The organism is Paenibacillus humicola (assembly GCF_028826105.1).
In the GTDB taxonomy this organism is placed as follows: domain Bacteria; phylum Bacillota; class Bacilli; order Paenibacillales; family Paenibacillaceae; genus Paenibacillus_Z; species Paenibacillus_Z humicola.
Genome location: NZ_JAQGPL010000001.1, coordinates 4515381 through 4573051, shown reverse-complemented (window position 1 = coordinate 4573051; position 57671 = coordinate 4515381). Strand labels below are relative to the sequence as shown.

Here is a 57671-nt window from a genome sequence, read left to right as displayed (position 1 = left end):
CATTTCTTGCGGTATTGATGGGGCGAAAGGCCAAATTTCTTCTTAAAAATCTTGCAGAAATATGAACAGTTTTCAAGTCCAATCGTTTCGCCGATCTGAGCGACCGTCTGATTGGTCGTGGTTAAGAGTTTAACCGATTCCTACAAACGCCGCTCATTCAAATAATCTGATAAGGTCATTCCGACCCATTCCTTAAACCGATGCGAGATGTGGTAGGGGGAGAGATGTAATTCGATTGCCATTTTATTTAAACTCAGCGGTTCAGTGTATCGAGCTTCCAGCCATGCGAGAATGCGTTCGACTTGACTGGGCGTACGGATGGCACTTATTTCGACCTGACGTTGATAGCGTTCCCACACCGACTTAAGTTGATAAAAAAAAGCGACGAGAAACAACGAAAACTCTTCTACATTCGTCTGTTTCCGATTTTCCCAGATTTGGAACACGGAATGGAATTGATCCGCTTCATCAAGGTTATATAGGCACGGAGACTGGAGCTTGCTGGTCAGAAGTCCCTTATAGAATGCAAACAAACTTGGCCATTTCTTGAAGTAAGCATCAAACCGCAACGGCTCAAATTGAATGATTGAGCGGACGAAAGGGGTCTCTACCGTCATCTCCAATTGAATATGATGCAATTGATAAGGTTGAAATACGCAAAGCATGCCTGGAGTCACTTCGTAGCTTTTTTGATCGACGATGAATCTGCCTTTTCCTTCATGGATGACCATGATTTCCAATCCTTGATGCGCATGGAATGTTCCTTTGTACAAGTCTGTCCCGGTGCTTTTGCGTCGATATGCATAATGAAGAAAAAATTCGTGGTAGGGGAATTTAATTATGAAATTAGAAGACACCGGATTCACACCCTTCTATAACAAAGTTTACAGCAAGTAAACAATAGCGACAAGGAAACGGCCCACAATGATTCCAAAGAGTGAGATACAGTGCTTGACGAAATAACCCAAGGTTAAAAACGGAAAAAAATCTGCTAATCCTGTATTGTTGTAAGTCCTACCAAACAAAGGAATAGACAAATGCAGACTCAGTATATCAATGAAATGCTCAACTTGCCAGAGCTAAAGAATCACCAAATTCTGTCCATCGATGTCGTATCCGGCATTATGATCGGTGCAGTTAAAGGCTGATATAGATGGCGTGGAATGAATTGCCCCATTTCTTTCACACATTTATATAAATAAAAATTTTCTAAAGGAGAGGTCTACATGAAGGTGAAGGGATCAAAATTTATCTTTGTTTCTCTAGTAACGCTTATAATTGTGTCGACATTGGCCGCCTGCTCGTCAAGCGGCAAGAACACGTCGAGCGACACACAAACGTCAAGCAACACGCAGAGCACGGGAAGCGACAGCACGCCAAAAGAACATCGAACGTTGACTGTCGAAGTTTTTGACAGAGGCAAACCCGGACAGCCGGATTTGAACAATAACTACTGGACAAGGTATATCAACGATAATTTCGGCAAGCAGTATAATGCCACCGTAAAGTTCGTTACCGTCCCCAGATCCCAGGAAGTAGAGAAGCTGAACGTATTGATGGCAGCCGGCCAGGCACCTGACATAGTATTCACGTACGACTCAGCAACCGTTTATAATTATGTAAATCAGGGCGGGTTGACGGATCTTGGTTCCGTTCTCGAACAACATGGGTCTGCTCTCACTGACTATCTTGGGGACGATATATTAAAGTACGGTCAATTTAATGGCAAACAGTATACAATACCGGGAAAAAGGACGTTTCTCGCAGGTTTTAATACCTTTATACGGAAAGACTGGCTCGATAAACTGGGGCTCCCTGTCCCCACGACAGCGGAACAGTTTTATGACACCATGGTGGCATTTAAGGAGAAGAATCCTGGAAAGGTATCCGGAGTTATTCCTTATGGATATAGCTTGAGTTCATCTAATCCTGGGGTGGGCGATATTATGGAAGCCTTTAAACCATCGAACCTTACAGAAAAACAGTTTGCCACACTTCAAACACAGCTACCGTGGAATTTGCCAGGATATGATAAAGCCGTCCAATTTATGAACAAGATGTTTAACGAGGGGTTGATAAGCCCAAACTTCGCGACTGACAAGGATGGCAAACTGTTGGACGCCGATATTTCAAACGGGAAAGTCGGAGCGTTTTACACGAACTGGGATGGTCCGTACAGAACCGCTCCCGGCACCTACGCCAACCTCAAAAAAAACGTCCCGGGCGCAGAGCTTATTCCGATCGATCCGTGGCAGAATGATGCGGGCAAACATCCTAAGCAAGGGTACAGCCCGAATGGTATGTTTATCTTCGTGCCCAAATTCAGCAAGAACGCTGACCTCGCAATTCAGTACCTTAACTGGATGGTCGACCCTAAAAATACCCTCTTCCTCCAGAATGGTAAGGAAGGCGAGGACTACAACATGGTGAATGGCGTTCCGGTCCAGACGGGAACGACGACATCAGGCGATAAGATGATGACGGTGGCAAACAACCTCGACTACGATATCCTCTCGAATGGTATCGAGCTTGGGGATCCGAAGAAGAATGCGGCAGCCGTTTCTTCCGGATATCCGGGTTTTGAGAAAGAGGTGGAGAACGCGTTAAAGGTATCGATGACAGACTATTATGCACCTTACTACTTCTCAATGCCGAATGAAGCTGATTCGAAATACCGCTCACAGCTCACGAATCTGTCGGCCCAATTGCTTGCCAAACTGATTATTGCTAAGCCGGCCGAATTCGACAGTCTGTACAAATCCTCGGTTCAACAGGTCATGGATCAGGGAGGCAAGCCCGTACTTGACGAATACATCAAGAATTACGACGCGCAGAATGGTCAATAATTCGTTGGTTCACTGAAAGAGATTAAGGTACTCAGCCGATACAACTCCCAAGGGCCGGTTAAGGCAATTGGGAGTTGGTGTTCTTGCAACTGCGGTCGGTCCCTTCGCTGGCAGCCAATTACGCACGTTTGAGAAGCTCGATGGCAAGGCAGTTGGTATATCCGGTCGGGAGATCCTGCGGCAGCTGGACTGTGAGCACTCCGAACGATTGTTGGAACGGAAGCTCCCTGCCTCCCAGCAATCGAATCGAAGCCACCGCGTCCGCTTCCGTCAGGCTCTTAATGACCGCTACTCGGCTTTGTGGAGCTTTCATCATAAAGGCATAAAGCGTTTTTCCTTTGGCCGTGAAACGGAAATCTGAGCTGTTCCACTCTGTTTGCTCTTCCCTGAATCCTTCGATGAGGACTCGGCTGTCGCCCTCGCCGTACTCCCGCCACGGACGAGTGCCGTGTACCCCTTCACTGCAGATCTTGAACCATGAAGCCAGCTCTTGCAAGATAAAGACGGTCTCCTCGTCGATGGTGCCGTCAGGTCGTTGCAGCACGTTCAGCAGCATCGTACCGTTCTTCGAGATGATGTCGATGAGCATCTCGATAATATGGCCTGGCTTCTTGAACGGTTGCTTCGCATCGTAGAACCAGTTGCCGATGCAGGTGTCGGTCTGCCAAGGTTCCGGATTGATGCCAGGAAGTTGGCTCTTCTCAATGTCGAGCACGCCGATGCGGTAGATGTCGGGGCGTCTGTCCTTCTGATTATAGACGGCGCGGTTCTCTCCGTATTTCGCGAGGGATGTATTGTAGAGATGGGCTACCGCCTCGAGACCGGTTGCGAACGACTCGTCCCCAGGCCTACTAACGTCATGTTCGCCAAAAGGTAACGGTCCGTCAGAATACAACAGATCCGGTTGGTACAGGTCGATGACTTCCCTCATGACGGCTAGCCAATATTCCCGGAACTTCCGATTGCGAGTATACCAAGGTTGAATGCTCGCTTTCCGGTCTTTCGTGACATGCTCGAAATTGTCAAAGTAAAAATCGCGGTATTCCGGTTCGTTGCCGTCATAAGGGACGCCGGCAAACGGACCGTATCCGTCGCTCCACTTATTGACCTTCCACCAGGAGAAGCTGGCGCCCATATGCTCGGTCAGTCCAAATGGCAGTCCATGTTTGTCGGCCGCCGCTTTCCAAAGACCGCAGATATCCTTCATAGGTCCTATCTTAGTGGAGTTGAACCGATTCAGACGGGAAGGGAAGTTGAAGAAATGGTCGTGATGCATCGCCTGTCCAACGAAATATTTGGCGCCTGCCTTCACGTACAACTCTATCAGCGCATCCGGTTCGAATTTCTCAGCCTTCCACAGCTTGACAATATCCTTGTAGCCAAACTTCGACGGATGTCCGTAATGTCGCAGATGGTAGAGATACTGCGGGGTGCCTTGTATATACATATTCCGGGCATACCAATCCCCGTACATCGGAACACTCTGCGGGCCCCAATGGCTCCAAATGCCGAACTTCGCGTCCCGGAACCAATTCGGACACTGGTATTCGTACAGCGATTCAAAGCTGGAACTGAATTTTTCCATACAGACTCCTCCTCGTATCTGGTACTCGTTGGATGGTATGCGTTTTCATACATTTTACTTCTAATGGGGGATCATGATGATGAATATTATTAACATACTTTTGAACAAAACTGACTTTTGGTCCGGATTGAAGGTCGATTCTTCAGATCGAGGCACCAGGACCTGCGGAACTGACTTTAATTCGGATATGTTTCTTCTGAAACAGGGACGGCGTGATGCAGCATCCCTCTTGCTTGCAATAATATGGATAATCGTTGGCTATGGAAGAGGGTTTGAGCGACCAAACGCGTATAAATCAAAAAGCAAACGGGTGTAAATATGCTGATATTAGCAGAAAGAAGTCTGGATTTTTTGCGGTCACTTTTAACTCTGATGAAGCCTGCATGGAAGTGTTCGTCATAAGAACCGCCTTTTATACTCCGTCGGTGTCTCTGCCGCCGTTTTGACGATTTCTTCGGCGGAAAGTAAATCCTCCAGAACCTGCTTCGCGCCGCGCTGATGCAAGCAGCTAATGAATAATGCGCTTCGGATGCTGCTCGGGAAGGCGATCGTGGCGCATAACGGGTCTTCCACGCTGCTAGCAACCTTGAACCGGCAGGAACGGGAGCGGCGGAGCGTTCTTCATCTGGTGACTATATACCCGATCGACGAAGTCAGGAAATCGATGTCATCGAGGATGTCATCCCGCTGTACGATGTCGGCGTATCGGTCGAGGTTTCGGGGAGGATAACAAAAGTCGTTTGCGTTCCGAACGTGACAGAACTGAGTTTACGCTGATTGACGGGCGCGTGGAGTTCGTCGTTCCGTTCATTAATGGTCATCAAATGATTTCGATCGAATAGCCATTTGCAGATTCTTTGGTACAAGAGATGCCGCTTCCCGTTGAAGAGCGGCATTTGTGCTTCGGATGGGCCGCCTCTTGGCAGGACCCGGCTTACATCTTATAGAAATGCCGCATGTACAGGGACGGGGATTCGCCGAGAACGTTTTTGAAGACGCGGCTGAAATAATAGGGATTCCGATAGCCTAACCCGTAACTGATTTCAGACACGTTCAAGGTCCCGTTTCGCATCATTTCAATCGCCTTCCCCATGCGAAGACGCGTATGTGCTTCAACGATCGTCTGGCCGGTTTGTTTTTTGAACGCGGCGGAAAGATAACTGTAATTTAACTTCATATGCTCTGCAAGTTTGACGGAATCGAAATCCTCTTCGGTATGAAGCATGAGGTAGGAGATGACACGCCCGGCTATTGTATCGGTTTTACTGTACTGTCCGCCCTGATCTTTTTGGTTCATAGCCTTCTGAAGCTCCAGAAACAGCTCGCAAACCCGAAGGCTTACGTGCGTCATGATATGCTCACCGGGCGAACGGCAATCGGCTGCAAGCGTTTTTAATCGGGCTTCCAGGCCGGTGTGAAAGGGGGAACTCCCATGCTTCGGCATCGGAATGAGGTATTGATAGTGATCCGGCTGCAAATAGTCCAGCTTAAGCAGAGGCGCATGTTCGCGATAGTGCAGCCGTTCACCGATCGGCAAATTGAAATGAATCCAGTACCATTCCGTACCCGGCTCCGTAACTGGCTCCCCCCAATGATGCAGTCCGCTTTTCAGAAATAAATGTTCGTTCCCGCTCACCCAATATGTGATTCCGTCTTCAATTACCTGCATGCGACCACGAACCACGAACAGAAAGACGTGATACTCGACAACACGGTCGGGATGCGTATACAAGGCATCGACTCGATGCCAACCGATTTCGCGTACGAGAGGGAACCGGTCCGCGCTCAACATAACTTCGCCATTCACAATCGATGCCTCCCTTCGTACCCAAAAAAAGTATATGCATTCTATGATTTCGTGCATTTTCTAATGCTCCTTATCAGTTTACGATAAGTTTGTCGAACAAAAAAGGGAGGCATTATTTATGGCTCACAACACATTATCCGAATTTCCCGCGGGCTGTGTGCAGTTGGCGCAAGGGGCACTGCATGGACGATATCAATTGAACAAGAACTATATCATGAGTTTGACGAATCAAAACCTGCTCCGAAATTTCTATCTGGAAGCAGGATTATGGAGTTACAGCGGCAGCGGCGGGACGACCGCCGCGACGTCCGCCGTCACCGATGGTCCCGAGGATTGGCACTGGGGATGGGAGTCACCGACCTGTGAGTTGCGGGGGCATATGATGGGGCACTGGCTATCGGCGGCTGCCCGGATATATGCGCATACGGCGGACCCCCTCGTTAAGGCGAAGGCCGATACGATCGTGTCCGAGCTTGCCCGCTGCCAGGAAGCAGCCGGGAACGGCTGGCTGGCCGCTTTTCCCGAAACGTTCATGCACCGCCTGGCGAAAGGGAACAATGTCTGGGCGCCGCACTATACAATTCATAAGCTGCTGATGGGACTTCTTGATATGTTTACTTTTACCGGCAACGGACAGTCCCTAAGCATCCTTAAAGGAATGGCGGATTGGTTTTATCGATGGAGCGAACCCTTTACGCGAAGTCAAATGGACGATATTCTCGACGTGGAAACGGGCGGCATGCTGGAGAGCTGGGCCGATCTTTACGCGATTACAAACGAAATGAAACACCGGGAACTCATGCTCCGGTACGACCGGAGACGGTTCTTCGACGCACTGCTTGAAGGCAATGATGTGCTGACGAACAAACATGCCAATACGCAGGCCGCCGAAATATTGGGTGCGGCCAAGGTTTACGAGATAACCGGAGAGCTTCGTTATCGGCAGGTTGTAGAAGCATTTTGGAAATTTGCGGTAGAGGAGCGCGGGTATCTGGCTACGGGTGCCGCCGACGATGCGGAGCTTTGGATACCTGCGGGAAATATGAGCCGTATGGGAGTCGGACAGGAGCATTGCGTGAACTACAACATGATGCGGCTGGCGCATGCGCTGCTTCGTTGGACGGGAGATCCCGCCTACGCCGACTACTGGGAACGAAGATTCGTTAATGGCGTCCTGGCTCATCAGCACAGCGAAACAGGGATGATCGCCTATTTTCTCGGCATTGGTCCGGGCAGCAAGAAGCAATGGGGATCGCCTACGCAGCATTTCTGGTGCTGCCACGGTACTCTCGTGCAAGCGAACACAGCCTACGACGAGCAGATTTTTATGAAGCATGGCGACGGAATCGCGATCATGCAGTGGATGCCGGCTTCGCTTCGGACGTCCGTTGAAGGCCGCTCGGTAGCGCTTAGCATTCGGCAGGACGGACAGCACGGCGTTTATCCGCTCAATAACTGGAACAAGGAAGGGCTGACGGCGATTACAAAGGTGAACATTCCGCAGCTTCCGCTGCATCGTCCCGACCGCTTTATTTTTGAGATTCGCGTCGAGGCGGACGGAGAAGGAGATATCGATTTCCCGTTGTCCCTGCGTCTTCCATGGTGGTTGAATGGCAAGGCTATTATCATCATTAACGGCCAAGAACAAAACGGGGAATTCGTAGCGTCGTCCATCGCTACTTTCGAGCGAGCGTGGAAGAACGGAGATACGGTCCGCGTCGAATTGCCGAAGAATCTACGGACCGAGCCCCTGCCGGGCGAACCGGGAACTTTCGCATTTATGGATGGTCCAATCCTGCTTGCGGGCCTAGTTGAGGGGGAACGCCGGCTCGTCGGTAATCCCAGTCAGCCTGAAAGCCTGCTGGTAGCCGATCGCGAACGCAACCATAGCTGGTGGAATCCGGGTTATTATCGTACAAAAGGACAAGAAATAGGTATTCGCTTTATTCCGTTATACGAGATCAAAGACGAAACCTACACCGTTTACTTTCCCGTTGTCCAGCCTTGACGGTGAATCCTGGCAGTCAACCGGTTAGACGGTGCATATGGAACTGCGTTGCATTACTTCATGGACCGTATGGGCTTTTTGAAAACCGCAAAGATGTGAACGGCAGTGGTAAAATCCCCAATAACGGCGGCACTAAAGGCATACGGCCCATGTTTTTGACGCCAGACATTTATGTCAGACGTCATGAATCGTTTTCATCATCCCCCCACTAATCCAATCGCCCCGCTTGGACCAAGCAAGCGGCGTCATTAAGTCGATGGTCGAGCTGAAGTTGGAGAGCCTATGCTGGTCCGTTCTTTGACAGGTCAAAATTATGTTATTACAAGTCAAAGGAGACCGTAGTTTTCCCGCTCGCACTTCATTATAATAGTGTTATTTGATATTAACGACGGAGGAATACCGATATGCCGCGTATAGGAGTCGATTATTATCCGGAACAATGGGACCGCTCGCTGTGGGAGCCGGACGCAATGCTGATGCGAGAAGCGGGCGTAACGGTCGTCCGGTTGGCGGAATTTTCGTGGAGCCGGTTGGAGCCAGAGGAGGGCCGCTTCGAATTCGGCTGGCTGGACGAGGCGGTCGAACTATTCGGCCGGCACGGGATCGGTGTCGTGCTCGGGACGCCGACCGCGGCGCCGCCGAACTGGCTTGCCCGGCGTTATCCCGACGTTCTGCCGCTCGATTCGCAGCTTCACCCGCAATATCCGGGCGTGCGCGGACATCGCTGCTACAACAGCCCGTCCTTGAACCGCTATGCCGCGGTGATCGTGGACAAGCTGGCTTCCCGGTATGCGCACAATCCGTCGGTGATCGGCTGGCAAACCGACAACGAATTCAGCCTGATCGCCTGCCATTGTCCAAGCTGCAACGACAAGTTCAGAGCGTGGCTGCAGCGTAAGTACGAATCGCTCGAAACGCTCAACCGGGAATGGGGGACGGTCGTTTGGAGCGGCGAATTCGGCCAATGGTCGGAGGTGACGACGCCGCTCGGCGGCTCGAAGCATCTGAATCCTTCCTATTTGCTCGATTATAACCGGTTTCAGACCGATTCGGCCGTGGCGTTCCAGCAAATGCAAGTCGACATCCTGCGGGAAAAATGTCCAGACCGCTGGGTGACGCATAATTTGTGGAGTTATCCGTCCTATCTCGATTATTATAAGCTGTGCGAAACGCTCGATTTCGCTTCGTTCGATTATTACCCGCATACGAGTCCTGATAAAACGGAGACAAGCCCGTACAGCGGGGCACTGTCGCTTGATCTCGCCCGCGGCGTGAAACGAAAAAATTTCTGGATCATGGAGCAGCTGAGCGGATCGCCGGGCTGCTGGTTCCCGATGTGGCGGATGCCTTACCCGGGGTATATCCGAGCGGCAAGCTGGCAAAGCATCTCGCGCGGAGCCGATGCGGTCGTTCATTTCCGCTGGCGGAGCGCGTTAACCGGCGCCGAGCAGTTCTGGCACGGGCTGATCGATCACAGCAACGTTCCGGGACGGCGTTTCCGCGAATTCAGGCAGCTTGCGGACGAGGTGAACCGGCTGGCGCCGCTGCTGGAGGGGACTACGGTGCGGAACGAAACGGCGATTTTGTTCTCGCATGAGCAGCATATCGCGCTCGACATCCAGCCGCAGGCCAGCGGCATGAACTATTTCGAGAATGTGAAAACATACCACAAAGCGCTGACCAAGCTCGGCATCGGCGTCGATGTCATCAATTGGACGGAACCGCTGGACGGTTATAAGCTCGTCATCACGCCATCCCTGTATTTACTCGACTGGGATACCGCCTCCAGGCTAGCGCAGTTCGCTGCTGACGGCGGCACACTCGTCCTGATGAACCGGACCGGCGTTAAAAATTTGAACAACGTGTGCCGAATGGAGCCGCTTCCGGGGCCACTTGCCGAATGCGCGGGCGTTACGGTGGAGGAATACGATCCGATCGGCGGTGACATGCACCGTATGACGTGTGCGGGCGGTTCGAGCTATGAAGCGCTTCAGTGGGCCGATATTTTGTCGCCGGTTACGGCGGAGCCGATCGCTTGGTATGCCGATGACTATTTTGCCGGCAAGCCTGCCGTTACACTCAACCGGTACGGACGGGGGACCGTCTGTTACATCGGCACGAATCCGGAAGAAGCTTACTTTATTCATCTGTTCGGCAGCTTGGCGGATGAGCTCGGAATTGGGCGGTTAGCCGGATTGCCCGAAGGCGTGCAGGTGTCGTGCCGGTCGAAGGAAGGCGCAGCGTATCTGTTTATCTTCAATTTTACGAGGGAAGATAAAGAAGTGAATATTGGACGCGAATACGACAGTATCCTAACCGGCGGCAAGGCAGGCTCTGTTCTGCGGGTGGCGCCGTACGGTGTCGAGATCGTTAAGGTTTGAACAAATGGAGACCTAATCAATCCGCATGCGAGCGGATACCTTTCTTAATCGGAAAGGCTAGTCAGCAATCTTAATAAGCATCTGGATCAATTGAAAAATTCATTTAAGGTAGCTGTAAATGAAATAAAGCAACTTGAAGATCAGCAGGTGACAATCAATAATACTTATATGTATCGTAACTTGACCGCTTAGATGCTATATCGTATAAACATTGTGCTTGCCATCGGCTTTCTGATAAGTATTGGCAAGTACTTTTTTTGTTCTTCAATCCCCATATACAACATGTTTGAATGATCAGCCCATTCAAATTCCTCCTAATTCAGTGTCATCCCAGAAATTTTACAATGTGTAAGGTAATTGGTTGGGTTCCGCAAGTGGATTTAAGGTTGTTGTAATCATTGATATCCATCTCGATAACCCATTCACTGCAACGTGCCGGAGGCTTTCTTCAGAAGTCCGGATAGCATGGCAAGGTCCGGCGTGTCACCCTCCCGTAATTTGATCCACTTCCGTTCGGCCGGCCCCTCAAACCCCTTCGGAAATTCGATGCCGTTCGCATTCATGATCATAAACGCAAGGGCATCTTTGGACGGGGAAATGACGGCGGCATAGTGGCCATTTTAGAAAATGCGGCTTCTTGTACTGAATTCGCTCCTGGACTTCCGGAATCGTCTCATGTACCATGTCTCTAAGCGTCGAACTGATGTCCGCCTGCCATTTTGGCAAATTTGCAATGTAGTTCGTTACCTCTTGATCCACCCTGAAATCCATCCAAACTTGGAAATATATTCCTCTAAACCAATATACCAGAACGGAAATATTCTGATTAGGGAATATACTAGCCGATTTTTCTTTTCGCGTACGGGTCCCCAAACTGTTTTCGGAAGATGTCAGCCCGCTGCGGATGGTTGAAGATGTCGTCACGATCCAGAGTGGCATCCCGCCCGCGACCATTACTTGTGATGCCTCGTAAACAAAATAAAGCGATATCTCCCAAAATGAGGAGATATCGCTTTTTACTTTTATTTAAGCTTTAAATTTATAGTGGGAGTGAGTATTAATGAAAATGAAGTTTTATCGTCTCACCATTGCTCTATTCGCTTGTCTCTTTTTCATCAGTGCACAAACCGCGTTAGCGAGTTCGGTATCGCAACATAGGGAGCCGGCCCTAATTATCAATGGTGTAATACAAGAGATAGGGGCAACCCTTGATTCAACTAACACGACAATGGTCCCTTATCGAGAGTTTTTCGAAGCGCTCAAAATGGAAGCCACGTTTGATAATAAGACGAAAACCGTTACTGCTAAAAATGGCGATACAACCGTGACGCTGACCGCTAATTCGAATACGGCGACAGTTAACGGTAAAGATGTGCAGCTCTACGCTGGCCCTTTTATTGATAATGGTATAATGTACGTCAGTCTCCGCTTCATATCGGAAGCTTTTGGCGGGGTCGTTAAATTCATCAAGAACGGTACTGATAGCGAGCATTTAACGGTGAAGGTAGACTTCCAAAAATCGGATGCAGCTGGCAGTATAACCGTTACTGACTCTACTTACTCGAAATGATGTTTTAGCCGCCATCTGATACCTTACTTATCCCGTACGGGAAGGCCTAGTCCTTCCCGAAATCGTATTATGAGGTCACCAGTTCTTTCAGGTTGACCTTTTTTTGTAGTGGCAGCCGGGGATCGAACGTTTCGAGGTAAAGCACCAATAAGTCATTTTTCGCCATGAAGCCAATTTTCAAAAATCCTGTCACAGATCCGCAGCCTCCTCCATCTTAGGTTATGAGTAGACTAATCAGTGAAGGTAGGTCTGGCGGATGAGAACTTTTGATGCAGCTATCATTGGCGGAGGCATTTCAGGCTTGGTGGCAGCCATTGATTTGGCCCGGGCAGGCAAGTCGGTTGTCCTTTTTGAAAAGGCGGGCCAGCTGGGCGGTCGGGCGATATCGGTCAAGAAGAACGGGGCGATCTTCGATATCGGCTCGCATGCCATCATCAAGGGCGGCGCATTGTATGGCATCTTTCAAGATTTAGGGATCCGAATGGAGGGCGGATCTCCCGGAACAAACGTTTCGTTTTTATGGAATAATAAAGTCACCCACATGTTCAAATTTATTCTCTCCCGAAACCTGAGCTGGTCCGGTAAAATGGAATTTATCAAGTTTTTTAAAACCTTGACCCGATTCGATGCCGATTCCGTGCCGGCGATCAGCCTGCGGAGCTGGGCCGAACAGGAATTTAACGATCCGATGACGCGTCATATCATTTATGCGATGTTACGGACAAATTCGTACGCGCCAGCGATCGATCACCAATTGGCCGGCCCCGCCCTGCGTTCGGTTGCACGCACGACCAAAAAGAACAGCATTGTCTACATTCAGGACGGCTGGCAAACCTTGGTGGATCAGCTCTATGAAAAAGCGGTTCGGTCCGGCGTCACCATGATCACGGGGAAAAATGTAACGGGAATCAAGCATGACGGGGCCGTTCGTCAACTGAAGTTTGCGGACGGGCAGGAGATGGACGTCACGCATGTGATTGCCGCCACCCCGCCTGCGGTAACCTTCCGGCTCCTGGGCGACGGGGTCAGCCGTTCGATTGCTAACTGGAAGGAACAGGCGCGTGTTATTGAGGCGGCCAGTTTGACGCTTTCGTTGAAACGGCTTCCGGCCCCCGACCATTTCGCTGTTCTGGGTCTGGATCAGCCCGTGTATTTCATCAATCAGTCGAAATTTACCCGGCTAAGCGAAGACGGCACTTCGGTGGTGAACCTCACGAAAAGCAATGGCTCAGGGGGATCGGATCCGATGGCAGACGAACGCTTCCTCGAACGGATGCTGGACTTGATTCAACCGGGCTGGCGGAAGGAAGTCGTTGCCCGGCAGTATCTCCCCAATATTACGGTCGCCTACGACTTTATGCACCTCGGCAGGGAAGACCGGTTCCCGGGTCCGGCCGTACCCGAAATCGCAGGGCTTTACGTGGCGGGAGAGTGGGCGACCCATGGCGAAAATTTGGCCGATGCCGCCGCGGCAAGCGGGAGGCGTGCGGCCCATCGCGCGGTAATGGACATGGATGGCGTCCGTAAAACCGTGCAAAAAGTCTTATTGGTGTGAGCGACAGGAAGAAAGCGGGGGCTGTCATCTTGGAAAACATGGAAACGGAGCAGGTTTATGCTTTATATAAACCGCTATTGTTCTCCCTTGCTTACCGTATGCTGGGCAGCGTCCAGGATGCGGAAGATATGGTCCAGGAGACCTTTTTAACCTTGCATAAATCGGGTTCCGACCACATTCACCATTTGAAAGCCTACCTGTGCAAAATCGTCATGAACCGCTGTCTCGAACGGCTTCGTTCCGCGAAGAGGCAGCGGGAAGTTTACGTCGGGACCTGGCTGCCCGAGCCGTTCGTGACCATGGCGGGCGATGACACCGATCCGATGCAGGCATACTTGCAGAAGGAATCGGTCTCGACCGCTTACTTGCTGCTGCTGCAGCAAGTATCGCATGTGGAGCGGGTCGTGTTCCTGCTGCGCGAAGCGATGCAGTACGATTACGAGGAAATCGCCGACATCGTGGGCAAAAGCCCTGCGAATTGCCGGCAAATCTTTCATCGCGCGAAACGCAGTCTTCGCGTAAACCATGTGCCAAAACCTTTGGGCCGGTTTGACCGCGAGCAGGCCGCCGGCTTGGTGGAGCAATTCATGCGTGCGCTTGCTTCGGGCGACGCGGCACAAATCATGAAATTCCTTTCAACGGATGCGGTACTCTTCATGGATGGCGGCGGCAAAGTAAACGTCCTGACGCAGCCCCTTCTGGGGCACATCCGAATTTCCCGCAGCGTGGCGGGCTTCTTGAAAAATTTCCCCCAAAGCTTCACCTACCGGTTTGCCTTGGTTAGCGGGCAACCCGGAATCGTCATCGATCTGGAAGGGAAAACGTGGTCGGTTCTTTCCTTTAAAGTTCTGGACGGCCGCATCGCGGATCTCTACTTTGTTGTCAATCCGGATAAATTGACACAGGTATAGAAACAACAACCCGACTTTTTCTGTGCAGCACGCGGAAATGAAAATGAGGAGTTGTTAACAAATGCTCTACGGAAAATGGGAGGCTGAAAAGTCTTCCGTGTGGTCAAAAAGAACTTGGCCCGGTTATGCGTCTTTTGTTTGGGTGATTGTATTTCTTTTATTCCATATTTATTGGGCCTTAGGCGGGCGTTTCGGTCTTGGTAACGCATCTAGCCCGCTTCCTCCGCTTCCCACAAGTTTATCAGCATGGATTTATTTTTATATTGTCATCATGATGTTTGCTGTCGGCACGATCGTTCCCATTGCGATGGTTCAAGCTTGGGGGCGTTATATTCCTCGCCGGATTTTATTTATGGCTTGTTGGATGGGATGCACGGTATTGATTCTGCGCGGAGGAGCAGGCATGGTCGACGATTTTTTTCGGTCAACTGGCATTCTGCCAAACGGGATCACTGGAATGACGTATGAGCAAATATTTGGCGATGAACATATATCAACGTATACGCTATGGTCAAGCCGGGCAATAGATGGGTATTTTTTTCTTGGCGGTATTTTTTACGGTTTGGCTGCTTTATCACGAAGAAAATAATAAATAAAATAAGAATAAGGAGGAATGGTTATACCCCCGTCAAGTAGACAATAAGAAAAGAGCAACAATTATGCGGCGGCTGCTACCCGGTACTCAACCGGAGAGCGGTCGCCGAGTTTTTTCTGGAAACGTTCTTGGTTGTAATAGGTAACGTAATCAGCAATAAGACGTTTAGCCGTCGACATGTCGTTGGGTTTTCGCAGATACAGTTGTTCCGCTTTCAAGTGAGAGAAGAATGACTCCATGCAGGCGTTGTCAAAGCAGCTTCCACGTCTGGAGTGGCTGCCTTTCAGACTTTGGGCTTGCAGTTGGTTTGCGTAGGATTTATGTGTGTACTGGAATCCTTGGTCGGAATGAAGAATCGTCTCATTACGGAAACCAAGCTTCTTCACGGTATCGAGAACAAGCTGCAGATCATTCCGTTCGGAAAGCTTCCAAGCGACAATCTCGTTGTTATACAGCTCCATAATCGTCGACAGGTAGACGAAATCGTGGCGGATACGAACATAGGTAATATCGGTGACTAGCTTGGTGAACGGGGCATCTGCCTGGAACTCTCGTTTGAGTTCATTGGCAAATACCACAGACGGTTACGCCCGGCATTCGGACGCTTCTTACGAATCACAGACCGTATACCGAGTTCACGCATGAGCCGGCGTACTTTCTTGCGGTTCGCAACGTAAAAACTTCTGTCCCTTCTTTGGTGGCATAGAAAAAATCCCCTCCACGTACATAGTGTTTTATCCATATTACCATGGACTCTTTTTTCACTGTGTACCTAAATGAAATGCCGGTTGACATCCTCGAAACAGCCAAATCCCTGCCGGCCTTATAGTTTAACGTTTAGTTTAATTCTTCGTGTGCCGGTACTAAACTTAAACCGAAAGGAAGTTTACGAATGAATACGCAATAACGGTACTGGCGATTTGTATTTCATCGCAATTCAAGTCCAAGCGGGCAGTCTCCGACAATGGGTGCAGACGGATGGCGTCATCCTCGATAAACCAGTGACCTGGCAGGAATAGCATTAGACGCAGCCTGATCACGACAGAGAGGGTAACCTGTTTAGAACGACCACAATAAAACTTGCAAAATGCAAGCACAGATCGTATAATCATGATCATGAAAAAGCGAACATCTACCGTTTGTCCAATTGTATATGCGCTCGATATATGGGGCGATCCATGGAGCCTCGTCGTCCTTCGTGACGTCCTTATCCATAACAAGCGGTATTACCGCGAATTCCTCGCTTCACGTGAGCGCATCGCAACCAATATTTTGAGCGCACGGCTCCAATCACTAGTTGAAGCAGGCTTGCTCGTCAAAATTGAAGGCGAGTCAAATCGGGCACAAACGATGTATCGGCCAACTCAAAAAGCACTTGACCTGATTCCGGTCATATTTGCCATCATGCATTGGGGCCTTAAGTACAACCCCAATACCGATATGAGTATTCCGATCATGCAAGAACTAACAACGAACGAAAAAGAGCTGGAGCAGCGCCTTCTACGGAATTTCGACGATGTACGTTCACAGTAAGATCAATCCCATATATACAACAAAAGGAGCTGCCGCGGCAGCTCCTTTCGCAATTTTCGCCGTTATGAGCGTTAAGCCGCCGGCGGTTTCGGCTGCGTCCGCAATCGCCTTGCCCTGCCGCAGCTCATCCTCGTCATTCAATATCGGTTGGAGTAGAGATCAGAGCACATCCATTACCATGCGTAAGGCTTCGAGAATGATTTTGCTCAAGTACGGTAACAGCAAGTCGAACAGACAGGCGTGATGGCTTCACGACGCCTTCCTTGGCAAGCTCGTTCATCACGCCACTGACCGCTTCGCGGCTGGCACCGAGCATATTGGCAATCTCTTGATGCGAAAGAGGCAGATGGATCAGCACATATCCGTCTTGAATGACGCCGAATTTTGCGCTCAGTGTGGAAAGGAGATGGAGCAAGCGTTTCCTAAGACCATGAAGCGCAAGCTGCTCCAATTCCTCTTGCTCCTTTAACCGGTCGCTGAATGCTTTAAGAAATTTGAGCGCGAGCTGAGGCCGATTGATCATTAGCCGTTCGAACTGAGGCTCGGATAGGGTGCAAATAAGCGACGATTCCATCGTTTCAATATAAACCCCTTTGGTATCGAGCGAGAATGAATCTAACCCTCCGAATATATTTCCTCTCGTGAGAATGCCAAGCGTCATTTGTTTTCCGCTGTCGTTCAGTTTATAGAGTCTCAGCTTGCCCTCTTTGACGAAATAAAGTCCCTCGCGCGCGGACTCTGGGGTTTGGACCAATGTGTTTTTTGTGATCCGATTGAAATGACGGATGGTATCCAGCTGTTCGATCTCTCTAATTTCTTCTTGCGACATTTCTTCAAAAATGCTGATTTGCGATAAATACCAGAGCTTGTTCATCGTATATATCGGGCCTCCCAAACCTTATTGGCAAAGTCATAGGCGTTCGTTGCAATCCCATTATTGCAGCGAACGGACTTTTTTTAAGGCTTCGGACGGTTCCATCCGCGTTCTATGGTTTACGTCTAAAGCACCGGCTACGACGGTTCCTTTTTTATCAATAATATATGTGGCTGTGACAGGAAGCTCAAATGTAGGGTCGCCGTTATATTGATGTAAATCAATGCCGGAATTTTTCTGGATGGCTTGCATAAAGTCAGGCAGCTTGTATTTAAGATTATAGTTTTCCGCTGTTTTGTTGTTCGCATCGCTAAGGACGAAGAAGCTCAGTTCATGTTTTTCTTTCATGGAAAGCGAATGATCCGGTGTTTGCGGGCTAATGGCAATCAATTGAGCACCGGCAGCTTTAATCTCATTCATGATGCGCTCATAGGCCTTCAGTTGCAAATTGCAGTACGGACACCATTCACCCCGATAGAACACGAGAATGACGGGGCCCTTGGCTAGTTCTTCGGATAATGTGACGGGTTTGCCCGTGGCATCCTCCAGGGTAAAGTCGGGAGCCTTATCTCCGATATTCAGTCCTTTGCCTGCACCTTGATCTCGAAGGTTCTGAAGCAATCTGGCAAATGTCGCCGCGGCATCTGGCGACATATGGTTTTGAGCCTGAAATGCATCAAGTTCATCCTTTAAGCTTCTTTTCCGTTTAGAAACATTGTCCTGGACCATAAGCGAAATCGAATTTTGAATGGGCGTGAATTCAAATCCTAAAGATGCTGCTCTGGCATTCAATATCTTCCAAGTATAAGGAAACATGGCGTAGGGCGATAAAGTTTGTTCTTCATGTCGGCCTATATGAAACAGCGGGGTCGTATTCAAGCAGTCCCCTATCTCATAACAGAGCTCTTGGATGCTTAAGTAACCGCTGTTCGCCGCATTGATTGGTCCAACAAAATCGGATTTGGCTCCAAAAAAATGAAGGAATTCGGCCGCATCCCACGCTGTCACATAAGAAATCGGGTGTTCGGATTCCAACACGCCGATAGATTTATGCTCAGCAACATGACTCACATAGTAATCAAAACGGCCTGTATAATCGTCGGTTCCCGATACGACCATGGCTGCGCGAACCGCAACGACGGGAAATGCCGCATTCCGGAAGAAAAAGGCTTCGGCTTGGCGTTTTCCCTCGCCATAGTCATATTTCTGAGCGTTTAAATCATAACCGTATTGTTCCGGCATGAAATCGTCTTCGGTGATTTCGGTATCTTTACTATAATAAACCGCCATGCTTGAGGTTAAAATATATCGCTTAACGCGATCGCCAAACGCCTCCACGGCGGTTTTGGCGTCTTGAGGATTAAAGCAAATTTGATCGTAGATGACATCATAATAACAATTGCCGAACGCTTCCTTCATGGCATCCCGATTCGTCCGATCCACCTTTATTCGGGTCACGGCGTCGCCAAAATCATCCGGTGTCTGCCCTCTTGTTGCAATGGTCACATCATGACCTTCCGCGAGCAATAAATGGACTAAGCGGCGACCGAAAAACGCTGTTCCTCCTAAAACGAGTATCTTCATTCCTATTCTCCTTCACGTTTGAATTCTTACTTTTATTTATTGAGCGAATATTCCCCTGTCATCCAGGTCAAAGTAAAAACTGATCACTTAATGGTTCTTGACGGGTTAGTCTACAGATTAACGCGCCGGTCGAATCGGCATCTGTCATCTACATTACAGAACTCCAATTTTTTTCGAATTATACTCAAGCTATCAAATCGATATTGGAGGTTTCATAACCATGAGCAGCCCAAATTTAACCGAACAGCTGGAAGCGGCCGCACAGCAGTTTAAGGCCAATGCACCGATTGAAGCGCAGATCAAGATCGGTCAGATGATTGAGGAACTTCAGAAATCGGGGATCGCTTCCGGGAAGCAGCCAGGCGAGAAGGCGGTGGACTTTCAATTAACAAACGCTCTGGGCCGGGATGTTATTTTATTTGAAGAGCTCGCGAAAGGACCGGTTGTGCTGGTCTTCTATCGCGGCGGATGGTGCCCTTTTTGCAATATGCAATTAAGGGCTTACCAGCAGATATTGCCGGAAATCCGGGCGATCGGAGCGCAGCTTATCGCGATTAGCCCGCAAAAGCCGGACAATACCTTATCTCTTCAGGAAAAGGAAGGACTGGAATTTCAAGTCCTTAGCGATCCGAACGGTTTGGTAACGGCCAAGTACAATCTGCTCTTCGATGTTCCGCCGGCAGTAAGGAAACTCATGGAAGGCAGCGGAGTTGATCTTGCGGAGTACAACAATACGTCGAAATGGATATTGCCGGTTCCGGCTACATTCATGATCGATGAGAGCGCCATTATTCGCTCCTCTTATGTCAATCCGAATTTCATGCAGCGTCAAAGCACGGAGGAAATTTTGCGGGAGCTCAAAAAGCTGTAACGATTTTGGCGTCATTTGATAAGCAGACTAATCGTTAGTTAAGAAGGAGAGAATAGATCATGACCATAACCAAGGAAGAAATTTTGAAAGCTCATCATTTTCGGCATGCAACGAAAGAATTTGATCCAAGCAAAACCATCTCCGACGACGACTTTGATTTTATTTTGGAAACGGGCCGGCTCTCGCCCAGCTCGTTTAGCTCGGAGCCGTGGAGATTTTTAGTTATTCAAAACGAACAGCTTCTAAGCAAAATCAAAAAAATTTCGTATGGAGCGGCCAGCAAACTGCCGGAAGCCAGTCATTTCGTTATTATTCTGTCCCGGACCTCGCAGGATATGCGATACGACTCCGCCTACCAGATAGAACAGCAGTCCAAAGCCGTTCCGAGGGAACGTTTGGCAAGGCATCTTGAAATCTATGAAGAGTTCCAGAGAAATGATTTCAAGCTCCTGGAGCATGAACGCTTTCTTACCGACTGGGGCATCAAGCAGACGTATATTGCGCTTGCGAACATGATGACGTCTGCGGCGCTAATGGGCATTGACTCCTGTCCGGTCGAAGGCTTTGATATTGAGAAAATGAACCGGTTGTTGGACGAGGAAGGGCTGCTGGAGGACGGACATTTTACGATCTCGGTCATGATTGCTTTCGGTTATCGCAAAAAAGAGCCGGGACCGAGAATACGCCTTCCGTTTGATGATGTTGTGAAGTGGGTCAAATAAAAGGAGGTGTCCAAATGAAAGCAATTGTCGTAACGGACAAGGCAGCCGGAAAGGCCGGGATGAAGCTGGTGGAGCGGCCGGAGCCGGACGCGGCGAGGCTCGCCAGCCTCCCGGGCGCGAGCTACGGCGATGTGATTGTTCAGGTTCATGCGTCGGGATTCACCTGGGATGAGCTGACGTGGCCCTCGACCTGGACCGATCGCTTTGGGCGTGACAGGACACCGTCGATCCCCGGTCACGAGGTGGCCGGAGTGGTCACCGCCCTCAGCTATGGCACAACCGGCCTGTCGGTGGGACAGCGGGTGTTCGGTCTCACGGACTGGACTCGCGACGGCACCCTCGCGGAGTATGTAGTCGTCGAGGCACGCAACCTCGCGCCGCTACCGAGCGATGTCGATTTCACGGTTGGCGCTGGCGTCGCAATGTCGGGGCTGACCGCCTGGCAAGGTCTGTTCGAGCACGGCCGCCTCCGGGCGGGGCAGAGCGTCCTCGTGCACGGTGCGGCTGGAGCAGTCGGGTCGATGGCGGCACAGCTCGCACGTCAGGCCGGCGCATACGTCATCGGCACCGGGCGCGCTTCTCACCGTCAGACGGCGCTTGACTTCGGCGCGCAGGAGTTCGTCGACCTTGAGAATGACACGCTGGAAGACGTCAGCGGCGTCGATCTCGTTTTCGATGTCTTCGGTGGTGACATAGGGAAGCGATCCGCAGGTCTGGTTCGACCCGGAGGAATGCTGGTGACCATCGCCGGACCGCCCGAGGCGCGGCCGGTCGATGGCCTGGCGGTCGACTTCCTCGTCGTGTCCGATCGCGCCCAACTGAGTGAGATCGCTCAGCGGGTTCGTGACGGACGGCTGCGGACGAATATCGGTAAAATCGCCACCTTCGACGATGCCGTCGCCGCCTTCAACTCGACCGAGCGGGTCAAGGGAAAGACGATCATCCGTGTTCGCCCGTAAGGCATAAGGGATTTACGTCAATCAGGATTCAGTCGATGAAATCAAAAAAAATGATAAGGAGAGGTACCATGGAAACCTTAAAAAAAGATTTATTCACCGCACTTCGCGATCGACGCTCCATTTATGGAATTAGCAAAGAATCACCGATTTCAGATCAACGTATCCAAGAAATCATCGAGGAAACCGTTAAACATACACCATCGGCGTTTAACAATCAAACTACCCGCGTTGTTCTGCTCTTAGGTAAACAACATAACAAGTTATGGGATATTACGACCGAGGTTCTCAAAGCAGTCGTTCCTGCCGAACAATTTTCTTCTACTCAGGAAAAAATGAATGGATTTCGGAACGGATACGGTACAGTGCTTTTCTTTGAAGATCAGTCAATTGTGGAGGATTTTATGAAAAAATTCCCATCCTACCAAGAGCACTTCCCGATCTGGTCGCAGCAAACAAATGGCATGCACCAATTGGTGATCTGGATGGCGCTGGAGGCTGAGGGGCTGGGTGTAAACCTGCAGCATTATAATCCGTTAATTGATGAACGGGTGAAAGCAGAATGGAAGCTGCCGGAAAGCTGGAAACTGATTGCGCAAATGCCGTTCGGCAAACCATCTGCCGCAGCAGGTGAAAAGAAATTTAATCCGTTACAAGAACGTATAAAAGTTTTTAAATAATAAGCTGAACCTCGAGGCTGTCTAACGACAGTCTCATTCTTTAATGCCATTATACCCCATTTTATAAGGAGATTGCGCAGACTTCGGCCGAATCCCGGAAATATGTGATGAAGCTAACCCGAATCGATTCGACGTGTAATACCGACAAGTCAATCTGCAAAAGACGGAAGTGAAGGTGAAAATATGGTGAAATATAAGGCATGGACATTTCTGATCGGAGCTAATCTATTTTGGGCCGGTAATATTATTTTTGGAAAATTGATTGTAGCAGAATTGCCTGCTGAATGGACTGTCTTTCTAAGGTGGGTCGTCGGACTGATTCTTCTTATTCCCATTGCCCAATTTATTGAAAAGCCTTCATGGAATCAAATATGGAAGAAGAACTGGATGTTAATCATTCTGTTAGCTGCTTTATCCATTGTGCTCTACACCTATCTCTCGTATGCTTCATTGAAGTTTACATCTGCGACGAACAACGCTCTTTTTACAACCCTTGCGCCTGGCTTGATTATGCTCTTTTCGTTGATTTTCCTGAGAGAAAAAGTAAGTGCCGTTCAGTTCGTTGGATTAATCATCTCTTTTATTGGTGTTCTGACCGTGTTGACGAAAGGCAATCTGCTGCAGTTGTTTCGTACTCAGTATAACGAGGGCGATGCGATTATGCTATTGGCCGTCTTATGTTGGGCTGCTTATTCATTGCTTTTAAAAAAAGCAAAAGGCATTCCGTCTGTGACGTTGGTTGCGATGATTGCTCTGGTCGGTGCTGTTCTGATGATTCCTTTTTTATTTTTCCAGCCGATTCACCCCGATAAAATCACTTCTTTGGGGATCGCAGGGGTTGTTTACATGGGGGTGTTCCCTTCGGTCGGTTCGTTTATCTTTTGGAATCAAGGAGTTAAGATACTGGGTGCGGGCAAGTCCGGTATAACGATGAATCTGATTCCTGTCTTCACAGCAATTATCTCGGTTATTTTGGGGCATGCTTTAGAGATGTCGCAGATACTCGGGGGACTCATGACAATTGCGAGTATGTTATTGATTGCAATAAAACGGAAACGGCTATCACTGATTAGCGCTCCCGTCGCTCAACAGCAGGGCTTAAAGGAAACAATATAAAATCCGTGACCATCTTCAACGTACGGGAAAGTCGATTATTTTTCTGAAGAATGAGCCAAGGGAGCTGTCATTATCGGTTTTCGGATTTCATCTGACGCTGAAGAGGAAGCGATCATTTCCTTTCGGAAACGATCGCTTTATTCGTGGGAAAATTGTAAAACTAAACAGACTCCCGAGTGCTCTTAGGAAGGCTTTTAACAATCAAATCGTAAGAGTGGTCGATCATTTCAAAGATAGCCGACTCCGGCAAAGAACCCTCGAGCATAATCGTATTCCAGTGCTGTTTGTTCATATGATACCCCGGTCGAACGTCCTCATGCTGCTCTCGCAAATTTTCCGCAATCACGGGGTCGCATTTTAGGACTAAGTACCCTTTTTCCTCATAAATAAGAGCGAATATTTTGCCTGCAATTTTTATCGCGAGCGGATCTTGAAGGGGTCCCAAGGGATAATCCTTAATCGCTCCATTTTTGCTTAGACAGTATTCGATCAAATGATTTTGCAAACGGGCTCATCTCCTTCGTAATTGACTCGTATCGTCCATGCCGTTAGTCTAACCGTCGGAAGCATCTTCAGTATCGAGGTGCAGATTATCGAGAAATATTTTTTTCAAGTACGGTAACAGCAAGTTGAACAGACAGGCGTGATGTCTTCACGACGCCTTCCTTGGCAAGCTCGCTCATCACGCCGCTAACCGCTTCACGGCTGGCACCGAGCATATTGGCAATCTCTTGATGCGAAAGTGGCAGATCGATCAGCGCATATCCATCTTGAATGACGCCGAATTTTTCGCTCAGTGTGGAAAGGAGATGGAGCAAGCGTTTCCTAAGACCATGCAGCGCAAGCTGCTCCAATTGTTCCTCCCGCTCATTTAACCGGTCGCTAAGTGCTTTTAGAAATTTGAGTGCAAGCCGGGGCTGATTGAGCATCAGCCGTTCGAACTGAGGCTCGAACATGGTGCAAAGAAATGTCGGTTCCAGCGTTTCAATATAAACCTCTTTGGTGCCGAACGAGAATGAATCCAACTCTCCGAATATATTACCTCTCGTGAGAATGCCAAGCGTGAATTGTTTTCCGCTGTCATTCAGTTTATAGAGTCTCAGCTTGCCCTCTTTGACGAAATAAAGTCCCTCGCGCGCGGACTCCGGAGTTTGGACCAATGTGTTTTTTGTGATCCGATTGAAGTGATGGATGGTATCGAGCTGATCGATCTCTCTCATCTCTTCCGGTGACATTTCTTCAAAAATGCTGATTTGCGATAAATACCATAGCTTGTTCATAGAATATTGGCCCTCCAAATAAAGAGGCGGCAATCGGATGCAAGTTGAGCCGCCTACGACTGTATTCGCTGAGGCTGTGAGCTGCTTCATGGTTTAGAGCTTCCGTTCACAGGTCCATAATAAATAAGGCTCGAAGGTTCATCGGTTTCATCTGCCATCTGAAACTTTATTGGCAATTATCCATTTTAACATGTAAAATTGGATTCAATAAGGTCCACTTTTAATAAGAATTAAGCATACCACTTGTTTGAAAAAGAGGAGGCTTGCTTTATGCCCCGACACACGTTGCCTGCTGAAATGGAATCGAAAACCAAACAAATCTATTCCTTGCTGCGCGAACAGATCTTTCAAGGTGTCTATGCACCCGGTGCTAAGCTCCCATCGACGCGGGATTTGGCAAACGAATTTGGAGTATCGCGGGCACTCATCGTGGACGTGTTTCAACAGCTAATCGCCGAAGGGTACCTGGAGGGCCGTCAAGGCTCTGGCAGCTTTGTCGTTGATTTGGGCATAAGTAAAAGTCAATTCTCTTCTCAGCTCCAAGAAATCGATTTTTCCGGTGAAGGGAACGCTGCGGAACCGCCGGCTCGCTTCCAAGGCATTGATTTTCGTCCAAGTTTTCCGTCTTTGGAGCACATCCCTTTCAAGAAATGGAAAGAAACCGCCATTGCCGCATATGCAAATACTCATTCGGCAGAATTTGGCTATGACGACGATCCAGCAGGCCATTGGCAGCTTCGCGAGAATATTTGTCGGCTTTTGCTGCATGCTAAAGGGATACGGTGTTTGCCTTCACAGGTGATCATAACCGCCGGAGCGACTCAAGCCATAGCCTTGTTGGCCCGGCTTTTATTGAAACCGGGGGATCCAGCAGTCATTGAAGATCCTAGCGCCACCTTCATTCAACATATTTTTGAATCGACAGGTGCCGATCTTATACCGGTTCCCGTAGATGAGCATGGCCTGCGCGTTGACGATATATCGGCTCATCGTCACCCCAAATGCGTGTTCGTCACTCCTTCACATCAATTTCCTTTAGGCAGTATTCTTTCCATTGGCCGGCGCATTCAGCTTATCGATTACGCCCGACAAACCGGATGTTATATTATCGAAGATGATTACGACAGCGAATTCCGTTATACAGGAATGCCGGTACCTGCCTTACGAGAGCTCGACTCGGAACGTATCGTCTATGTCGGGACGTTCAGTAAAAACTTGTTTCCTGCGTTGCGTATTGGTTATATGGTCGTTCCGCATGAGCTGCTTACTCCGCTTCTTCGTTTAAAGAAGCTGACAGATATGAACAGTCCGATCCTGCCGCAAATCACTTTGGCGAGATTTATGACCGAACGCCATCTGGAACACCACATCGCCCGTATGAAGCGTATTTACAGCAAAAGACGAAAATGCCTTATCGCCGGTTTGTCTAACATTTTCGGCAGCAGAGTGAAAATATCCGGGGATGCCGCAGGCCTGCATTTGGTTGCAGAAATGGCCGGAAGCATATGCGACACCCGAGCAGTCGATCAACTTGAGGAGCTTCATATAAAAGTATATCCAGCAGAGAGATACACCATTGTTAAAGGAAGGTACGAAGATCGACTTATTATGGGATTTGGCAATGTGGAAGAAAACAACATTTTAGAGGGGATCAAGGCGATTGCGAGTGTCTTATGATAGGTGAAAGCGCCATTATTTCTTGCTGCGCCATGCCTGCCACTCCCGATCATTTGTTTGTAATCAAGAAACCAACCATTTATTCCCATTTAAAATCGTTCTGCCGTTTCACACATTTTCAAAAATAAAAAGTGGAGAGCTGTAAACTACATTACATAACTTCGATTTTTTTCGAATTATACTCAAGCTATCAAATCGATATTGGAGGTTTCAAAAAGATGAGCAACCCAAATTTAACCGAACAGCTGGAAGCAGCCACGCAGCAGTTTAAGGCTAATGCACCGATTGAAGCGCAGGCCAAGATCGGTCAGATGATTGAGGAGCTTCAGAAATCGGGAATCGCTTCCGGGAAGCAGCCAGGCGAGAAAGCGGTGGACTTTCAATTAACAAACGCACTGGGCCGGGATGTCATTTTATATGAAGAGCTCGCGAAAGGACCGGTTGTGCTGGTCTTCTATCGCGGCGGATGGTGTCCTTTTTGCAATATGCAATTAAGGGCGTACCAGCAGATATTGCCGGAAATCCAGGCGATCGGAGCGCAGCTTATCGCGATTAGCCCGCAAAAGCCGGACAATACCTTATCTCTTCAGGAAAAAGAAGGATTGGAATTTCAAGTCCTTAGCGATCCGAACGGCTTGGTAACGGCCAAGTACAATCTGCTCTTCGATGTTCCGCCGGCAGTAAGGGAACTCATGGAAGGCAGCGGAGTTGATCTTGCGGAGTACAACAATACGTCGAAATGGATATTGCCGGTTCCGGCTACATTCATGATCGATGAGAACGCCATTATTCGCTCCTCCTATGTCAATCCGAATTTCATGCAGCGTCAAAGCCCGGAGGAAATTTTGCGGGAGCTCAAAAAGCTGTAACGATTTTGGCGTCATTCAATTGTGAGCAGCGCGAGTACGGCTTGAATCCAAAACCCGTAAGAGGCCGAAAATGGCTTTCGCGTGGTGCTCACGAGAAATTTTTTCTTTCTTCTTCTCGATGACGCACTCGGCCATTACCGCTCGTCCCATTACAAACCCAGGAGGCAGCAGCATGACGCAATTATTGTATATTACCGCTACCCCCAAGCCGCCGGACCATTCGGTCGGCCTGCAGGTCGGACAGGCCTTTCTTCATACCTATCAGGAAGCTCATCCGGATGACGACGTACGCGTATTCGATTTGTACCAAGAATCGTTCCAGACGGTTGACGGCGATGTCGTACGGGCATGGGAGAAATTGAGAAAAGAACGCCTGGACTTCTCCGAGCTGAGTCCCATTGAACGGCAGAAAATTAAAGCCCTCAACGACATTACCGAAATGGTGATGCGCGCCGATAAATACGTGTTCGTCTCCCCCATGTGGAATTGGGGCATTCCCCCTCGGCTCAAGGAGTTCATCGACGCCTTTGTCGTTGTCGGCAAGACGTTCTATTACTCGGAACGCGGGCCAGTCGGCCTGCTGCACGACAAAAAAGCGCTGCACATCCAGTCGAGCGGCGGGATTTACTCTTCAGGGCCGACAGCGGCCATGGATCACAGCCATCCCTATCTGCGCCAGGTGCTCGGCATCGTCGGGATTCGCGACGTACAAGCGCTGTACGTGGAAGGCCATGATTTTCAACCGGAGCACGCGAAAGAGATCGTCCGGACAGCAATGGACCAGGCCGTCAAGCTTGCCTCGACCTGGTAATGCACCGGACGCGGGGCAAGCTTGCCTGATCGGTTAACAAAGAGAGCAAAATAAAAGGAAGGTTGATTCCACATGGTAGGAACGGACAATAAAAAACAAGAGATTTTAAAAGCTTTCCAGTTTAGACATGCTTGCAAGACGTTTGATACCGACAAAAAGATTTCGGATGAAGATTTTCACTTTATTTTGGAGATCGGACGATTGTCTCCCAGTTCATTTGGCTTCGAGCCTTGGAAATTCGTCGTGATCCAGGACGCAGCTCTTCGCGAAAAATTAAAACCTGTATCCGGCGGTGCCGAGGGACAATTGCCCACTGCCAGCCATTTTGTAGTTCTATTAGCCAGAAGAGAAGAAGGCTTACGCCCAGACTCGGTTCACGTGAAAAAAATGTGGAAAGACATTCATCATATGCCTGAAGAAGTTGTGCAAGATTGGTACGATTTCTACAAATCCTTCGTCGAAACAGAGCTCGAAAATAATGACCGTCTCATATTTGAATGGTCAATCCGACAAACCTATATCGCATTGGGTAACATGATGACAGCCGCGGCTCAAATCGGTATTGATTCCTCTCCGATCGAAGGTTTTGATAAAAAGCAGGTGACCGCTATTTTACAAAAAGAGGGTATCATTAACGGCGACGATTTCGGTGTAGCCTGTATGGTCGCTTTCGGATATCGTCAAAAGGGTCCCAAACGTCCGCAAACAAGACAGCTTCTCGATGACATCGTTGAGTGGCGATAAACTTAAGATGATATTCTCAGCATCAGAAGACATGTTTCGCTGGTGCTAGAGTTTAAGAATTGGGGGTGCCGCGGGTGCGGCAGCTCCTTGATTAACGGCAGTGTTACATTAAATTCTTTAAGTTCTTTATGTGGTGCGGAATCAGCTGGAATTGGCCGAAAATCAGGAGTCCCCCTGTAAATTATTTTCAATTAATTATGTAATGGCAATCTGATTAAATATGTTGTACCTTCCCCCTTCTTGCTTTGAACCTCTATATGCCCATTCATTCCGCGTATTATGTTGAAAATAACCATTGTCCCTAAACCAGTACCTTTATCTTTCGTTGAATAATAAGGTGACCCCAGTCGGTTAATTTGTTCCGAATTCATTCCTACTCCAGTATCGCAAATAGTTAATGTTACACTACGGGAATGATCATCCGTCACATATTTCAGGGATAGTTTCCCCCCATCAGGCATAGCCTCAATTGCATTCTTCCCTATATTAATAATAGCTTGCCTGAATTTTGACTTGTTGCCGATTACCGTAGCAGGCAAATCATAGTTGATTATAATCTCGACGTTATGCAAATTTGCATAGGAACTCAAAATTTGAGACGCCTTTACTAATGCCTTCCCCAATAAAATAGGTTCAAGCTTTTCATTTTGGGGTTTGGCTAACGATAAATAGTCGGAAATAATGGACTCGGCCCGATCTAGCTCTTCCAAGGTAATGCAGGAGAATTCTTTGCGTTTACGATCAGTTAAGGTTGGGTCAGACAGCAATTGGATAAAGCCTCTGACTGTAGTCAATGGGTTTCGAACTTCATGCGCGACGGATGCAGCGATCTCGCTCACAACTTTCATTTTTTCTGTTTTTATAATCTCTTCTTGGATCTGAATATTATTACGAATTGTTTCGATCATAAAAACTAATATAGTCGCCATAATACATTGAACTAAAATTATGGGAAGACTGGCAACGAAGGAATCAGTAAAGTAATTTGCATCCCCCTCCAACAGATAATAAAGATTTACGACAGTAGTTCGTAAAAAAAGGCATATACCAAAGACAGTAAGCATCTTCTTTTTGGAATTGGCCTTCGCAAATTTCTTTATAATGAATAAAATCAGTACAAGCGTTGGTAGTAGAGCAATCATGTAATGGATTAGATCTATTCCGCCCAAAATTTGTCGATATGCGAGAAGGCTTCCAAATAAAAGAAAGGAGCTATAAATGCCGCCATACAGGGAGCCAATAATAAGCGGAATTCCCCTCAAATCTAAAACGGAATTAAACACTTCTACCGGAAAGGTCATCGTGATGATTAAAGGGACAAGAAATAATAAAAAAACGAAGACAGGATTCTTATATTTATATACGAGGCGATAAAAAATCAATGGCAGCAAAATAATAAATGCATTGAGGATTAAGTCTGAATGAAAGTGCATTTATATGGTTCCCTTCATTAAGTACTAAGCTTAATTTTCTAGAAAAACAAGCAATTTCCTTCAGGACTCAAAGGTTTCATGAGAAAAAAATATAGGTGAAAGTCTATCCTGGATGATCAATATCCGCTTTCGAAATTAGCAACCTCCCTAAGGTATCGGCAGAAGATATCCTGTTCGGCATACATCGGGCTACGACGAATACGTGTGCTTTCCGTCTAGTACGAACTTACCGTATCCGTTTGCATCGGTCAACCTGGCCAATTTCTCTACTTGCCCTCTGTCCGACGCATCCGGTAGGTTGACAAAGTATTCCCACCGCTAATCCCTTTCCGCCCCGCCAACCCAGGTAAAATTCCTTGAACAAGGCGGAGACACGTCTCCTGAACTTTTCGGATAACGCTGACGAAGATAATAGAGGGGCAATCCGCCTCGGAGCAGTCTGCTCCATTTTTCGCTTAACTGTAGAGCTGGTCAACGTAACAAATGTGGTCTGAATTGCGTTTGAACTTAAGAAGGGTATCGGTGTCCTAAACAATTTGCCTTAAGGGAGAACAAAGCAATGAAGAGCCGTATTTTTTGTTTGGGTACATTTATAACCGTTTTCATTTTTTTAGTGGCTTGCGGACACAGTAGTACCATTACTGCTGATGACGTATGGAAATCTCTCGAAAAACAAGGTTTGGAGGTCGCGCAAATAACCTTAGCCGCAGCAGAACAACTTGCTTCTTCTCAGCTCGTCATGAATGGTGTAAATCCAGAGCCGTTTGAATTAACACTTCCAACCGCTGATATGGCGTATTGCGAGTTTGTATTTGTATATGTGTTCCGTTCGGAACAAGAACGGATACATTTTGACGAATCCGATGGGTCGTCCACTCCGATCATATTTCGTAACTTGCATCCTAACGTGAGCAAAAAGAAAAACGTCATTGTAATTTACTGGTCCAACGACAAAAACAATCCGCTTCTTATGAAGCAATTCAGCAATGCAATGGAAAGTCTTTAAGCGATAGCTTGCGATTTTCTAAGCTAAAAGAGACAAGAACTCAATCGTGCAAAGGGTTTAGCTCAAGACTTTGAGGAACTTATTCATTAATTAAATCGATGCGACAGGGGAAGTGTGGCGTGATGGACTGTCATATTGTCTCTCCGTGTGAGTTTGTTTTATCCAATCCAGTCATCGTCGGAGAACAAATTGAGAATGATATAACTTCACATTGGTTTATAATCGGGAATGATGGAAATGGCGACTATATTTCCATTGATTTATATCCAGAGCGATTAGGGAAATGCTACGACAGCTACTGGGATCGGCATGGTGTCGTTGGGGAATGCCCTGTAATAGCCAAATCTTTTACTGAGCTGCTAATACGATTGGTCAAAAATAACGGCAAACGGTGGTATTGGCTGGAGGAAGATTTTGAATCTCTTGGGGATGCTTATGATACAACCGATTCCAATGAAACTTTGAGCTAAAGTCGATGCTGCCGCCACGGGTTTCACGCGGCTATTTCACTCTGTTAGCGGATGACGATACCGATATAGCGCACGCTGCCGGTTGTCCAAAATGAAATAAAGAACTTGTGCAAAGAAGGGAAACTCAAATGCACACGGTTCATTTTAAATCATTCAACTTATCAGTCACTGCGAAAAAAATCACATACTACCAATGGCTACCATGAAACTATTCTTAATGGTTATTGATTGGAATTAAACTCCAATAGTATAATTTAAATGGAATATTCAGATTTAGGGTTAAGGAAATTTGGTGTCAGTCGGTATTATCATTCTTTAGCACAAAAATAGGTTTAGGGAGGGAACTGATTGTGAGATTACGACGATTACGGATTACGGTCATCTTCTGTCTGTTTTTTTGTCTTGTTTTTGTATCGAATATAGCGGCTGCAGCGGATAAATCGGTCCCACAGGTTGATGGAGGAGCGGCAGGAAAATCAATAAAAAAGGTTGATGGAGGAGAATTTCATTCTATCGCTCTTCAAAGTGACGGTACCGTATGGACTTGGGGAAATAATTGGTACGGCCAGCTTGGCGATGGAACGAAGGAAAACCGTGTCACTCCCGTTCAGGTCAAGAATCTTACAGATGTGGTCGATGTAGCTGCAGGTAATTGGCATAGTTTGGCCCTCAAGAGCGATGGGACTGTCTGGGCATGGGGGTACAATTACTATGGCCAACTCGGTGATGGGAGTACGATAGACCGGGATACACCCGTACAAGTACAGGGTCTCGATTCGGTAGTCGCCATCGCTGCGGGCAGTTTTTTTAATTTGGCTCTCAAAAGCGATGGAACCGTTTGGGCATGGGGCAGCAACGACGGAAGCCAACTTGGCGACTGGACTGATATCGACCGTCATACCCCCGTTAAAATGATCGAGCAAGATTCGGTAGGCCATTATCTCGATTCGGTAGTCGCGGTCGCTGCGGGCGATCAATTTAGTTTGGCACTTAAAAAGGACGGAACCGTCTGGGCGTGGGGACTCAATGGTTCAGGACAGATTGGCACTGGTAATTTATATGAACCGATGAGTCTTACTCAAGTACCTAACCTCAAATCGGTGAGCGCCGTCGTTGCTGGGATAGATCAATGTCTGGCACTCGAGAACGACGGGACCGTCTGGGAATGGGGGGGAGCACAAGAATCGGACGGATCAATGGGATACGTAGCAGATCCGCCGTTTCAGGTGCATAATCTCAATTCAGTAGCCGCCATCGCTACTGCATATAATCATAACGTAGCCCTCAAAGAAGACGGAACCGTCTGGGAATGGGGATATCACCAACAATTAGGCGACGAAAACGCAGCCCCTCCGGTTCAGGTACAGGGTCTCGGTTCGATCGTCTCCATCGCTACCGGATATGACCATACTCTTGCTCTCAAAAGCGATGGGACCCTGTGGGCATGGGGAGAGAATGAGTATGGTCAACTGGGTAACGGAACAACGTCAGAACGTGATGTGCTTGTCGATGTGCCTGTTCAGGTTCATCTGAACCATACGGACTCGTTCCAGCTTTCCGATTCCAAATCTAATGTTAACGGCGGGTCCCATAATGAGTATTCGTTATATTATGGGTACATTTCGTCCCCGGGACAAGAGCTGAGCGGATCTTGGAGTCCTCCAAAAGGCTTCCACGGAACCATTACGGTCTCCATGATTTCCCCGAAAGGGAAAAATTATGACCTTAATCTGGATATCCTAGGGGATGGCAGCCAATCGAATGAAGAAACGAAGGAAAACCAGGATGGAACCGAGTTCAGTAAAACGGAGGTTCCCGAAGGTTATACAGCCGAGTGGAAGGTGAAGGGACATACAGACGAAGATTATAGTCAGGAAAAGGTTTTCGTCTATGTTAATGCTCAGTATAACGATAACTAAACCTATGGGATCAGCGTCGATTACCCGGACGCGCAGCGGGATATAGGGCGGAATCGACATTAATCGGACGCTCCCCTCCAAGTAGATATTTTTTCAAACTCGTCTACTTAGAGGGGAGCAAACCAGGTAAAGGGCTTAAACCCATTTCTTTAAGATTAGGGGAAATTCCATGAACAGATATGAACGGTTTGCAAACCTATTTCAAAAAAACGACATGGGGCAAAATCGAAGCTGAATTTGTAATGGAGTTACCAAAGGAGAGCCTTATTTCAAATGTTAATGTTGTACCGATTATTAGTCATCAATGTATGGTCATCCGTTTAGAAAATTACCGGGCGGGACTTTAGAAAAGGGTGAAGATTATCCCTCTGCAATAAAACGGGAACTGCTAGAAGAAACGGGAGCAATTTTACATGCCTTTGAGCCGTTTGGAGCGTGAAAAATGCTTCTCAAATGTAAGAGTCAAATATCAAGGGATAACAAAATTGGGAGTGGATCCAATGGAAGTTGAAATCGTTCAAACTAGCAGTATCTCTGCATATGTTGGCGTAAGGGCGAGTGCTCATATGTCAAATCTAGGGGAAAGCATTGGACGTGCATTTGAAGAATTGATAAGAAGACGTAATGAAATTAAAAATATAAAAAACCCAAATGTGACCTATGGTATATCTCCTCCAAACTACAAAGGAAATACTGGCACAGTAGACTTTTATTGCTGTTTTGAAGTAGATCCACTCGAAAACTTACCACATGGAATGATTCATATCCATCTATTGCCACGTACTTATTCAATGACTCAGTATAGGGGACCAGCTAGCAAAACGGTAACCGCTTATGATTACACGACTAAGTGGATAAATGAAAATGGCTATACCAACGATGATGTTTCTTATTATTTTGAAAGATACGATGAGATGACAATAATAGAATCGGATGATGAACGAAATGAAATAAAAATATTTTGTCCTGTAAAGAAGAAATGAGCGTTAACCTAACGGATTACGATAGCTTAATCGAGACGATGGCAGACGACAGAAAGATCGGCTAGATCGGCTGCTTTTCCACGCTAAAGTGCCTGATAATTGAGCTGCAAAGGGGTTTAAATGGGCATCGGAAAATCGGTATTCCACGGCGGCGATGAGAAAATCAGGCTCAAGCTGCTGTCCAGCCGAACGTTCAAGTCGGGCATTATCGCAGCCCGCTATGAGTTGGAGAAATAGCCGTGCCGTACAAGGCGGTGAACCGCTCAACAAACGGGAGATGAGCAGCGCGGCAAACCAGTCCTTTTAAAGGGCTGGTTTTTTTGGTATATAAGATCAGTTTTGCGCTGGGAATTTTGTTAATCCGAAAAAAAGAGTTTCGTGAACCAAATTCGTAGATGCTGCCTCTAATCCATAGTGTAAAATGGTCGGTACCAGAGGAGGCTAAATAATGTGGACTTAGAGCCATACGTAAAAATTGCCCAAAAAGGGGATAGGGAAGCCTTTTTTTATCTTATAAAACACATTGAAAAGAATTTATACGGTGTGGCTCGATCCATTGTCAAACGGGATGAAGATTGTGCAGATGCGATCCAAGAAACGATATTGAAAAGTTACCGTTCTCTCCACACGCTGCGAGAACCGGGTTTCTTCAAGTCATGGATATTACGTATTCTCATCAATGAATGCAACCAGATTATAAGAAAACAAAAAAGAACTGTACTTGCAGAAGCAAAGGATTTTTATGTCTTTTCCGACTGTGAAGCTGAAAGAATTGATTTGAGGGATGCGGTCGATCGGTTGGAGGAATCGCTTAGAATTGTCATTACACTTTATTATTTTGAGGATATGCCTCTTAAACAGATAGCGGATGTATTGGAAACCTCGGAAGGTACCATTAAATCTCGTCTGCATCGTGCCCGTTTAAACCTAGCCAAATGGTTAAGAATTCCCGAAGAAAGGAATATACGGTCATGAGTGCATACTTTGATAAAAAGATGAAGGAGTTTTTTGAAGATCAGTCTGCAGAGCTTCCGGAAGTCGTTAGAAAGCGGATCGATCAAACTTTAGCGTCTTTGCCCACGATTTTTCCTGATAAAAACGGACTATACAAGCCCAAAAGGAGAAGTAAAGGATGGCGGCTTGCAATAGGAACGGCTTCGTTATTCATCCTTTTAGGAATAACCGCTTTATTTTCCGTGCCATCATTTGCGGAAATGTTACGTTCATTATTTACCCATAATAATGCAGACATCGGCTTGTTACGGGCACAAGAACTAGGATTCGTGCAATACCCGAACATTAAGGTGAAAGATAAAGGTTATACGGTTCAAATTAACGAAGCTGTTGCGGATCCTACTCGTGTTGTAATGGCATTGCAGCTTTACGGACCGGACGGGAATGCGGCGAAAGAGTTATTGCAGTTGAAAAAATGTCCATCGAAGAAGCTGCTGCTAAATTTTACGACACCGGAAGACCCGATTTAGCCGAACTGTACAAGCTTGCAGAAAACTTCGTAACCAGAACAGAAATTACAATAGCAACGCTAAGTCTTGTGGGGGATTATTTTTATAGATAGTGGAAAATATGCAAAAAAAAGAATTATTGGATGGTCTGTCGTGAATAACAGTACTAACAACTGACAGCTCGTAATGTAAATGGCTCTTTAGAGGAATTTCATATTTTCCTGAACATGGTATGTTTAATAGATAACATCCATGGGGAGTGATATGAATTGAACCGACGATTTATGCTTTTGATTTGCGGATTGCTGACGCTGCTTCTGCCCTTCCAGGCAGCCGCCGCTGAAAGCGTTTCCGCGGCAGCGGCACAAGATGACGTCCGAATTACGAGTACAAAGCTGACGACCGATGATGCAGCCACGAAGGTACAAATTTTAGCAGCCGTGACATCCTTGTATGAACTGAAAAGCGTTACTGCTTCTACCAGCGGCCGAGAAGTAACCTTGACACGCTCCTGCCCAAGCTGCAATTGGAAGGGAGAAATGCCGCTGAGCGGTCTGGCGAAAGGTGAACATACCTTAATTGTAACCGCGGTAGATATATATGGCAGCATTGGAACGGGGACGGGAACCTTTACCTATGATGAACCTCCTGTCATCACGCGAATGGAACCTGAAAATCTATCCATCATTCGCAATAATAGCTTGCATGTCATCGCTGAAGCCGAGGATGACCTCGCGCAGCCTTCTTTTTTGGTAAAAATCGGACTATCCCCCTATTATCCCGATTTCATTGCGAGTGATCAGGGCACAGGCAAGTTTGACCGTGTATTTGATGTTACAAAGTATAACGGCAGATCGCTGAGCATCGAATATACCATTTCGGATGGACCCGAATCGCCAGGCGGCGATGACAACCATCGGGTAGACTTGTTTCGTACCGTTTATGTTGAATCCAGCCCTGAATTGGTGGAGATGGAGCGTGAATCGGGTTCGGTCTTGGATGCGGATGAGTCTCGTCTGTTGCTTGCCGGGAACAGTGAATTGATTATCAAGAACCGTAATGACGGTACCGAGACAAAAGTACCAATTAGTGGATATTATAACTATCAATCTTGGTTTGAACTTACGCCCGCTGGAGCCGCCTTCCTCGTCGACGAAGGTCAGGATGGTTATACAAGAATGATGCTGCATTCCTGGAATGGAGAGAAGCTCACGTCCACTGAGGTGGCGCCTGAACTGAATTGGCAGTTTAGCGGGAATTATGTATTAGGTTCGGATTCTTTCCGGCTTCAGTGGGTTGATACCAAAACCGGGACAGCCCGCACGATTCCAATTGATTATCATAATGAACTACACGCTGCATTGGAACCGAGCGGCACCTTTCTGCTGGACTCGGATTTGAGCGGCAAGAAAAGTGATCAAATGTTCCGCTATGACCCGGTAACAGGAGGCATGACAACTGCATTTGAGTATCCAGGGGCACCGAGCAGACCGGTGACCGACGGCAAGGCGATTCTGTTCACCGTAAACGACGGCAGCAGCCTAATGAAATACCAGGATGGAACGGTGACGGAAGTCGATCACGGAACGACTGCGGGACGAATTGGCGACTATACGGTAAACGAGGGCTGGGTAGCCTTCCAGAAGCCGAGCGCAAGCAATGTGCAGCAAGTGTATTTACAGTCCCCTGAAGGCACGGTAACGCAGGCCACTTACTTTAACAAAGCATCTAAAATTCATTCTTTAGATAACTTGGGTACCCTGGTCATTGAAAACGAAAGCAAGTTGTACCAATACCACCAGGGTATGGTCAAACCGACACTTATTGCCAGAAACCAAGGCAAGTTGAAATCGATAAACGGCCAGCTCTTTTATTTGCTCAGCGATACAATCTTCGGCGTGAAATCTCAAGCGCCAAGCGATACGGAGGCGCCCGTGTGGCCTCAGGGCAACGTGCTGACGTTTTCCGATGTGACCCACAACAGCGTACAGCTGCATTGGCAGCCGGCCACCGACGATACGGGAGTAGCCAACTACTTGCTCTTTCAAAACAATCAGCTGCTTACGACGTTGAAGGGGACCGCGAGCAGCTATGAAGTGAAAGGGTTGTCACAAAAGTCGTCTTACGTCTTCACACTGGTCGCTGTCGATGCCGCGGGCAATCAAAGCGTGAAGAAGAACGTGACAATCACGACTGCTGCCTATAATCCTGACCCAACACCGGAAACGCTGCTTAACCATTTTGACGGAACGATCCTTGACTTTGACCAAAATCATATCGTTTGGAAAGCAACCGGCGATACCGTACTCTGGCTGTACAACCGCACGGATAAAACCCAGGTCAAGGTGTACGACGCCGCCGGGTCGGATTATACGATCGGCAAAGCCATGTTATCCGCCGATGGCATTGTTTATACCCTGGAGCTCAATGGATTACCCATGACGTACTATTGGAAGAACGGTGCGGTTCTGCAGCATTGGGAGGGGGAAACGCAGTACGATACAAGAGGGATACCGGACGGCAGCGTCGTGTATACGCTTAATGACACCACGTACCTGTACTCCACCCAAGAAGGGAAGCTGTTGTATTCCTTCAACGGTCCGGGAGAGCTGTATTACCGGCAGCATGTCTACAGCGGTCCGGGAGAGAAGCAATACCGGTATGATGCATGGTACCGGGTTGACGGCGGCTCCTTGTATGGCCTTCGAATTTAAGAAAGCATCACTGGAAGGCCAGAATGCTCGCTAATTCGCAGGATCCCTCCAATTGTTATCCGGATAGAAGAGGAGATGTAACTTCTAATTCGGCAACTGTGTTTGCAAGAACAGAAGGGGCGAAAACTCGCCCCTTTCCCTTTTCAATCGACTTTGATTTTATCGGGATCTTTGGCATACTGCTCGTTCATTTCCTGGATTACCTGATCCCCGCCGGCTTTGCGCCACGCTTCCAAAGCATCCTTCCAGCCATCCGCATTCAGTTCGCCCATAATGTATTTAATGCGCGCATCGTTGATCAATTGATCCAGATCGGAGCCTTTCTTCAGCATCGTATCCGAGATATATTTGGAAGCCGGATTGAGCACCAGATCGTCCATCACCGCGTCCTGCGCTGCGGTATACTTCGCGATAATCGGATCGACGGCGCCTTCCATCGCTCCCTTCCCGTCCGATATCCGAAGCATCGTTCTGACCGGAATGAGCGAATTGTAAAGATCCGCCTGCGCCGGAGTCCGCTTGGCCTTGCCGTCCTGCACCGTATAGTGAGTGCCCTCCACGCCCCACTGGAAAATCGTTTGTCCGCCCGGATCGGAGCTTTTATCGAAAAACTCCAGTATCCGTCGAAGATCGGCTTCGGTTTTGACGCTTGATTTGGGAAACATGAATTCCCCGAAATAACCGGCGCTCATCAGAACTCTGCGGCCTTTGACGCCGTTTACGGAAGCGGTCAAATCCAGCACCGCTTTCGGGTTCGACTTGTACAATTGATTTTGGCGAGTAATTTGATCCGGCGCTCCCATTCGGACGCCAATCTGCCCCTGGTTCATCTTGTCAATGTTCGTCTGCCTCGTTGAGATAGCGAAATCCTGATTCATCAGCTTCTCGTCATAAAGCTTTTTGTAAAAATTCAAGGTATCGAGATAAGCCTGACTGAAAATGGTCGGAACAAGCTTTCCGTCGACGACATCCCATTCGTTCCCTCCGCCGTGCGCGGCCAGCAGAAAGTTGAACCCGCGCAAGCCGCTTTCTTCGGCGAAGGCAACCGTATCGTTTTTTTCGTCCCCGTCGGGGTCGTCCTGCGTGAACGCTTTCAGCACGGCATAGATGTCGTCCAGCGTTTCAGGCGGCTTCAGGCCGAGATGATCCAGCCAGTCTTTCCGGTAAATGAAGCTGTCGAGTACGGGAGACAACGAGATGAACAGCGAATAGGTTTTGCCGTCGACGGAGAGCGAATTCCTGACCGCCTTGCTTTGCGCCTTCGCCAGGTTCGGGTAATCCTGGAGATACGGCGTAATATCCCAGAAAAAGCCGCCCCGCAGTGCCTGAATGATCGACTGCTGCCTTTCCGTAACGAGCAGGACCATGGGAAGAGAGCCTGAGGCGATGACGGAGTTGAGCTTCTCGTTGTAGTTCGAGCTGGGCACCCATTGGATATTCAGCTTGGTGTTCGTATAGTCTTCCAGCGCTTTGACCATCGGATTGTCCGCGGCGGGAACTTCTGCGACAATGCTTTGGTTCATCATTGTGATCGGAAACGGTTCGTTCTTCGATTGAACCGAAGTCCCGCCCGATTCCTCCCCCTTGCCGCCGCTGCAGCCTGCTGCCGCGGTCGCAAGCGCCGTCGCAAGGACTGCGGCGGCAAGCGGTTTTCTAAGCCATCGATACATGCTATTCCTCCTTGCTCTTCAGGCCCGAGACTGACCGTCAAGGGTATTACAGGTGAAAACGACTGACTTGAAGACAGCGTTTTCAAAATTAGGGTTAGGGCCTCCTTCCTTTATTCTTCTTCATCCCATCGTCTTCATTCCATCGTCGGATGCCAGGGGATTGGAGCTATCCGGAGTATACCGCTGCATGCCGAAACCGGATACAATCCGCAGCGAACCTAAAAAGGGCGCTGCAAAATATCGGTAATTCAACCGGCTGCAGGCTTGATAATCCTAACGGAAACGAAACGTAATCCTTGCAAAGCCGAATCCGTTTAAGCTAAACGTAAAAAAAAGGAGTAGAACTTTTCGGTGCAGGAAAGTTCTACTCCCCTAAAATGCCGACTGCCGATTGATGGACTGAGGCGGATCATCGGTACTTAATACCAAGCCTTTAAAACAATCAGCTGCTAACAACCTTGAAGGGGACCGCGAAAAGCGATAAAGGATAATGAATCCTTGACTCATCTGCAAGGATACGGTTATTATTACCATAATGTTGATTAACGGGGAGATCAAATGTTCAGTCTGCTCTTAAAACAATCCCATTGTCACACAAAGCGTTAGCACATTCCTAAAAAAGGGATGGGTTAACGCTTTTCGCGCTGCCCATCCTGCGAGATACAACGCGCAGGACCAAGGGTCCAGCGCGTTTTTTGTTTCCGAACGGAGGGATATAGAAATGGCAATCATGACAGAGGCAAAGGGGAACATTTTCCTGAAATTCTTAAAAATCAAAGAAGAACAAATCGTTGCTTCGGAACTCGATGCTCCACTTACGCATGCATTAATTGTCGTGAAGTGCCAGGGAAAGTACCTTTTCATGTATAACAAATGGAGAAATTATTGGGAATTACCTGGTGGCGTTATTGAAAAAGGAGAAACTGCTAGGCAGTGTGTTCGGAGGGAATTATTTGTTTAATGAAATTTAGACTGCAGCCAAGTTTTCATGGCCCTGAAAGGACGGAATACGGCAGTTTGTACGCGGCTCAATTGACTGAGCTAAATGATTTCGTTGAGAATGATGAAGCGAAGTCAATTATTCTGTGGGATGGTGTATCGGATATTGGAACGGTCGCAGAAATAGACAAGAAATTGATTGAGTTCACCTGATGATGAAGTCAAATTATTCAAGATTACAATTTTAAATTTGCTTATCTAACGAATAACGAGAAGGAGAGAATCTGATATGACGGAAAGAATGAAGGTTTTTACCGGTTCCCCTTGGGAGCCGGTTGTTGGATATTCTAGAGCCATTCGGGTAGGATCTCGGGTTGAAGTAGCAGGTACAAATCTAGAGTCCCTGAGACAGACGACAGTTCGCCAACGAAGTGGTACTCAGGAATAAAAGCACGTTTAAGTCCTCCAACAATCATTATCAAATGTATAAAGAAATAAGCTGACGGTTTGAACGCCATCATCATTAACTCCGAAAATTGCCTTTCATCTGGCTGTCAGACCGCAATGCCCGCATCGTCCGAACCAACCGGATGATTCCCATGCATCCCTTCAGTGCCATAAGTACAGCCATCATCTTGAGCCAAAACATGACGTCCGGCTGAAAGATTGTTGCTATATGCCATACCGGCACAATTTGGGTCATACTCAATGTCAGGATAATAATCAGACCGGTAAATTCGAGAACAATTTTGGTTATAACTTTGATCGATAGGCTCGAATTTTCAGGACTCAACGGACCCAGGCAGCGCTTCGCAGTTCGAACGGTCATGTATAATAACCAAACGCTGAGCAGCAATATTAATCCATCGATAAGCAAGTATTTTTGCGACATGCTTGGACCCGACCCTTTAATCGGTTGACCGTTCAGTATGTTTATGACCCCGGAGGCGATGTGGGTAGTCGTAATGATATGTGTTTTGAGAAAAGCTGCGTCGATCGCATCGAGTACGTTGGCGAATACAATAACCCCCAGTTGTTTTTCCGGAATAATAAAGGTTTGGGCTTGGAAGCCGGCCGACCCGCCCGGAGAACTGATAACCGGTAAACCGTTTATGTTATCCGACATCCAACCCATGGCGTACGTTCCCGGAACCGGTTCGGACTGCATAAGTCGTACGCCTTCCGAAGAGAGTACGGAATGATCATCATATCTCCCTCCGTTTATTTGCGCGATCAAGTAATGGCTCATGTCCTCCACACTGGAATAAAGGTAGCCTGCAGGTACATCCCCTGGAATATAAACATAGGGGCCTTGGTAGGCAACGTTGAATCCGAATATCCGGCGGTAAGGCGCGGCCAGTCCGTGTTCAGCCGCCTCATCGATCGTAACGAAGCTGTTATGCATGGACAAAGGGCTGAAAATATGTTCCTTCACATATTCCCCATAGGACTCGCCGGATACTTGCTGCACAATATAGCCGAGCAGTACATAATTTGCGTTCGAATACCTGTATGAGGATACGGTTTTTTTTTCTTTCTTTAGAAACTTTTCCGCATAAGACATGGTGTTTTTCTCTATTGCATCTTGGTTTTCATTGATACTTGACAGCGTGTTGCTGAAAGTTGATATTTGGGTGAATCCGCTTGTTTGGTTAAGTAACTGACGTACCGTAATGAACTTTGCTCCGTTATACTTGGGGAAATAGCGCTGTATAGGCGCATCCAAGTCTATTTTCCCTGCTTCGGCCAGCTGCAAAACAGCTATAGCGGTAACCGATTTGCCGATCGAACCGATTCCGAAAGGCGTTTCAGGTGTGACGGGACGACCCGATGAATCGGCATGACCGTAGCCCTTAAGGTAAAGTATGCGATCCCCCTGCACAATCCCGAGAGCCAGCCCCGGAAGACGCTGCCGTTTCATTTCACGAGCAATATACGCATCCACTTTGGTGAAGACTGAAGCTTCAGATCGCTCTGCTTGCATGCTTCCATCACTTTGAGCTGAACTGGATAGGGGAAAGATGACCAATAGGGGGAAGATAAACAGACCGCATATGATGAGTGCTATCTTTCTCATTCTCATATTCATCCCATCCCTACTCATCCGATTTTTCTCTTCTGGCATTCGTCCTCGGCGAGGTCGGCGCGGCAGCCCACGAACCAAGCGCCAGCTTCTTGCCGTACCAACGGTCGGAGATCAGCGCGAAGAGGATGCCCCGCAAGACGATGGAGGTATTCAAGAGCGCCATGTAATATCCGGATACAATGGAAACATATTCTATGTGAATTATATGAACTAAGGTTCATTTTTGTCAATATAAAATTGTGAACTATAGTTCATTTCATTCGTTGACTTGGAATGGGGGGAGATAATAAAATGAGGTATAGGTGATGAAATTTGGAAGAAAATGACCAGGACAAGACCCGAATCCCCCGGCAGCAGCGAAGTATGGAGACCAAGAGGAAAATCGTTGCGGCGGCCATGAAGCTGTTCTCGGAGAAGGGCTTTCACGCCACAAATACGAAGGAAATTGCGAAGGAAGCGAAGGTGGCCGTTGGCAGTGTCTATTCCTATTACACGGATAAAATGGAGATTTTTAAGGACGCGTTGGCTCTTTTCCATGAACGCTTCACAACGGCTCTTCGGGGTCACGGCGCCCTTCAACTGAACACCAGCCAGAACAAACGGGAGCTCATCCGGGACGTAATCGAGATCTTGATCAAGGTCCATGAGATTGATATCGGTTTCCATCGGGAGATGGACATCATGAAGATGTCTTATCCTGAAATTAAAAACATGGGGAATAAAAAATTGCGGTTTTTCTATAAGATTACAGCCCGGCTGCTTCGTTCCTGGAAGCAGGAAATTCGGATCAAGGACCCGGATGCAGCGGCGACAGTCATCATCTTGGCTGTGCACCGAATAGTTGAAGCCGCAGCTTTTGGCGAAACGGACATCCCTCGGGAGCGCTTGATCGAAGAAGCGGTCGACATGCTTCATTCGTATTTGTGGCCGAAGGACATCAAGCACATGTCAACCGATATTTCTTAATCCGACAACAAGGGAGTTAACGGAAGGGGCTGCTGCATGCAGTCCCTTTCAAGTTGCTGAATAAAGCGGGTGCCGGAGCCGGATCAGGCACGGCTGTAAAAGGGAACAACACGAGGAACGAGATTTGTCATTTCGAATTCAAAGAGGTGGCCTGGATGCAAGTGGATAAAATTATTTTACCCTCCGCTTGGGGCAGGGATATTGTTCACAAATATGTGCAAAATGGCAACCCCTCAGTGGCTGTGTTTTTCCCTGGGCAAAATTATTCGTGTGAATTACCTCTTTTATACTATACGAGTAAATCCGCCTATGAAGCGGGGCATGATCTATTGATGCTAGAGTATGGCTACCAATCTGCAAGAACCGCTTTTGACAAAACGAAAGTCGACCAGTTGATCCAAGAATGCTACACCTCGATCAGCCAGATCATTCATCAGTATAATGAGGTCGTATTTGTCAGCAAAAGTCTTGGAACTTACATCGCCGGTAAAACGGCTGAATTGTTTAAAGAAAAATCGATCCGGCACATGTTCTTAACACCTATTCGATCAACAATTCCGTTCATTGAGAAATTTGGCGGCTTCGTTGTAAGCGGTACCGAAGATCCGGTTTTTCAGGAGGAAGATATGAAGCAAGTCGAGGGATTTCGAAATACAGAAGTCCTTCGAATACAAGATGCCGACCACTTATTAGAGGTAAGCAATGTAAACCGGTCCTTAGAGATATTGAACGACTTAGTCGAAAAATCCAGCCGGTTCTTCAGTAAGTCGTGCACATGAACGCCATTCGGTTGACGCGGAACGGGAGTTCAAAGCTCCAGGGATCAGACCGCCGCGCGATTGGCCGGGGCCGAGGTCTGCGCAGATGAAGGAAGCGTCCGCCCGTACGAACAGGAGCGGGCGAAACATACGAAGGAGGCAAGGATCCGATGAAACTGACGGAGAGCGTGAAGGTCGAGTCGATTCAGGCGGGAATTCCGGCGCGCAAGCGGGAGCTGCTGCGGAGTATCGCGAGCGGCGGGCATCCGGCGCGCAGTCAGGAGGGGCTGCGGGTGTATCACCGCGTCGGGCTTGAGCTGGTGAAATTCGAGCTGGAGAAGCTCGGCGAGGAGACGGAGCCGCTGAATGTGGCGGCGTTCGAGGATACGATCGATTTTATCGTCGCCCGGCACGATTGCTGCGATTTCGCCCAGGCTTGCGTCCTGCGCATCCTGTACCGGTATCCCGATTCGAAGCTGCTCCCTTCCGGGCTGCGCGAGCGGCTGGTGAAGCTTGTCCGGGAGGATAAATACTGGATGCTCGAGCCGGGGGAAGCCGGTGGCTGTTATTTCACGGAAAATCATCAAATTTTGTTTCATTCGAACGAATATTTAGCCGGGCAGATGCTCGAAGAGGATATTTTCCCGAACAACGGACAGACCGGCGAGGAGCACCGGCAGCATGGCGAGCGGATGCTGCTGCGCTGGATGGACTGGCGGATCAAGCTTGACTTCAGCGAATGGAACTCCTCCTGCTATTATGCAGAGGATATGCTGGCCCTGATGAATTTGCACGATTTCGCCCGGGATGAGACGATTCGGAAAAAAGCGGGCGATCTCATTACGCTGCTGCTGTTCCATATCGCCGTCAATTCGTTCGGCACCGACTTCGGCGGCACGCAGGGCCGCGTCACGTACAACATCTCCGTCAATCCCGACGTGCAGTACGTCCATGCCGTATTTTACGTGCTTTGGGGCAAGGGGGAGCTGCCGGAATACTATCATTATTTTCAATCTTTTCTGACGACAACCGATTACGATATGCCCTTGCTGCTGCAGCGCATCGCTTGGGACGACCGGGACGAGATGGAAAACCGCGAGCGGCACAGCTTGAACGCGGAGGAAGCGCGTCTGTACGGCGTCGATCCCGACGACCTCGACGATCTGATGTTTTTCTGGGGCGCGCAGCTGTTTAACCACCGCGATGTGGTCGCGTCTTCCGTAAAATATTGCCCCGAGAATTACGGCATGTATGCGATGTGCAAGGCGTATTACGATCATTACAAGCTGTACGACCAGGCAAAGGTAGCTTACGATCCGAGTCCGGACCCGCCCGCCATGTCCCGCGTCGACATTTATTCGTACCGCACGCGCTCGTATATGCTGGGCTGCGCTCAGCAGTATCGGCAGGGCCAGCACGCTTACCAGCAGCAGATTTGGAAAGCGTCGCTCGGCGGACAAGCGGTCGTGTACACGACGCATCCCGGGGCCGGGCATCTGATCGGGCGTCCGAACTACTGGATCGGCGACGGCGTGCTGCCGAAGGCGATGGCGTATAAGAATGTACTGGTGTCGCTGTACCACATCCGTCCCGATCGGGCCTATTTCCCTCAGTATCCGGCGCTCTACACGCATGCGTACTTTCCTGTCGCTCACTTCCACGAGGTCGTCGAGCAGGGGCGTTGGATTTTTGGCCGAAAAGTCGATGCGTATGTCGCATTATGCTCGTTCCGTCCCACGCGCTGGCTCGAGCTGACGCCGGAACGCAGTCTGCCGGCGAGCTATTTTGCCGACTGTCTCCGTCCGGAGCTGGCCGGGCAGTACGATCTGGCGGCGAATGGGCATAACAACGTATGGATTTGCGAACTGGGCGATGCCACCTCGCACGGCAGCTTCGAAGCGTTCGTCGAACGAATCTCGCGCTCGGCCACAAGCGGCGATGCGCTCGGCATGACGTATGAATCGCCGACGCAAGGGCTGATCCGCTTCGGCTGGAACGAGCCGTTCGAGCTAAACGGGAAGGAAATATCGCTGAAGGACTATCCCCGGTTCGATAATCCGTACTGCAAGGCGGCATTCGGGGAGACGAAACTGCACATCAGCCATGAAGGCGATACTTTGGAGATCGGCTGGTAAACCGGCCGATTTTTCCAAGTTGAGAGCTTCGTTGATCGAAAAAGAGAATGCAAGGATCGCTTTTAAGCATGAAGGATCAAATTATGATTGAGGCTTACCTTCGACGATGATTGGCTGGACTTCGAACTGCTGCGAAAGCTAGGCAAATTGGCTGATTCAAGCGGGGGTACCAGACATTATTACTACGCTGCTGACGGGCAGCATCTAACCCTGATTTACGGCGAACATGAAATGATGATTAAACTAAATCGTATGATGAACCGCACTTTTCTCTTATTAACTGGTTAAAGATTATAAAAGCTGATCATGAAGCACCTATTTTGTCATCCATTTTGCGCCAGCCGCGGAGCATGCCTGCTGAGACCGGTCTATATTGGAACGGATACTCGCGATTGTATTCGATGGCATGCGCCCTTCTATCGGACAAAATTGAAAATAGTGAAGACGAGAGAGCACGATTAACATCGTGCAAAACTACGATTCCTGCTTCGTTTTTCGTCGGCCGCGATTCGCCGTTGTCTCCGGTCAAAACCTTCATGAAAAATCGAGTGAAAACTTTTCCTGCGAATGTGTCACATCTCGCCTCCCTTCCCCGTCATACAGGTAAAATTCCGAAAGGATGATGAACGATGCAGAAGTATGATGTGGTTGTTGTCGGCGGAGGGATTGCGGGGTTGACCGCGGCTATTTATGCGGCAAAGGCAGGGAAGCAAACAATCGTCATCGAAAAACAGGATCGCTTGGGCGGCCGGGCCATTTCCAATAAGAAACATGGAGCTTACTTCAATTTGGGCGGGCATGCGCTGTATAAAGGGGATGCGTACGCAACGTTCATGGAATTGGGAGTGAACGTGCAGGGAAATCAGCCCTCGACGAACGGATACGGCCTTTGGAAAGGGAAATTGATCACGCTGCCCGCAAATATGAAGACGCTTCTTACGACGACGCTTTTATCCTGGAAGGGGAAAACGGAGCTTGCTTCCTGGCTGATGAAATTGGCCAAAATGGATACCCGCGAATATGACCGCATGAGTCTGCGCGAATGGATAGAAGGGAACTTGCACGATCCGATGGTGCGCAACATCTTTTATGCGTTGTCGCGTACCGCCAGCTATGTGGCCGGGCCTGATTTGCCCGCCGCGGGTCCCGTGCTCGGACAGCTTCAAAACGCGCTTCAAGGCGTCATCTATCTGGATCGCGGCTGGGGCCAATTGGTGGAGACCTTACGCCAAACGGCCTCCGATCACGGCGTGAGGTTCGTAACCCATTGCAAAGTCGTGTCCATCGGGGTTCAGAGCGGGAACGTACAGCACGTTCTTTGCGAGGATGGAACGAAAATCGATGCTCGCAATGTCATCCTTGCCACATCGCCTTCGATTGCCTGCCAGCTGGTCCCTTTTGCAGAAAGAACCGCCCTTCATACCTGGAAAGAACAAGCGGTCGAAATTACGGCCGCCTGCCTGGACGTTGCCCTGCGGCGTCTGTCGAAACCGAAACATCAATTGATCTATGGGATCGACCAAACCGTCTTCTTATCCAATCAATCGCGTGCGGCTTATTTAAGCGACGATGGCGCGCAGGTCGTATCCCTGATCAAGTACCGGGGAAAAGAGAACGATCCGGACCGGGATTTGCGCGAACTTGAAGGCTTGCTGGATTTGGCCCAGCCGGGATGGCGGAATGAACTGGCTGCCAAACAATACCTGCCTGATATTACCGTTTCCCACGATTTCATGCATATGAACCGCCGTGAGCAGCCGGGGCCTGCCGTACCGGAAATACAAGGCTTATATGTGGCCGGGGACTGGGCGGCGCATGGCGAGCTATTGGCCGACGCCGCGACGGCAAGCGCCAAAAGAGCCGTACAGCACATGCTCTCGCTTGAGGGCAAGGAGAGGAACGCCCGATATGAGCATAGAGGAATTGTATAACGCTTATAAAACGCCGCTTTTTTCGTTGGCTTACCGGATGCTGGGAAGAGTCATGGATGCGGAAGATATCGTTCACGATGCCTTCCTGAGCTATGAGCGGCTTACGGACTCCGGTGCAATCCGGAATGAAAGAGCGTATCTATACAAAATCGTCACGAATCGCTGTCTCGACCTATTGCGGTCGTCCGCCAAAAAACGAGAAATGTATGTCGGGCCGTGGCTCCCCGAGCCCTTGATTGCGAGCAGCGCGGCAGACAGCGATCCGTCCGAGGCTTATTTACGGTCGGAGTCGATTTCGACGGCTTATCTGCTGCTGCTTCAGCAGCTGAATGCGGTCGAAAGGGCCGTCTTTCTTCTTCGCGAAATTTTCAACTATTCGTTCGATGAAATCGCCGATATGGTCGGGAAAACCAGCACAAACTGCCGCCAAATCTTCCACCGCGCCCAAAAAAGCATCCACTTCGATCCGGAGCAGTATCCGTCGATTTCGGTTGCGGAGGAGAAAATCAAAGCTTTTGTGAGCTTATTGCTGCAAGGAAATTCATCGAAGCTTCTGGAGCTGGTCAGCGATCGTGTTGTGTTCATCTCGGACGGCGGCGGCAAAGTGAGAGCGGCGCAGGTTCCGCTTGTCGGGTTCGATCAAGTCATGAAATTCCACCAAAAACTGCGTGATATGTATGCGGGCAAATTTACGTATTCTTTTCTTATGGTAAACGGATTTCCCGGAATCCGAATCCGGTTGGACGAGGGGATTCAATACGTGTACTCCTTTGCTTATTATGAAGAGAAAATTCAAACGATATACAGCGTCGCCAATCCGGAGAAGCTAAGGCATCTGTAGCATTCCCGGCTGCCGGTTCTCTTGCAGAGCGACAGCGGCATGAATCGGCGAAACGCCGCTCGTTTTTTCCGCTGCAATCCAGTCTTAAGAGGTATCTTGGCCTATTCTAGAGATGCCTCTTTTTTGCGTTATCGGCGAATCAGTCGATTTTCCCGTTTACTGAAAATAAACTATTGACAGCGAGGCCGGCGGGGGATATTATAAACAAGTATAATATTTAAAAGCTTTAAATATTAAACGTTTTCACGTATTTGGGAGGTGTATGATTGAGCTCCGAAATGAAGCATTATGCGGAACGGTTTGGGAATGCTCTGCAGCTGATCCGCAAAAGGCTCCTTTCCAATTTCACCGAGTTGTCGGGGCAGGGGTTGACGCCGCCTCAATTTCATATTCTGATGATCATTCACGAGAAGGGCCCGTTCAAGGTGACGGCGCTTGCCGAGCTGATGGGCGTTAAGCCGAGCGCCATCACGGTCATGATCGACAAGCTCGTCAGCATGGGCTTCGTCGAGCGGAAGGACCAGGAGAACGACCGGCGCGTCGTCCTTTTGAGCATTACCAAGGAGGGCGTGCGGATGGTCAACCTGCTGAAGGCGAGAAGCAACGAAATTATCGGCGGTTTCTTTGCCGCATGCAGCGTCGAAGAGGTAGAAAGCATGGTTCGTACCCTGGAGAAAATTACAAGCGGTCTGACCGACCAGGACACGAACGCATGAAGATTAACAATTGTTTAGGAGTGGAACTATGACAAACATCAGTCCAAGGCAAATCCGATGGATCGTCACGGGGCTTATGCTGGGTATGCTGCTCGGCGCCCTCGACCAGACGATCGTATCCACCGCCATGCCGCATGTCATTGCGGAGTTGAAAGGCTTTAATTTGTACAGCTGGGTATTCACCATTTATATGCTGACCTCTACGACCGCAGTGCCGATTTTCGGCAAGCTCGCCGACTTGTTCGGCAGACGGCTCGTGTACCTGATCGGAATGGGGCTGTTTCTGGTCGGATCGGCGCTGTGCGGCCTGTCGCACGACATGACGCAGCTGATCGTGTTCCGCGCGATTCAAGGGATCGGAGCGGGCGCGCTTATGCCGATCGCAATGACCATCATCGGGGATATTTTTCCTCCCGACCGCAGGGGCAAGATGCAGGGCTTGTTCGGCGCCGTATTCGGTCTTTCCAGCGTCATCGGGCCGGCTGTCGGCGGTTTTATCGTCGACCATTTGGCGTGGCAGTGGATTTTCTACATTAACCTGCCGTTCGGCGTTCTAGCGGCGCTGGTCATCTCGATGGCGCTCAAGGAATCCAAAGGCACGGAGAAAAAGAAAATCGACTGGGGCGGCGCGGCGACGCTGACCGGCGCCATCGTATCCTTCCTGCTGGCCATCGAAATGGGCGGCAGCAGCCAAGGCGATGGAGGCGGAATGAAGCATTACGCCTGGGATTCGCCGCAAATTCTCGGTTTGTTCGCGGCCAGCGCCGCGCTACTGCTCATCTTCCTGTGGATCGAATCCAAAGTGAAGGAGCCGATCATTCCGCTGAAGCTGTTCAGCATCCGGACCATCTCGGTCTCGAGCATCGTCGGCTTCCTGATGGGGATGGGCATGTTCGGCGCGATTACGTATATTCCGCTGTTCTCGCAGGGCGTTATCGGCACCTCGGCATCGAACTCGGGCTATATTCTGACGCCGCTGATGCTGTCGCTGATCGCTTCGAGCATCATCGGCGGTCGGCTGATCACCCGGCTGAGCTACCGCGTTATCGTCGTCAGCTCGCTGGCGATCATGGCGGTCGGGTATCTGTTCATGTCGCAGATGACCGTCAATACGAGCAGCTTAGAGCTGATTCTGTATATGATCATCGTCGGTCTGGGCATGGGCGCGCTTATGCCGGTGCTGACCATCGCATCGCAAAGCTCCGTCGGACACGAATTGCGCGGCGTCGCCACCTCGACGACGCAGTTCACCCGCTCGATCGGCGGAACGGTCGGCGTCGCCATTATGGGCGTATTCATGACCAACAAGTTGACAAGCGGCATCGGTGCTATCCGGAGCGACTACAGCTCCATTCCGGACGCCCAGTTCGCGCAGCTCGCCAATCCGCAGGCGCTGCTGCAGCCGGAAGTCAGAACGAGCATTCCGGCGAATCTGCTTCATTCGCTGCAGTCGATTTTGAACGATTCAATCACGTCTGTCTTCGTCATCGGGGTCATCGTCATCCTCATCGCGCTCGTATCCGGCTTCTTCTACGGAAAGCTGAAAATGCCCAAAAGCGTCAAAGGCTCCGTTCCCATCAAGAGCGAACCCGAGATGATGTAAGGACGTTTCGTAAAAAGCACTCATCGTCATATGCAAACAGGCAGCCGCAAGCGGCTGCCTGTTTTTATTTTGGCCGGACATTGTATAACGATTAAAATATATTGTAAAACGATAAATAATATGCTAAATTCAATAAGTAAAATATCGACTCGAGGTGAATGTGATGGAACGGGGGACAACGCTGTTTTTAAAAATCACTGTTTTTCTGATGGGAATTCCGATTCTTGCTTTGTGTGTCTATGGACTGCCCCGGATCGCCATTGAAGCGGTAAAGCATTATCCGGCGCATTGGCTGTATCCCGTCTTAATTTGCATCTATGCATCCGCGATACCGTTTTTCACGGCATTGGTTCAGGCTTATAAACTGCTCAGCTATATCGACAAGAACGAAGCCTTCTCCGAATTATCGGTTAAAGCGTTAAAACGGATCAAATATTGCGCCGTCATTATCAGTGCTTTGTATACGGCATGTCTGCCGTTCTTAATTTTCATCGCGGATGGGGACGATGCCCCGGGGCTCATCGTGCTCGGACTGGTCGTTGCTTTCGCTTCGATAGTGATTGCGGTCTTTGCTGCCGTTCTTCAGAAGCTGCTGCAAAATGCCTTGGATATAAAATCGGAAAATGACCTGACGGTCTGAGGTGAAGATCATGGCCATGATTATCCATATTGACGTCATGCTGGCGAAGAGGAAAATGAGCGTCACAGAGCTTTCGGAGCGTATCGGAATTACGATGGCTAACCTTTCCATTCTGAAAAACGGAAAGGCGAAAGCGATTCGGTTATCGACTTTAGAGGCGATTTGCAAAGCTTTGGATTGTCAGCCGGGAGACATTTTAGAGTACAAACGTGACGATGACGCCGGGGAAAGCTTTTCCGTCTGAATAGATTTGGGTGACGAGGAGAAATTATTGATGAAGGCGGCATTGCTGCAGCTTATTCGTTTTGGCTGGGAGCAGGCGTTATCCTGTCTGTTTCCCGTTACGATTTTCGCTTCGCTGGCGTTAACGCAGCTTATTCCGTTGCCTTGGCTTCCAAGGTACGACTGGCTGCTTCTCATTTGCCTCGCCATGCAGTGGTGGATGGTTCATTCCGGTCTTGAAACACGCGACGAGCTGAAGGTTATTACGATGTTTCACTTGATCGGCCTGGCACTTGAAATCTTCAAGGTGCACATGGGTTCATGGTCGTACCCCGAGGAGGGGTATTCGAAGGTGTTCGGCGTTCCGCTGTACAGCGGATTTATGTACGCCAGCGTTGCGAGTTACCTTTGCCAGGCGTGGCGGCGGTTGAAGGTCGAGCTTATCAAATGGCCGCCGTTCCCGGTCGTGGTGCCGATGGCCGCGATGATTTATTTGAACTTTTTCACGCACCATTTTTGGATCGATGTCCGCTGGTGGCTGTCGGCGCTTGTGCTGCTCGTATTTTGGCGGACATGGGTAACGTATGAGGTCGGCGGTACAAGATACCGGATGCCGCTTGCGCTTTCCTTCGTGCTGATCGGACTCTTTATCTGGATCGCGGAAAACGTGGCCACTTTTTTTGGGGCCTGGGAATATCCGGATCAGGCCGGTTCATGGCGGCTTGTCCATGTGGGCAAGGTGAGCTCCTGGCTGCTGCTTGTGATTGTCAGCTTTTTGATTGTAGCGACGTTAAAGCTGGTCAAGGAACGGCAAGACCGATAAACGACGAAGCCGAAGCCGCGTACTGCGGCTTTTTCTTTTGGATTCCGATCGCGTCCTTAAGGCAGGCCATACCTCTAAACATGTTAATTTCGGATAGCCAATCTTAAATTCGGATAGCGGCGGATCTTAACATCGGATTATGGACGGGTAAATTCAGCGATTTCCATCCATCGAATAATTTGCAAGAATGAGGAGGAGCGGAATCGACGGATCCCTAACCCGGCAGCCTCGGGCCGACGTTTTTTGAGTCGCCGAAGCACCGGCAGCTTTGTCTAATCCCCGTCTAATTGAAGGAGGTAACAGCGTTATGATGAAAGCTGGCTGGAAAAAATGGTCGGCCGCAGGGGCTTCCGTTTTGCTGTCCCTAACGGTAGCTGCAGGCTGCAGCAGCTCGAGCCCGCCAAAACAGGAGGCGAACCAAAAGGAAGGGCAAGAGCCCGCAAAATTGCAAACGCTTACGTACTGGGTGGCGCTCTCAAGCAATGTCGCCGCTACTTTAAAAAGCTTCGGAGATATGACGGTATATAAGGAGCTGGAGAAACAGACCGGGGTCCATGTAAACTTCCAGCATCCTCCCGTGGGCCAGGAAAAGGATCAGTTCAATCTCATGATTACCGGGAAGGACCTGCCCGATGTCATCGAATACGGCTGGACGGGTTATCCCGGCGGCCCGGAAAAGGCGATTAAAGATAAAAAAATTATGAAGCTGAACGATATCATCGATAAAGACGCGCCCAATTTAAAAAAGATTTTGGATGCTAACCCGGATTGGAAAAAGCAGGTTACGACGGATGAAGGCAGCATTTACGGGTTCCCTTTTCTGCGCGGTGACGATTACCTGCTGGTCAGCAAAGGCATCGCGCTTCGCAAAGACTGGCTGGATAAGCTGCATTTGAAAATGCCCGAAACGATCGACGACTGGAATAAAACGCTGACCGCGATCAAGAACAGCGATCTGAACGGCAACGGAAAGCCGGATGAAATCCCTCTCCTGATCAATGTGGGCGATATGGGAGGGCCTGTGGCGTTTCTGGGCTCGTTCGGCGTCAATTACGATTTTTACCAGGTGGACGGAAAAGTCAAATACGGACCGATTCAACCGGAGTATAAGCAGTTTCTGACGGTCATGAACAAATGGTACAAGGAAGGGCTGCTGGACCCGGATTTCGCGGTGACCGACAGCAAGCTGAAGGACGCGAAGGTGACGGGAAATCAACTGTTCGCGACCGTGATGAGCACGGGCTCGGGGATCGGCAACTATACATCGCTCGTGAAAAACAATATTCCCGGGTTTAAACTCGTGGCCGCGCCTTTTCCCGTCGTCAACGCCGGCGACAAGAAGCTTTGGAGCGCAAGAACCTACAACTTCTCCGGCGGCGTGGCCGCCGCGATCTCAACCTCCAACAAAAACCCGGAAGCGACGGCCAAATGGCTGGACTACGCCTACAGCGACGAGGGCAAAATGCTGTTTAACTTTGGGGTGGAAGGCGTCTCGTACAACATGGTGAACGGCTACCCGACGTTTACCGACGACATTATGAATCCGAAGGATATGTCGGTGGCCCAGGCGATGGCCCGCCATGTGCGCGCCAATTTCAACGGTCCGTTCGTGGAGGACAAACGATATATGGAGCAGTATGCCGCTCTGCCGGAGCAGAAGGATTCGATCAAGATCTGGTCGGAGCCGAGCGATGAGAGAAAGCTCCCTCCCGTCACGCCGACTTCGGATGAGAGCAGTCAATTCGCTTCGATCATGAACGATGTGAACACGTACAAGGACGAGATGTTCAACAAGTTTATCATGGGGGCGGAGCCGCTGGATAACTTCGATAAATATGTCAAGACGATTGAGAGCATGGGCATCGAGGACGCCGTCAAAATTGAACAGGCCGCATTGGAAAGGTACAACAACCGCTAACGGCTGATGCGCTGACGTCAAGCTTGTCTGCAAGGGGATGACTCGTTCATCCCCTGTGTCCGATTTCAAGCGAAGGAGGGATTTCGTACGGAGACGATCAAAACCGCCGAAGGAACAATCGCCAAGATGAGCCGTTCCTCGAATAGCCGTTGGATTACGGTCGGACGCGATTTAAAGCGCAACAAGCTCCTGTATTTGATGGCGCTGCCCGTGATCGCGTATTATCTGATTTTCGATTATGGACCGATGTACGGGCTGCAAATCGCGGTGAAAGATTATAGTCCCGGCGACGGCATCTGGAACAGCCCGTGGGTGGGCTTCCATCATTTCATCGAGTTTTTCAACAGCTATTATTTTTGGAGACTTATCCGCAATACGCTGCTGATCAATGTGTACGAGCTGATTTTCGGCTTCCCGGCGCCGATCATTCTGGCGCTGCTGCTGAATGAATTGCGCCGGCAGGTTTTCAAGCGAATCGTCCAGACGATCACGTATTTGCCGCATTTTATATCGGTTGTCGTCGTTGTCGGGATGCTGGTCGACTTTTTGGCCCGGGACGGGGTTGTCAATCAGGTGCTTTCGTCGCTGGGCGTTGCGCCAAGATCCTACTTGTCCGAGCCGGAATGGTTTCGTTTTCTTTATGTCTCCTCGGGCATCTGGCAGCAGGTCGGGTGGGGCTCCATTATTTATTTGGCCGCGCTGACCAATATCGATCCGACCTTGTACGAAGCGGCGAAGGTCGATGGGGCGGGCCGGTGGAAGCAGATGATCCACATTACCGTCCCAGGCATTATGCCCACCGTTATAATATTGCTGATCCTGAAGATGGGATCGATGATGTCCGTGGGCAGCGAGAAAATTTTGCTCATGTACAATCCGCTGACCTACGATACGGCCGACGTTATCTCCACCTTCGTCTATCGCAAAGGGATATTGGAAGCCAGCTACAGCTACACGACCGCCGTAGGTCTGTTTAACGCCGTGATCGCTCTGTCCCTGCTTATCCTCTCGAACAGCGTAAGCAAGCGGGTAAGCGAGACAAAACTATGGTGACGGGGGGAGTGTCCGGATGAATAAATCGACTTTGGGCGAAAAATCGTTTGATCTGCTCAACGCCGCCGCCATGATCGTGCTGTGCTTCTTCACGCTGTATCCGTTTTTATTCGTGGCCTTCTCTTCCCTGAGCGATCCCGGTCTGCTGGCGCAGCATCGCGGAATGCTGTGGAAGCCGTACGGTTTCAGCCTTGGCGCGTACAAAGCCGTATTTGCCAATCCGAACATTTTAACCGGCTATGGCAATACGATCTTTTATGTGATTGTAGGAACCGCGTTTAATCTGATCATGACCGCGCTGGGCGCGTATTTTCTTTCCAGGCGGAACGTATTGTTTAAAAATGCGGTGATGCTGATGATCGTCGTCACGATGTTTTTTCAGGGCGGGCTTATTCCGTCGTACCTTC

50 protein-coding genes and 5 pseudogenes (2 of these 55 cut by a window edge) are annotated in these 57671 nt (G+C 49.0%); 41 read left to right on the top strand and 14 right to left on the bottom strand.

Translation table 11 applies throughout. The features are described 5' to 3' along the window. Together PD282_RS27470 and PD282_RS21000 are read right to left on the bottom strand one after the other, a co-directional pair. Positions 1-119: pseudogene (locus PD282_RS27470) on the bottom strand (AraC family transcriptional regulator); its annotated part reaches 37 nt to the left of the window's first position; the annotation flags it as partial. 21 nt (positions 120-140) lie between these two features. Beyond that, entirely contained in the window at positions 141-857 is a 717-nt protein-coding gene (locus tag PD282_RS21000; RefSeq protein ID WP_274652875.1) for an AraC family ligand binding domain-containing protein, read from the bottom strand. Positions 858-1226: 369 nt separating this feature from the next. On the opposite strand from PD282_RS21000, the gene PD282_RS20995 reads away from it, so the two are divergent. Continuing rightward, positions 1227-2846 (top strand): extracellular solute-binding protein, encoded by a 1620-nt coding sequence (locus PD282_RS20995; RefSeq protein WP_274652873.1) that lies wholly within the window; start codon positions 1227-1229, stop codon positions 2844-2846. A gap of 118 nt (positions 2847-2964) precedes the next feature. Here the strand turns inward: PD282_RS20995 and PD282_RS20990 are convergent, their stop codons facing one another. Both PD282_RS20990 and PD282_RS20985 read right to left on the bottom strand, forming a co-directional pair. Then, positions 2965-4431: an alpha-L-fucosidase gene (locus PD282_RS20990; RefSeq protein ID WP_274652871.1), complete on the bottom strand. Its 1467-nt coding sequence runs from the start codon at positions 4429-4431 to the stop codon at positions 2965-2967. A gap of 934 nt (positions 4432-5365) precedes the next feature. Beyond that, positions 5366-6238, bottom strand: a complete 873-nt coding sequence (locus PD282_RS20985; RefSeq protein ID WP_274652869.1) for a helix-turn-helix domain-containing protein — start codon at positions 6236-6238, stop codon at positions 5366-5368. Between the two features lie 118 nt (positions 6239-6356). Here PD282_RS20985 and PD282_RS20980 point away from each other — a divergent pair, with 118 nt between their 5' ends. Both PD282_RS20980 and PD282_RS20975 read left to right on the top strand, forming a co-directional pair. Next, a complete protein-coding gene (locus PD282_RS20980; protein WP_274652867.1) occupies positions 6357-8246 on the top strand; it encodes a beta-L-arabinofuranosidase domain-containing protein in 1890 nt (629 codons plus the stop codon). A gap of 404 nt (positions 8247-8650) precedes the next feature. Next, on the top strand, positions 8651-10627 hold the full coding sequence (locus tag PD282_RS20975) for a beta-galactosidase (protein WP_274652865.1): 1977 nt from the start codon (positions 8651-8653) through the stop codon (positions 10625-10627). Positions 10628-11049: 422 nt separating this feature from the next. Here the strand turns inward: PD282_RS20975 and PD282_RS20970 are convergent. Beyond that, a pseudogene (locus PD282_RS20970) lies at positions 11050-11386 on the bottom strand (DUF1801 domain-containing protein). A gap of 301 nt (positions 11387-11687) precedes the next feature. Here PD282_RS20970 and PD282_RS20965 point away from each other — a divergent pair. After that, the gene (locus PD282_RS20965; RefSeq protein WP_274652863.1) at positions 11688-12197 is read left to right on the top strand and encodes a copper amine oxidase N-terminal domain-containing protein; all 510 of its coding nucleotides are present in this window, start codon (positions 11688-11690) and stop codon (positions 12195-12197) included. 67 nt (positions 12198-12264) lie between these two features. Here the strand turns inward: PD282_RS20965 and PD282_RS20960 are convergent, their stop codons facing one another. Beyond that, entirely contained in the window at positions 12265-12390 is a 126-nt protein-coding gene (locus tag PD282_RS20960) for a hypothetical protein (RefSeq protein ID WP_274652861.1), read from the bottom strand. A 63-nt stretch (positions 12391-12453) separates the two neighbouring features. On the opposite strand from PD282_RS20960, the gene PD282_RS20955 reads away from it, so the two are divergent. The 3 genes from PD282_RS20955 to PD282_RS20945 all read left to right on the top strand — a co-directional run bounded on the left by PD282_RS20955 (position 12454) and on the right by PD282_RS20945 (position 15252). After that, on the top strand, positions 12454-13752 hold the full coding sequence (locus tag PD282_RS20955) for a phytoene desaturase family protein (RefSeq protein ID WP_274652859.1): 1299 nt from the start codon (positions 12454-12456) through the stop codon (positions 13750-13752). 38 nt (positions 13753-13790) lie between these two features. After that, a complete protein-coding gene (locus PD282_RS20950) occupies positions 13791-14663 on the top strand; it encodes an RNA polymerase sigma-70 factor (protein WP_274655397.1) in 873 nt (290 codons plus the stop codon). 61 nt (positions 14664-14724) lie between these two features. Beyond that, positions 14725-15252, top strand: a complete 528-nt coding sequence (locus PD282_RS20945; RefSeq protein ID WP_274652858.1) for a DUF3995 domain-containing protein — start codon at positions 14725-14727, stop codon at positions 15250-15252. 68 nt (positions 15253-15320) lie between these two features. Here PD282_RS20945 and PD282_RS20940 read toward each other — a convergent pair. Further along, a pseudogene (locus PD282_RS20940) lies at positions 15321-15943 on the bottom strand (IS3 family transposase); the annotation flags it as partial. 425 nt (positions 15944-16368) lie between these two features. Between PD282_RS20940 and PD282_RS20935 the strand changes: the two are divergent. Next, positions 16369-16791, top strand: coding sequence for a winged helix-turn-helix transcriptional regulator (locus tag PD282_RS20935; protein ID WP_274652856.1), 423 nt, complete (start codon positions 16369-16371; stop codon positions 16789-16791). 133 nt (positions 16792-16924) lie between these two features. On the opposite strand, the gene PD282_RS20930 is transcribed toward PD282_RS20935, so the two are convergent. Both PD282_RS20930 and PD282_RS20925 read right to left on the bottom strand, forming a co-directional pair. Next, entirely contained in the window at positions 16925-17665 is a 741-nt protein-coding gene (locus tag PD282_RS20930) for a Crp/Fnr family transcriptional regulator (RefSeq protein WP_274652854.1), read from the bottom strand. A 60-nt stretch (positions 17666-17725) separates the two neighbouring features. Beyond that, the gene (locus tag PD282_RS20925; protein WP_274652852.1) at positions 17726-19249 is read right to left on the bottom strand and encodes a redoxin domain-containing protein; all 1524 of its coding nucleotides are present in this window, start codon (positions 19247-19249) and stop codon (positions 17726-17728) included. A gap of 220 nt (positions 19250-19469) precedes the next feature. On the opposite strand from PD282_RS20925, the gene PD282_RS20920 reads away from it, so the two are divergent. The 5 genes from PD282_RS20920 (at position 19470) to PD282_RS20900 (ending at position 23594) form a co-directional block, all read left to right on the top strand. Beyond that, a complete protein-coding gene (locus tag PD282_RS20920; RefSeq protein ID WP_274652850.1) occupies positions 19470-20120 on the top strand; it encodes a peroxiredoxin-like family protein in 651 nt (216 codons plus the stop codon). Positions 20121-20179: 59 nt separating this feature from the next. Continuing rightward, positions 20180-20842, top strand: a complete 663-nt coding sequence (locus PD282_RS20915) for an NAD(P)H-dependent oxidoreductase (protein ID WP_274652848.1) — start codon at positions 20180-20182, stop codon at positions 20840-20842. 14 nt (positions 20843-20856) lie between these two features. Further along, the gene (locus PD282_RS20910; RefSeq protein ID WP_274652846.1) at positions 20857-21801 is read left to right on the top strand and encodes an NADP-dependent oxidoreductase; all 945 of its coding nucleotides are present in this window, start codon (positions 20857-20859) and stop codon (positions 21799-21801) included. Positions 21802-21869: 68 nt separating this feature from the next. Then, on the top strand, positions 21870-22478 hold the full coding sequence (locus PD282_RS20905) for a nitroreductase family protein (protein ID WP_274652844.1): 609 nt from the start codon (positions 21870-21872) through the stop codon (positions 22476-22478). A gap of 183 nt (positions 22479-22661) precedes the next feature. Next, complete coding sequence (locus PD282_RS20900) at positions 22662-23594, top strand: DMT family transporter (protein WP_274652843.1); 933 nt, start codon at positions 22662-22664, stop codon at positions 23592-23594. A gap of 160 nt (positions 23595-23754) precedes the next feature. On the opposite strand, the gene PD282_RS20895 is transcribed toward PD282_RS20900, so the two are convergent. Together PD282_RS20895 and PD282_RS20890 are read right to left on the bottom strand one after the other, a co-directional pair. After that, on the bottom strand, positions 23755-24099 hold the full coding sequence (locus PD282_RS20895) for an MmcQ/YjbR family DNA-binding protein (protein WP_274652841.1): 345 nt from the start codon (positions 24097-24099) through the stop codon (positions 23755-23757). An 85-nt stretch (positions 24100-24184) separates the two neighbouring features. Next, positions 24185-24874 (bottom strand): Crp/Fnr family transcriptional regulator, encoded by a 690-nt coding sequence (locus PD282_RS20890; protein ID WP_274652840.1) that lies wholly within the window; start codon positions 24872-24874, stop codon positions 24185-24187. 270 nt (positions 24875-25144) lie between these two features. Between PD282_RS20890 and pdxR the strand changes: the two genes are divergently transcribed. From pdxR to PD282_RS20870, 4 genes are all read left to right on the top strand, one after another. Next, positions 25145-26551, top strand: a complete 1407-nt coding sequence (gene pdxR, locus PD282_RS20885) for a MocR-like pyridoxine biosynthesis transcription factor PdxR (protein ID WP_274652838.1) — start codon at positions 25145-25147, stop codon at positions 26549-26551. Between the two features lie 131 nt (positions 26552-26682). After that, entirely contained in the window at positions 26683-27420 is a 738-nt protein-coding gene (locus tag PD282_RS20880; protein ID WP_274652837.1) for a peroxiredoxin-like family protein, read from the top strand. A gap of 172 nt (positions 27421-27592) precedes the next feature. After that, positions 27593-28231 carry an FMN-dependent NADH-azoreductase gene (locus PD282_RS20875; protein ID WP_274652835.1) on the top strand — a complete coding sequence of 213 codons (639 nt, stop codon included), beginning with the start codon at positions 27593-27595 and terminating at the stop codon, positions 28229-28231. A gap of 72 nt (positions 28232-28303) precedes the next feature. After that, on the top strand, positions 28304-28975 hold the full coding sequence (locus tag PD282_RS20870; protein ID WP_274652833.1) for an NAD(P)H-dependent oxidoreductase: 672 nt from the start codon (positions 28304-28306) through the stop codon (positions 28973-28975). A 191-nt stretch (positions 28976-29166) separates the two neighbouring features. On the opposite strand, the gene PD282_RS20865 is transcribed toward PD282_RS20870, so the two are convergent. Further along, positions 29167-30408 carry an ATP-binding protein gene (locus PD282_RS20865; RefSeq protein ID WP_274652831.1) on the bottom strand — a complete coding sequence of 414 codons (1242 nt, stop codon included), beginning with the start codon at positions 30406-30408 and terminating at the stop codon, positions 29167-29169. Between the two features lie 559 nt (positions 30409-30967). Here PD282_RS20865 and PD282_RS20860 point away from each other — a divergent pair. From PD282_RS20860 to PD282_RS20830, 8 genes and pseudogenes are all read left to right on the top strand, one after another. Beyond that, complete coding sequence (locus PD282_RS20860) at positions 30968-31414, top strand: hypothetical protein (RefSeq protein WP_274652830.1); 447 nt, start codon at positions 30968-30970, stop codon at positions 31412-31414. Between the two features lie 131 nt (positions 31415-31545). Then, a pseudogene (locus PD282_RS20855) lies at positions 31546-31884 on the top strand (SMI1/KNR4 family protein); the annotation flags it as partial. Between the two features lie 350 nt (positions 31885-32234). Next, complete coding sequence (locus PD282_RS20850) at positions 32235-33803, top strand: RCC1 domain-containing protein (protein ID WP_274652828.1); 1569 nt, start codon at positions 32235-32237, stop codon at positions 33801-33803. Positions 33804-34107: 304 nt separating this feature from the next. Further along, a complete protein-coding gene (locus PD282_RS27465; protein WP_420832318.1) occupies positions 34108-34242 on the top strand; it encodes an NUDIX hydrolase in 135 nt (44 codons plus the stop codon). Positions 34243-34303: 61 nt separating this feature from the next. Then, positions 34304-34786 carry a GyrI-like domain-containing protein gene (locus PD282_RS20845; protein ID WP_274652826.1) on the top strand — a complete coding sequence of 161 codons (483 nt, stop codon included), beginning with the start codon at positions 34304-34306 and terminating at the stop codon, positions 34784-34786. Between the two features lie 450 nt (positions 34787-35236). Continuing rightward, the gene (locus PD282_RS20840) at positions 35237-35761 is read left to right on the top strand and encodes a sigma-70 family RNA polymerase sigma factor (RefSeq protein WP_274652824.1); all 525 of its coding nucleotides are present in this window, start codon (positions 35237-35239) and stop codon (positions 35759-35761) included. Then, positions 35758-36270, top strand: a complete 513-nt coding sequence (locus tag PD282_RS20835; RefSeq protein WP_274652822.1) for a DUF4179 domain-containing protein — start codon at positions 35758-35760, stop codon at positions 36268-36270. Before PD282_RS20840 ends, PD282_RS20835 begins: the two co-directional genes overlap by 4 nt. A 248-nt stretch (positions 36271-36518) precedes the next feature. Further along, on the top strand, positions 36519-38963 hold the full coding sequence (locus tag PD282_RS20830; protein WP_274652820.1) for a fibronectin type III domain-containing protein: 2445 nt from the start codon (positions 36519-36521) through the stop codon (positions 38961-38963). Positions 38964-39106: 143 nt separating this feature from the next. Here PD282_RS20830 and PD282_RS20825 read toward each other — a convergent pair whose 3' ends face one another. After that, entirely contained in the window at positions 39107-40633 is a 1527-nt protein-coding gene (locus PD282_RS20825; RefSeq protein WP_274652818.1) for an extracellular solute-binding protein, read from the bottom strand. A 721-nt stretch (positions 40634-41354) separates the two neighbouring features. On the opposite strand from PD282_RS20825, the gene PD282_RS20820 reads away from it, so the two are divergent. The 3 genes and pseudogenes from PD282_RS20820 to PD282_RS20810 form a co-directional block, all read left to right on the top strand. After that, positions 41355-41594 (top strand): NUDIX domain-containing protein, encoded by a 240-nt coding sequence (locus PD282_RS20820; RefSeq protein WP_274652816.1) that lies wholly within the window; start codon positions 41355-41357, stop codon positions 41592-41594. Further along, on the top strand, positions 41594-41785 hold the full coding sequence (locus PD282_RS20815) for a hypothetical protein (protein WP_274652814.1): 192 nt from the start codon (positions 41594-41596) through the stop codon (positions 41783-41785). Before PD282_RS20820 ends, PD282_RS20815 begins: the two co-directional genes overlap by 1 nt. A 76-nt stretch (positions 41786-41861) precedes the next feature. Further along, positions 41862-41963: pseudogene (locus PD282_RS20810) on the top strand (RidA family protein); the annotation flags it as partial. Positions 41964-42095: 132 nt separating this feature from the next. Here PD282_RS20810 and PD282_RS20805 read toward each other — a convergent pair. Beyond that, the gene (locus PD282_RS20805; protein ID WP_274652812.1) at positions 42096-43649 is read right to left on the bottom strand and encodes a serine hydrolase domain-containing protein; all 1554 of its coding nucleotides are present in this window, start codon (positions 43647-43649) and stop codon (positions 42096-42098) included. Positions 43650-43970: 321 nt separating this feature from the next. On the opposite strand from PD282_RS20805, the gene PD282_RS20800 reads away from it, so the two are divergent. From PD282_RS20800 to PD282_RS20740, 13 genes are all read left to right on the top strand, one after another. Then, the gene (locus PD282_RS20800) at positions 43971-44624 is read left to right on the top strand and encodes a TetR/AcrR family transcriptional regulator (protein WP_274652810.1); all 654 of its coding nucleotides are present in this window, start codon (positions 43971-43973) and stop codon (positions 44622-44624) included. 53 nt (positions 44625-44677) lie between these two features. Then, on the top strand, positions 44678-45403 hold the full coding sequence (locus tag PD282_RS20795) for an alpha/beta hydrolase (protein ID WP_274652808.1): 726 nt from the start codon (positions 44678-44680) through the stop codon (positions 45401-45403). Between the two features lie 149 nt (positions 45404-45552). Next, a complete protein-coding gene (locus tag PD282_RS20790) occupies positions 45553-47517 on the top strand; it encodes a hypothetical protein (protein ID WP_274652807.1) in 1965 nt (654 codons plus the stop codon). 629 nt (positions 47518-48146) lie between these two features. After that, positions 48147-49448, top strand: a complete 1302-nt coding sequence (locus PD282_RS20785) for a phytoene desaturase family protein (RefSeq protein ID WP_274652805.1) — start codon at positions 48147-48149, stop codon at positions 49446-49448. Beyond that, positions 49426-50289, top strand: coding sequence for an RNA polymerase sigma factor SigJ (sigJ, locus tag PD282_RS20780; protein WP_274652803.1), 864 nt, complete (start codon positions 49426-49428; stop codon positions 50287-50289). Before PD282_RS20785 ends, sigJ begins: the two co-directional genes overlap by 23 nt. A 266-nt stretch (positions 50290-50555) precedes the next feature. Then, positions 50556-51005, top strand: a complete 450-nt coding sequence (locus PD282_RS20775) for a MarR family winged helix-turn-helix transcriptional regulator (protein WP_274652801.1) — start codon at positions 50556-50558, stop codon at positions 51003-51005. A gap of 28 nt (positions 51006-51033) precedes the next feature. Continuing rightward, complete coding sequence (locus PD282_RS20770; protein ID WP_274652799.1) at positions 51034-52608, top strand: MDR family MFS transporter; 1575 nt, start codon at positions 51034-51036, stop codon at positions 52606-52608. Between the two features lie 163 nt (positions 52609-52771). Continuing rightward, the gene (locus PD282_RS20765) at positions 52772-53248 is read left to right on the top strand and encodes a DUF2975 domain-containing protein (RefSeq protein ID WP_274652798.1); all 477 of its coding nucleotides are present in this window, start codon (positions 52772-52774) and stop codon (positions 53246-53248) included. A 10-nt stretch (positions 53249-53258) separates the two neighbouring features. Further along, a complete protein-coding gene (locus PD282_RS20760) occupies positions 53259-53492 on the top strand; it encodes a helix-turn-helix domain-containing protein (RefSeq protein WP_274652796.1) in 234 nt (77 codons plus the stop codon). Positions 53493-53522: 30 nt separating this feature from the next. Next, positions 53523-54293, top strand: a complete 771-nt coding sequence (locus tag PD282_RS20755; protein WP_274652794.1) for a DUF817 domain-containing protein — start codon at positions 53523-53525, stop codon at positions 54291-54293. Between the two features lie 307 nt (positions 54294-54600). After that, entirely contained in the window at positions 54601-56211 is a 1611-nt protein-coding gene (locus PD282_RS20750; protein WP_420832317.1) for an extracellular solute-binding protein, read from the top strand. Between the two features lie 126 nt (positions 56212-56337). Continuing rightward, on the top strand, positions 56338-57264 hold the full coding sequence (locus tag PD282_RS20745; RefSeq protein ID WP_274652791.1) for an ABC transporter permease: 927 nt from the start codon (positions 56338-56340) through the stop codon (positions 57262-57264). A gap of 16 nt (positions 57265-57280) precedes the next feature. Further along, a protein-coding gene (locus tag PD282_RS20740) for a carbohydrate ABC transporter permease (protein WP_274652789.1) crosses the window boundary here: on the top strand, positions 57281-57671 show its 5' end (the start). It continues 488 nt past the right edge of the window; 391 of the gene's 879 nt are visible here — the first part of the coding sequence; it begins with the start codon at positions 57281-57283; the stop codon falls past the right edge of the window.

Excerpts from the sequence above, each read along its gene's own strand:
- PD282_RS20995 (WP_274652873.1), top strand. The coding sequence starts at position 1,227 with ATGAAGGTGAAGGGATCAAAATTTATCTTTGTTTCTCTAGTAACGCTT.
- PD282_RS20990 (WP_274652871.1), bottom strand. The coding sequence starts at position 4,431 with ATGGAAAAATTCAGTTCCAGCTTTGAATCGCTGTACGAATACCAGTGT.
- PD282_RS20980 (WP_274652867.1), top strand. The coding sequence starts at position 6,357 with ATGGCTCACAACACATTATCCGAATTTCCCGCGGGCTGTGTGCAGTTG.
- PD282_RS20975 (WP_274652865.1), top strand. The coding sequence starts at position 8,651 with ATGCCGCGTATAGGAGTCGATTATTATCCGGAACAATGGGACCGCTCG.
- PD282_RS20965 (WP_274652863.1), top strand. The coding sequence starts at position 11,688 with ATGAAAATGAAGTTTTATCGTCTCACCATTGCTCTATTCGCTTGTCTC.
- PD282_RS20955 (WP_274652859.1), top strand. The coding sequence starts at position 12,454 with ATGAGAACTTTTGATGCAGCTATCATTGGCGGAGGCATTTCAGGCTTG.
- PD282_RS20950 (WP_274655397.1), top strand. The coding sequence starts at position 13,791 with ATGGAAACGGAGCAGGTTTATGCTTTATATAAACCGCTATTGTTCTCC.
- PD282_RS20945 (WP_274652858.1), top strand. The coding sequence starts at position 14,725 with ATGCTCTACGGAAAATGGGAGGCTGAAAAGTCTTCCGTGTGGTCAAAA.
- PD282_RS20935 (WP_274652856.1), top strand. The coding sequence starts at position 16,369 with ATGATCATGAAAAAGCGAACATCTACCGTTTGTCCAATTGTATATGCG.
- PD282_RS20930 (WP_274652854.1), bottom strand. The coding sequence starts at position 17,665 with ATGAACAAGCTCTGGTATTTATCGCAAATCAGCATTTTTGAAGAAATG.
- PD282_RS20925 (WP_274652852.1), bottom strand. The coding sequence starts at position 19,249 with ATGAAGATACTCGTTTTAGGAGGAACAGCGTTTTTCGGTCGCCGCTTA.
- PD282_RS20920 (WP_274652850.1), top strand. The coding sequence starts at position 19,470 with ATGAGCAGCCCAAATTTAACCGAACAGCTGGAAGCGGCCGCACAGCAG.
- PD282_RS20915 (WP_274652848.1), top strand. The coding sequence starts at position 20,180 with ATGACCATAACCAAGGAAGAAATTTTGAAAGCTCATCATTTTCGGCAT.
- PD282_RS20910 (WP_274652846.1), top strand. The coding sequence starts at position 20,857 with ATGAAAGCAATTGTCGTAACGGACAAGGCAGCCGGAAAGGCCGGGATG.
- PD282_RS20905 (WP_274652844.1), top strand. The coding sequence starts at position 21,870 with ATGGAAACCTTAAAAAAAGATTTATTCACCGCACTTCGCGATCGACGC.
- PD282_RS20900 (WP_274652843.1), top strand. The coding sequence starts at position 22,662 with ATGGTGAAATATAAGGCATGGACATTTCTGATCGGAGCTAATCTATTT.
- PD282_RS20890 (WP_274652840.1), bottom strand. The coding sequence starts at position 24,874 with ATGAACAAGCTATGGTATTTATCGCAAATCAGCATTTTTGAAGAAATG.
- pdxR (WP_274652838.1), top strand. The coding sequence starts at position 25,145 with ATGCCCCGACACACGTTGCCTGCTGAAATGGAATCGAAAACCAAACAA.
- PD282_RS20875 (WP_274652835.1), top strand. The coding sequence starts at position 27,593 with ATGACGCAATTATTGTATATTACCGCTACCCCCAAGCCGCCGGACCAT.
- PD282_RS20870 (WP_274652833.1), top strand. The coding sequence starts at position 28,304 with ATGGTAGGAACGGACAATAAAAAACAAGAGATTTTAAAAGCTTTCCAG.
- PD282_RS20865 (WP_274652831.1), bottom strand. The coding sequence starts at position 30,408 with ATGCACTTTCATTCAGACTTAATCCTCAATGCATTTATTATTTTGCTG.
- PD282_RS20860 (WP_274652830.1), top strand. The coding sequence starts at position 30,968 with ATGAAGAGCCGTATTTTTTGTTTGGGTACATTTATAACCGTTTTCATT.
- PD282_RS27465 (WP_420832318.1), top strand. The coding sequence starts at position 34,108 with ATGTATGGTCATCCGTTTAGAAAATTACCGGGCGGGACTTTAGAAAAG.
- PD282_RS20845 (WP_274652826.1), top strand. The coding sequence starts at position 34,304 with ATGGAAGTTGAAATCGTTCAAACTAGCAGTATCTCTGCATATGTTGGC.
- PD282_RS20835 (WP_274652822.1), top strand. The coding sequence starts at position 35,758 with ATGAGTGCATACTTTGATAAAAAGATGAAGGAGTTTTTTGAAGATCAG.
- PD282_RS20825 (WP_274652818.1), bottom strand. The coding sequence starts at position 40,633 with ATGTATCGATGGCTTAGAAAACCGCTTGCCGCCGCAGTCCTTGCGACG.
- PD282_RS20820 (WP_274652816.1), top strand. The coding sequence starts at position 41,355 with ATGGCAATCATGACAGAGGCAAAGGGGAACATTTTCCTGAAATTCTTA.
- PD282_RS20815 (WP_274652814.1), top strand. The coding sequence starts at position 41,594 with ATGAAATTTAGACTGCAGCCAAGTTTTCATGGCCCTGAAAGGACGGAA.
- PD282_RS20805 (WP_274652812.1), bottom strand. The coding sequence starts at position 43,649 with ATGAGAAAGATAGCACTCATCATATGCGGTCTGTTTATCTTCCCCCTA.
- PD282_RS20790 (WP_274652807.1), top strand. The coding sequence starts at position 45,553 with ATGAAACTGACGGAGAGCGTGAAGGTCGAGTCGATTCAGGCGGGAATT.
- PD282_RS20785 (WP_274652805.1), top strand. The coding sequence starts at position 48,147 with ATGCAGAAGTATGATGTGGTTGTTGTCGGCGGAGGGATTGCGGGGTTG.
- sigJ (WP_274652803.1), top strand. The coding sequence starts at position 49,426 with ATGAGCATAGAGGAATTGTATAACGCTTATAAAACGCCGCTTTTTTCG.
- PD282_RS20770 (WP_274652799.1), top strand. The coding sequence starts at position 51,034 with ATGACAAACATCAGTCCAAGGCAAATCCGATGGATCGTCACGGGGCTT.
- PD282_RS20765 (WP_274652798.1), top strand. The coding sequence starts at position 52,772 with ATGGAACGGGGGACAACGCTGTTTTTAAAAATCACTGTTTTTCTGATG.
- PD282_RS20760 (WP_274652796.1), top strand. The coding sequence starts at position 53,259 with ATGGCCATGATTATCCATATTGACGTCATGCTGGCGAAGAGGAAAATG.
- PD282_RS20755 (WP_274652794.1), top strand. The coding sequence starts at position 53,523 with ATGAAGGCGGCATTGCTGCAGCTTATTCGTTTTGGCTGGGAGCAGGCG.
- PD282_RS20750 (WP_420832317.1), top strand. The coding sequence starts at position 54,601 with ATGATGAAAGCTGGCTGGAAAAAATGGTCGGCCGCAGGGGCTTCCGTT.
- PD282_RS20745 (WP_274652791.1), top strand. The coding sequence starts at position 56,338 with ATGAGCCGTTCCTCGAATAGCCGTTGGATTACGGTCGGACGCGATTTA.